At 41.9% G+C, this 57671-nt stretch carries 50 protein-coding genes and 1 riboswitch (2 of these 51 cut by a window edge); of the genes, 25 read left to right on the forward strand and 25 right to left on the reverse strand.

The features are described 5' to 3' along the window. Window positions 1-248, forward strand: the end of a protein-coding gene (locus G7092_RS03840; protein ID WP_166086354.1) for a glycoside hydrolase family 15 protein. The gene continues 1537 nt to the left of window position 1, outside the view; only the last 248 of its 1785 coding nucleotides appear in the window; the start codon falls outside the window, past its left edge; it ends in the stop codon at window positions 246-248. Between the two features lie 75 nt (window positions 249-323). Here the strand turns inward: G7092_RS03840 and G7092_RS03845 are convergent, their stop codons facing one another. From G7092_RS03845 to G7092_RS03875, 7 genes are all read right to left on the reverse strand, one after another. Beyond that, the gene (locus tag G7092_RS03845) at window positions 324-2522 is read right to left on the reverse strand and encodes a bifunctional alpha,alpha-trehalose-phosphate synthase (UDP-forming)/trehalose-phosphatase (protein WP_166086356.1); all 2199 of its coding nucleotides are present in this window, start codon (window positions 2520-2522) and stop codon (window positions 324-326) included. 158 nt (window positions 2523-2680) lie between these two features. Further along, a complete protein-coding gene (locus G7092_RS03850) occupies window positions 2681-3163 on the reverse strand; it encodes a hypothetical protein (RefSeq protein ID WP_166086359.1) in 483 nt (160 codons plus the stop codon). Between the two features lie 226 nt (window positions 3164-3389). Continuing rightward, window positions 3390-4193: an SDR family oxidoreductase gene (locus G7092_RS03855; RefSeq protein WP_166086361.1), complete on the reverse strand. Its 804-nt coding sequence runs from the start codon at window positions 4191-4193 to the stop codon at window positions 3390-3392. A 136-nt stretch (window positions 4194-4329) separates the two neighbouring features. Beyond that, a complete protein-coding gene (locus G7092_RS03860) occupies window positions 4330-5073 on the reverse strand; it encodes a menaquinone biosynthetic enzyme MqnA/MqnD family protein (protein ID WP_166086363.1) in 744 nt (247 codons plus the stop codon). Between the two features lie 14 nt (window positions 5074-5087). After that, a complete protein-coding gene (locus tag G7092_RS03865; protein WP_166086365.1) occupies window positions 5088-5708 on the reverse strand; it encodes a histidine phosphatase family protein in 621 nt (206 codons plus the stop codon). Window positions 5709-5804: 96 nt separating this feature from the next. Next, entirely contained in the window at window positions 5805-7001 is a 1197-nt protein-coding gene (gene mqnE, locus G7092_RS03870) for an aminofutalosine synthase MqnE (protein ID WP_166086368.1), read from the reverse strand. A gap of 87 nt (window positions 7002-7088) precedes the next feature. Next, complete coding sequence (locus G7092_RS03875) at window positions 7089-7616, reverse strand: hypothetical protein (protein ID WP_166086371.1); 528 nt, start codon at window positions 7614-7616, stop codon at window positions 7089-7091. A 79-nt stretch (window positions 7617-7695) separates the two neighbouring features. On the opposite strand from G7092_RS03875, the gene G7092_RS03880 reads away from it, so the two are divergent. The 4 genes from G7092_RS03880 to G7092_RS03895 all read left to right on the forward strand — a co-directional run bounded on the left by G7092_RS03880 (window position 7696) and on the right by G7092_RS03895 (window position 13069). Next, entirely contained in the window at window positions 7696-8811 is a 1116-nt protein-coding gene (locus G7092_RS03880; RefSeq protein WP_166086374.1) for a trans-sulfuration enzyme family protein, read from the forward strand. Between the two features lie 189 nt (window positions 8812-9000). Continuing rightward, window positions 9001-9111, forward strand: a riboswitch (SAM riboswitch). A 253-nt stretch (window positions 9112-9364) separates the two neighbouring features. Beyond that, window positions 9365-10690, forward strand: a complete 1326-nt coding sequence (locus G7092_RS03885) for an O-acetylhomoserine aminocarboxypropyltransferase/cysteine synthase family protein (RefSeq protein WP_166086376.1) — start codon at window positions 9365-9367, stop codon at window positions 10688-10690. Between the two features lie 88 nt (window positions 10691-10778). After that, window positions 10779-11834, forward strand: a complete 1056-nt coding sequence (locus tag G7092_RS03890) for a homoserine O-acetyltransferase family protein (RefSeq protein WP_166086378.1) — start codon at window positions 10779-10781, stop codon at window positions 11832-11834. Next, window positions 11834-13069 (forward strand): homoserine dehydrogenase, encoded by a 1236-nt coding sequence (locus G7092_RS03895; protein ID WP_166086380.1) that lies wholly within the window; start codon window positions 11834-11836, stop codon window positions 13067-13069. The genes G7092_RS03890 and G7092_RS03895 overlap by 1 nt, the downstream gene beginning before the upstream one ends. A 75-nt stretch (window positions 13070-13144) precedes the next feature. Here G7092_RS03895 and gpmA read toward each other — a convergent pair whose 3' ends face one another. Beyond that, complete coding sequence (gene gpmA / locus G7092_RS03900; RefSeq protein ID WP_166086382.1) at window positions 13145-13834, reverse strand: 2,3-diphosphoglycerate-dependent phosphoglycerate mutase; 690 nt, start codon at window positions 13832-13834, stop codon at window positions 13145-13147. 103 nt (window positions 13835-13937) lie between these two features. Here gpmA and G7092_RS03905 point away from each other — a divergent pair, with 103 nt between their 5' ends. Together G7092_RS03905 and G7092_RS03910 are read left to right on the forward strand one after the other, a co-directional pair. Beyond that, a complete protein-coding gene (locus G7092_RS03905) occupies window positions 13938-14528 on the forward strand; it encodes an acetate uptake transporter (RefSeq protein ID WP_166086384.1) in 591 nt (196 codons plus the stop codon). A gap of 36 nt (window positions 14529-14564) precedes the next feature. Continuing rightward, entirely contained in the window at window positions 14565-14948 is a 384-nt protein-coding gene (locus G7092_RS03910) for an SRPBCC domain-containing protein (RefSeq protein WP_166086386.1), read from the forward strand. A 120-nt stretch (window positions 14949-15068) separates the two neighbouring features. Here G7092_RS03910 and G7092_RS03915 read toward each other — a convergent pair whose 3' ends face one another. From G7092_RS03915 to G7092_RS03935, 5 genes are all read right to left on the reverse strand, one after another. After that, window positions 15069-16445, reverse strand: coding sequence for a DUF6089 family protein (locus G7092_RS03915; RefSeq protein ID WP_166086389.1), 1377 nt, complete (start codon window positions 16443-16445; stop codon window positions 15069-15071). Between the two features lie 461 nt (window positions 16446-16906). Next, window positions 16907-17737: a maleylpyruvate isomerase N-terminal domain-containing protein gene (locus tag G7092_RS03920; RefSeq protein ID WP_235953771.1), complete on the reverse strand. Its 831-nt coding sequence runs from the start codon at window positions 17735-17737 to the stop codon at window positions 16907-16909. A gap of 82 nt (window positions 17738-17819) precedes the next feature. Then, window positions 17820-18248 (reverse strand): OsmC family protein, encoded by a 429-nt coding sequence (locus tag G7092_RS03925; RefSeq protein ID WP_166086393.1) that lies wholly within the window; start codon window positions 18246-18248, stop codon window positions 17820-17822. 91 nt (window positions 18249-18339) lie between these two features. Then, entirely contained in the window at window positions 18340-18756 is a 417-nt protein-coding gene (locus G7092_RS03930; RefSeq protein WP_166086395.1) for a DUF3052 family protein, read from the reverse strand. A gap of 371 nt (window positions 18757-19127) precedes the next feature. Further along, window positions 19128-19565 carry a DinB family protein gene (locus G7092_RS03935; RefSeq protein ID WP_166086397.1) on the reverse strand — a complete coding sequence of 146 codons (438 nt, stop codon included), beginning with the start codon at window positions 19563-19565 and terminating at the stop codon, window positions 19128-19130. 84 nt (window positions 19566-19649) lie between these two features. Between G7092_RS03935 and G7092_RS03940 the strand changes: the two genes are divergently transcribed. From G7092_RS03940 to G7092_RS03960, 5 genes are all read left to right on the forward strand, one after another. After that, window positions 19650-20888, forward strand: coding sequence for a nucleoside recognition domain-containing protein (locus G7092_RS03940; protein ID WP_166086399.1), 1239 nt, complete (start codon window positions 19650-19652; stop codon window positions 20886-20888). A gap of 284 nt (window positions 20889-21172) precedes the next feature. Further along, window positions 21173-25270 carry a PKD domain-containing protein gene (locus G7092_RS30875; protein WP_166086401.1) on the forward strand — a complete coding sequence of 1366 codons (4098 nt, stop codon included), beginning with the start codon at window positions 21173-21175 and terminating at the stop codon, window positions 25268-25270. Between the two features lie 3 nt (window positions 25271-25273). Then, a complete protein-coding gene (locus tag G7092_RS03950) occupies window positions 25274-26311 on the forward strand; it encodes a PorP/SprF family type IX secretion system membrane protein (RefSeq protein ID WP_166086403.1) in 1038 nt (345 codons plus the stop codon). A gap of 232 nt (window positions 26312-26543) precedes the next feature. Further along, the gene (locus G7092_RS03955) at window positions 26544-27176 is read left to right on the forward strand and encodes an RNA polymerase sigma factor (RefSeq protein WP_166086405.1); all 633 of its coding nucleotides are present in this window, start codon (window positions 26544-26546) and stop codon (window positions 27174-27176) included. Next, on the forward strand, window positions 27173-28495 hold the full coding sequence (locus tag G7092_RS03960) for a hypothetical protein (protein WP_166086407.1): 1323 nt from the start codon (window positions 27173-27175) through the stop codon (window positions 28493-28495). Before G7092_RS03955 ends, G7092_RS03960 begins: the two co-directional genes overlap by 4 nt. Before the next feature lie 159 nt (window positions 28496-28654). On the opposite strand, the gene G7092_RS03965 is transcribed toward G7092_RS03960, so the two are convergent. Both G7092_RS03965 and G7092_RS03970 read right to left on the reverse strand, forming a co-directional pair. Further along, window positions 28655-29323: an NAD-dependent epimerase/dehydratase family protein gene (locus tag G7092_RS03965; RefSeq protein WP_166086408.1), complete on the reverse strand. Its 669-nt coding sequence runs from the start codon at window positions 29321-29323 to the stop codon at window positions 28655-28657. Between the two features lies 1 nt (window position 29324). Beyond that, window positions 29325-29894, reverse strand: coding sequence for a TetR/AcrR family transcriptional regulator (locus tag G7092_RS03970; RefSeq protein ID WP_166086410.1), 570 nt, complete (start codon window positions 29892-29894; stop codon window positions 29325-29327). Window positions 29895-30133: 239 nt separating this feature from the next. On the opposite strand from G7092_RS03970, the gene G7092_RS03975 reads away from it, so the two are divergent. The 8 genes from G7092_RS03975 (at window position 30134) to G7092_RS04010 (ending at window position 39843) form a co-directional block, all read left to right on the forward strand. After that, entirely contained in the window at window positions 30134-30958 is an 825-nt protein-coding gene (locus G7092_RS03975) for a glycosyltransferase family 2 protein (RefSeq protein WP_166086412.1), read from the forward strand. A 15-nt stretch (window positions 30959-30973) separates the two neighbouring features. Next, entirely contained in the window at window positions 30974-32389 is a 1416-nt protein-coding gene (locus tag G7092_RS03980; RefSeq protein WP_166086414.1) for an oligosaccharide flippase family protein, read from the forward strand. 379 nt (window positions 32390-32768) lie between these two features. Next, window positions 32769-34436, forward strand: coding sequence for a hypothetical protein (locus G7092_RS03985; RefSeq protein WP_166086416.1), 1668 nt, complete (start codon window positions 32769-32771; stop codon window positions 34434-34436). Beyond that, window positions 34433-35401: a glycosyltransferase family 2 protein gene (locus tag G7092_RS03990; RefSeq protein ID WP_166086419.1), complete on the forward strand. Its 969-nt coding sequence runs from the start codon at window positions 34433-34435 to the stop codon at window positions 35399-35401. The genes G7092_RS03985 and G7092_RS03990 overlap by 4 nt, the downstream gene beginning before the upstream one ends. Further along, window positions 35398-36471, forward strand: a complete 1074-nt coding sequence (locus tag G7092_RS03995; RefSeq protein WP_166086421.1) for a glycosyltransferase family 4 protein — start codon at window positions 35398-35400, stop codon at window positions 36469-36471. The genes G7092_RS03990 and G7092_RS03995 overlap by 4 nt, the downstream gene beginning before the upstream one ends. A gap of 2 nt (window positions 36472-36473) precedes the next feature. Further along, window positions 36474-37601, forward strand: a complete 1128-nt coding sequence (locus G7092_RS04000; protein ID WP_166086423.1) for a DUF1972 domain-containing protein — start codon at window positions 36474-36476, stop codon at window positions 37599-37601. Next, complete coding sequence (locus G7092_RS04005; RefSeq protein WP_166086425.1) at window positions 37579-38898, forward strand: O-antigen ligase family protein; 1320 nt, start codon at window positions 37579-37581, stop codon at window positions 38896-38898. Before G7092_RS04000 ends, G7092_RS04005 begins: the two co-directional genes overlap by 23 nt. Before the next feature lie 24 nt (window positions 38899-38922). After that, window positions 38923-39843: a hypothetical protein gene (locus G7092_RS04010; RefSeq protein WP_166086427.1), complete on the forward strand. Its 921-nt coding sequence runs from the start codon at window positions 38923-38925 to the stop codon at window positions 39841-39843. Between the two features lie 72 nt (window positions 39844-39915). Here G7092_RS04010 and G7092_RS04015 read toward each other — a convergent pair whose 3' ends face one another. The 5 genes from G7092_RS04015 to G7092_RS04035 form a co-directional block, all read right to left on the reverse strand. After that, the gene (locus tag G7092_RS04015; protein WP_166086429.1) at window positions 39916-40479 is read right to left on the reverse strand and encodes an REP-associated tyrosine transposase; all 564 of its coding nucleotides are present in this window, start codon (window positions 40477-40479) and stop codon (window positions 39916-39918) included. A 280-nt stretch (window positions 40480-40759) separates the two neighbouring features. Continuing rightward, window positions 40760-41581, reverse strand: a complete 822-nt coding sequence (locus G7092_RS04020; protein WP_166086431.1) for a class I SAM-dependent methyltransferase — start codon at window positions 41579-41581, stop codon at window positions 40760-40762. Beyond that, window positions 41578-43047: a B12-binding domain-containing radical SAM protein gene (locus tag G7092_RS04025; RefSeq protein ID WP_166086433.1), complete on the reverse strand. Its 1470-nt coding sequence runs from the start codon at window positions 43045-43047 to the stop codon at window positions 41578-41580. Before G7092_RS04025 ends, G7092_RS04020 begins: the two co-directional genes overlap by 4 nt. A gap of 3 nt (window positions 43048-43050) precedes the next feature. Further along, window positions 43051-44118: a radical SAM protein gene (locus G7092_RS04030; protein ID WP_166086435.1), complete on the reverse strand. Its 1068-nt coding sequence runs from the start codon at window positions 44116-44118 to the stop codon at window positions 43051-43053. 2 nt (window positions 44119-44120) lie between these two features. Then, a complete protein-coding gene (locus G7092_RS04035) occupies window positions 44121-45629 on the reverse strand; it encodes a B12-binding domain-containing radical SAM protein (RefSeq protein ID WP_202985214.1) in 1509 nt (502 codons plus the stop codon). 223 nt (window positions 45630-45852) lie between these two features. Here G7092_RS04035 and G7092_RS04040 point away from each other — a divergent pair, with 223 nt between their 5' ends. The 3 genes from G7092_RS04040 to G7092_RS04050 all read left to right on the forward strand — a co-directional run bounded on the left by G7092_RS04040 (window position 45853) and on the right by G7092_RS04050 (window position 49038). Then, on the forward strand, window positions 45853-46593 hold the full coding sequence (locus G7092_RS04040; RefSeq protein WP_166086437.1) for a class I SAM-dependent methyltransferase: 741 nt from the start codon (window positions 45853-45855) through the stop codon (window positions 46591-46593). Next, the gene (locus G7092_RS04045; RefSeq protein WP_166086439.1) at window positions 46593-47759 is read left to right on the forward strand and encodes an amidohydrolase family protein; all 1167 of its coding nucleotides are present in this window, start codon (window positions 46593-46595) and stop codon (window positions 47757-47759) included. Before G7092_RS04040 ends, G7092_RS04045 begins: the two co-directional genes overlap by 1 nt. 145 nt (window positions 47760-47904) lie before the next feature. Continuing rightward, window positions 47905-49038, forward strand: coding sequence for a glycosyltransferase family 4 protein (locus G7092_RS04050; protein ID WP_166086441.1), 1134 nt, complete (start codon window positions 47905-47907; stop codon window positions 49036-49038). Window positions 49039-49645: 607 nt separating this feature from the next. Here the strand turns inward: G7092_RS04050 and G7092_RS04055 are convergent. The 3 genes from G7092_RS04055 to G7092_RS04065 form a co-directional block, all read right to left on the reverse strand. After that, complete coding sequence (locus G7092_RS04055) at window positions 49646-50701, reverse strand: glycosyltransferase family 1 protein (RefSeq protein WP_166086443.1); 1056 nt, start codon at window positions 50699-50701, stop codon at window positions 49646-49648. Next, on the reverse strand, window positions 50698-52416 hold the full coding sequence (locus tag G7092_RS04060) for an ATP-binding cassette domain-containing protein (RefSeq protein WP_166086446.1): 1719 nt from the start codon (window positions 52414-52416) through the stop codon (window positions 50698-50700). Before G7092_RS04060 ends, G7092_RS04055 begins: the two co-directional genes overlap by 4 nt. Window positions 52417-52675: 259 nt before the next feature. Further along, on the reverse strand, window positions 52676-53209 hold the full coding sequence (locus G7092_RS04065) for an OmpA family protein (protein ID WP_166086449.1): 534 nt from the start codon (window positions 53207-53209) through the stop codon (window positions 52676-52678). 610 nt (window positions 53210-53819) lie between these two features. Between G7092_RS04065 and G7092_RS04070 the strand changes: the two genes are divergently transcribed. Continuing rightward, window positions 53820-55220 carry a pyridoxal phosphate-dependent decarboxylase family protein gene (locus G7092_RS04070; RefSeq protein WP_166086451.1) on the forward strand — a complete coding sequence of 467 codons (1401 nt, stop codon included), beginning with the start codon at window positions 53820-53822 and terminating at the stop codon, window positions 55218-55220. 291 nt (window positions 55221-55511) lie between these two features. Continuing rightward, complete coding sequence (locus G7092_RS04075; protein WP_166086453.1) at window positions 55512-56489, forward strand: GlxA family transcriptional regulator; 978 nt, start codon at window positions 55512-55514, stop codon at window positions 56487-56489. A 13-nt stretch (window positions 56490-56502) separates the two neighbouring features. On the opposite strand, the gene G7092_RS04080 is transcribed toward G7092_RS04075, so the two are convergent. Further along, window positions 56503-56985 carry a cytochrome P460 family protein gene (locus G7092_RS04080; protein WP_166086455.1) on the reverse strand — a complete coding sequence of 161 codons (483 nt, stop codon included), beginning with the start codon at window positions 56983-56985 and terminating at the stop codon, window positions 56503-56505. Window positions 56986-57002: 17 nt separating this feature from the next. Beyond that, on the reverse strand, window positions 57003-57671 hold the 3' portion of the coding sequence (locus tag G7092_RS04085; RefSeq protein WP_166086457.1) for a heme-binding domain-containing protein. 294 nt of this gene lie beyond the right edge of the window; the window shows 669 of its 963 coding nt (coding positions 295-963); the start codon falls outside the window, past its right edge — the gene reads right to left on this strand; its stop codon occupies window positions 57003-57005.

Here is a 57671-nt window from a genome sequence, read left to right on the forward strand (position 1 = left end):
AAACCACTTTCCTGATATGCGCCTTTTGGTATGTAGAAGCTTTGGCAAGTGTTGGTCGTCTGGATGACGCACAGCGGGAGTTTGCCAATCTGCTGCAATATTCCAATCACCTGCTATTGTTTAGTGAGGATGTTGATGAGCAGGACGGCAGTCAATGGGGTAATTTCCCGCAGGCCTACAGTCACGTTGGTCTGATGAATGCCGCCTATCGCATAGCTATCAAGCTGGATCGGCCGGTATTTTTATAATTATTGATTTAGTGAATTATTGAATTAGCCATGTAAGTTTTTAATCACTAATTCAATAATTCACTAAATCAAGAATCAATTAACCTCAACTGTAGTATGTTGAGTAAAGCTGGTGAGTAATTTACGTACCTCTGTTGGGTTGCGGAGATAAAATTTAGCGGCTGATAAATTGCTGCCTACCTTAATGGTAATAGCGGTTTCGGGCAGGGCTTTAAATATATCTTCGTCGGTGTAGTCGTCGCCAAAGGCAATAATAAAATCGTAGTCTTTACCCTCTGTCAGGCTTAAAGCGGCTTTACCTTTGTTGATATCCATGTTCTTTACTTCCAGTACCTTATCGCCGGCTAACAGTTGTAAGCCTTTATCGCTGGCCAGGTATTTCAGGTTATTCATCAATTCACTTGCTCTAAGCTCGCCTAAGCCATTTTGTGCCTTGCGGTAGTGCCAAACCAGTGAATAGGTTTTTTCTTCAATAAAGGAGCCCGGAGTGCGGTCTACATAAGTTTCCAGGATAGGGTAAATATCATGCTTCCATTGATCGCTCAGGCCCGATATCTTATGCCAGTGGGTTTCCGGTCTTTTAAACCAGGAACCATGTTCGGCAATCAGGTATATGTCCAAATGTTTAAACCAGGCATCCAGGTTTTCATGCTTGCGGCCGCTAATCAATACCACCTGGTTGGCCGGGTCTTCAGAAAGCTTGTTAATGATGTTATATAGCTCTTCGTCGGGGCTAGCCTGATCAATGTTCGATTTAAAGCTTACCAAAGTACCATCATAATCTAAAAAGATGATCCTTTTCTTTGTTTTTATATACCGGTTGATGATAGATTGTTCTGTAGCAAAACTTACGTGCCGGGCCTGCATGGAGCGTTGCATGAGCTTAACCTCTTTTAAACGATCAAAGAAAATTTTGACCCAATGAGAAATGTTAAATTTAGACACCAGCTGCCGCATGGGTACCATTCGTTTTTGCTGCTCTTCCAGCGGCATACTAAGGGCTTCTAATATCGCCCTGCAAACTTCGCCGGTATTGTTAGGGTTCACGATGATAGCATCAATTAGTTCTTTAGATGAACCAGCCATTTCACTTAATATCAATACTCCATCGTTATTTATGCGACTGGCCACATATTCTTTACTTACCAGGTTCATACCATCGCGCATGGGAGTTACCAGGCATACATCGGCAGTATGATATAGGGCAGATAGTGTTTCAATCGGGAACGATCTGTAATAATAATGAATTGGCGTCCAATCCATGGTGCGGTATATGGAGTTGATATTCCCTACCCTTTTATCAATTTCTTCGCGCAGATGAGCGTATTGCGGAACGGTATCTCTTGAAGGTACCACAATCATGTAGAAGGTTATTTTTTCAATACACTCGGGACAAAGTTCCAGCATTAACTCAAAAGCCTGTAGTCGCTGTAATATACCTTTACTGTAGTCCAGGCGATCGATAGAAAGGATGAGTTTGGTGTCTTTGAAATTATTTTTAATCAGTTCAATCTGTTCTTTGACATCATCCTGCAGTGGTAAAGTAGCATACTTTTGCTCGTCTATTCCCATGGGAAACGATTCTACCACAATAGAACGTTCATCCATGGTAATGATGTTTGATGAAGTATTCACGGGTAAAATACGGGAAGTTGCCCCTAAAAAATGCCGTACATCATCAAAAGTGTGAAAGCCGATGAGGTCGGCACCGAGCATGCCTTCCAGTAGTTCAGATCGCCAGGGTATCAATCGGAACATTTCGTGCGAAGGAAACGGGATATGTAGGAAAAAGCCAATAGAAACATCTGGTAGTTCGCTCCTTACCAAGGCGGGTAAAAGTAATAGCTGGTAATCATGGATCCAGATGATGTCACCAGGTTCGGCAACACTTAAGATGATATCTCTAAATTTTTGATTTACAGTTCGATAGTAATCCCAGTTGGATTGTTTGTAATTAGCGTAAGTGGAAGCATAATAATGAAAAACTGGCCATAAAACCTCGTTCGAGAACCCTTCATAATATTGATTGATCTCTTCCTGATCAAGGAAAACGGGTATAAGACTTAGCTCTTTTAACTGATGGGAAACGTGGTCTTTATCCTGCTGCTCGGTAATCTCGATACCGGGCCAGCCTATCCATACATTATTATCTTGTTTATATATTGAACCTAAACCGGTTGCTAACCCCCCTTCACTTGACGATAAAACATACTCGTCATCCGCTTTTGAAATTTTGATAGGTAACCGGTTGGATACAATGATAGTCTTGGGCATATCTGCGAATTATATTAATAAACTGTACAGATTAATAAAGCCAGAAAGCCCTGATTTGTTTGCTTAATAGTTACAATGAATGGTAAGATAACAGGTTTGTGACATAAAAAAAGCCATCCTGAAGTATCAGGATGGCTTTTTACGAAAACTATTTAGAATTATCTTACTTGTTGGAAAAACTCCAGGTTAGCTTGTTGAGTGATTCTTACCAATACTTCATGGTTGTCGTTTTTAAGATCAACAAAGTATGAAGTTGGATCGATGTTGTCGTTCAGGTCGGTATTAGCCTGGTAAACGATAACCTCACCTATTTCGTAACCTTTGTAATCTTTAGCAATTTGTTTTAAAGTTTTAGCAGGGATAGCTTTAGCGTCAACACGTTGAGTTACACCTAAAAACTCACCATTCAGGTTATAGAAAGCAGTTTTCTTAACACCATCGATAGTGAAGGTAGCTTTCTGGCAATTTTTAGTTACAGTCCAGTTTACATCTTTTGCATCAGCAAAATCAACTGTGAAACCGTGTAAAGCGATGTATGAAACATTTGTTCCACCATCTACTACTTTTTTTACGCCGTCAGCGGCAAATACATTAACGCTTAATAAAGCGGCAATTGCTGTTGTTAAAAATATCTTTTTCATGTTCGTTTAAATTTTAAATCCATAACAAAAGTATGCTAAGATTAGTAATGTCACAAATAAAATTTAACTTTTATGAATATTTTATAATTATATGACTTTTAAGATGAAAAATTTAAATTTTTACAACTTACTTAGTGTATAATTTACAATATGTAAATTTAAAAATGCATAAAAAAATCGGTTTGGGATTAGCTAAACCGATTTTTCAAATTACTTTAACCTCAATTTAACCATTATCCGCGAAACCAGGATACAAAGTCATACCTCCATCCATAAAAATGGTGGTGCCGGTGATGTAATCTGCGTCGTCTGATGCCAGCCAGGCGGCAAGCTTGCCAATGTCTTCGGGCTGACCTATACGGCTATATGGTATGAGCGTGAGTAGTTTATCTAATGCCTCGGGTGTATCCCAGGCCGCTTTATTAATAGGTGTTTGTATAGCGCCTGGCCCTATACCTACTACCCTGATTTTGTGTGGTGCGAGTTCCTGGGCTATACTTTTCATAAACATGCTGATTCCGCCTTTGCTCGCTGCGTAGTTAACATGACCTCCCCAAGGGATTACCTCATGCACACTACTCATGCAAATGATCTTACCGGCTGCACGGCTCCGGTCTTCAACCACTCCCCTGCGTATGAACTCTTTGGCTGCCTCACGTGAGCATAAAAATTGCCCGGTAAGGTTAATACTGATTACCGTATTCCAATCATCCAGGGTCATATCTACAAATTTTGAATCCTTTTGTAAACCGGCATTGTTTACCAAAATATCAATGGTGCTATATTGCGCGAACATTTGTGCAAACATTTCCTTTACTTCGGCTTCGTGACTTACATCGGCCTGCACGGCAAATGCTTCACCGCCTGCTGCTTTTATTTCAGCCACCGTGGCTTCAGCGGCATCGTGATTGTGAGCATAGTTAATAACCAGCTTTGCACCCGCGGCTGCCAGTGCCAGTGCTACTCCTTTACCAATACCGCTATCGGCGCCCGTAACCAGGGCCGCTTGTCCTTTTAATGATGGGTTCATTGATTCATTGATTTAATGGTTTCAATATAACCAATGTATTTTACCTCAGAAGGTTTTAAAATATTAAAAATGTGTAAACAAAAAGAGATACATCTGATGCGTCTCTACAATAGAAAGAATATGTTGGTAATGATAGTTACAATGCCTTTATATAATCTAAAAACATATAAAGCGCTTTCTTTTTTCCGTCGGTAAGATCAAAGTCAATTTTGTGCATCAGGTAATCCTGGATGTCAAAATCCTCACGCATAGGTAATTCTTCAAAAAGTTCTGCACGATGGTCAAGACCATATTTCAGGGCGGCGTTAAACTCTTCCATAAAATCTTGTGGAATAGGCTTATTAGCTATCCAGCCTGCAAACATAAATGGTAAGCCGGTGAAGTTTTGCCATTCTTCGGCAAGGTCATAGGCATATTTATATTTCTCCTTTTTGCCAAAAGTACGGTCGCCAATTTGTACAAAGGCGGTATTGGCTTCTGTCGATTCGCTGTAGTCGGCAGCATCTTTAATCAATTCAGGTGTTACCTTCCAATAGTTTTTTAATAAAACTCTGGCCAGGTTATTGGATGAACGTGATTGCGGATCAAGCTGCAGATATTTGATGGCCTTAACATCACAATTACTGAAAATAAATACCGAATTTACAGCGCCAACAGCACCAATACAGTACTCGGATACTATTTCCCAATGCGGCAAATTCAGGGTGGCTGCTACCGGGATCAGTCCGATGTCAACCACATCATCAATTAGTTTTTGAGCGCAGTCTGACGGCATATCCAGGCTCAATTCAATTTTATCTAATATTCCACTATGTTGGATGCCGTATATAAAGGGTTTGGTGTTAGTGTAGCTTACAGCTGATATTCTTATTTTATTCACAGAAACGCTCTCTTTCAGGATTGTTTTAAATGTTCGGAGTTGTTAAAATCGACGATCTCAAATTTTTCGCCGTCATATATTACTTTGTATAGAACCAGGTTTTGATGCGGAAAGGTATCCATTTCGGTAAGGGATTTTCCGCTTAGGATGCAAAGCAACAAACGCATAGCCCGGCCGTGCATACATATCAATACGGTTTTTTCCTCGGGATGGCTCATGATTACATTAAGCGCTTCGCGCTCGCGTATTTCTACCTCATTCGGACTTTCACCACCTTCAAATTTGCTGTCTAGGCGGCCATCTAACCAGTCGCGCATAATTTGTAAAAAAGCGGCTTTGTTTTGCGCAGTTGCAGGTTGCCCCTCATGTATTCCCCAGGCCAGTTCGTCTAAACCTGATAATTTCTGATACGGTATACCCAAATCGATAAAAGGCTGAATACTTTGCTGGGTACGCTTCAATGCCGATATGTATATTTTATCAAAAGGTACACTTTTGTAAGCTTCATAAAATTGAGACGCTTGTGTGCGGCCTTCGTCATTTAAATCGGTATCCATTCCCCGGCCCTGTACAACGCCTAGTCTATTAAGCTCTGTTTGGCCGTGGCGAACTATATATAAGGTTTTTTGTATCATTCATTTTTAAGCTGAAAGCTAAACCCGAAGGCCTAAAGCTTTATCGCTTGTTTTATATTGCTTTCGGCTTTTAGCCTTCTGCTTTAAGCTTTTTATCTAGTTAATTACCGGCAACTTGTAATACTGCGGTTTGGGTTCAGTTTCTGGGAATTCAAAATTAGTAAAATCGGTTACCACATTATATAAAGTATCGCGCTCAATAGGCTGCCGTCCTACATTTTTGATCAGCTCAACCAATTGTTTGGTGCTCATGCCCGGGTGCTGTTCTTCAGCACCAGCCATGGAGTATATTTTGGTGGTATCATCCAGTGTGCCATCAATATCATCAACCCCAAAGTTCAATGATAATTGCGCTGTAGTACGACTGATCATGGCCCAATAAGCCTTAATATGATCAAAATTATCCAGGTAGATACGTGCCACGGCATAATTGCGCAGGTCCTCAACCACCGTTGACTCTGGTACGTGCGACATCTGGTTATCCTGGTTGCGGAATTTTAACGGGATAAATGTTTGGAAACCTCCTGTTTTATCTTGTAACTGGCGCAGGCGCTCCATATGATCAACCCGATGCCAGAATTTTTCGATATGGCCATATAACATGGTAGCGTTGGAGCGGCCACCCAGTTTGTGCCATTCTTCATGAATAGCCAGCCATTGATCGCCGGTACATTTATCTTTAGATATCAGGTCACGTACTTCAGGATGGAAAATTTCGGCACCACCACCGGGTATCGATTGTAAGCCAGCCTCTTGCATCAGGCGCATGCCCGTAGCGTAGTCAATTTTGGCCTTTTTAAATATATAATGATACTCAACCGGGGTTAATGCCTTGATATGCAGTTCCGGGCGATGGGCGCGGATACGACTAAAAAGTTCCTGGTAAAAAGGTACATCATATTGTGGCAAAACGCCTCCTACTATATGTACTTCGGTTACCGGTTCGCCGTCATATTTGGTCACCATGTTAAACATTTCGTCCATGGTGTACTCCCAGCCTTCTGATTTTTGTTTCAGCAGGCGTGAGTATGAGCAAAATTTGCAGTCGTAAACACACAAATTAGTAGGCTCAATATGAAAATTACGGTTGAAATAGGTTTTATGCCCGTGCCGTTTTTCGCGGATGTAGTTGGCCAAAACGCCCAGATAACCCAGGTCGCCCTGCTCGTACAAGATCACGCCTTCATCAAAGGTGATGCGTTCACTGTTGAGAACTTTTTCGGCAATGTGCTTTAAATCAGCGGATAGATCCGGATTTTGTAATAATAACTGTAAATTACCTTCAGCTTCCATGAAAAAAACTTTGCGCAAATGTACTAAAAAGCATAAAACTATGCTTTATGAGATAATTCATTACAAAGTGGATGGAAGTAAATGACACTAAAATTGCATAGAGGTTATTGCGCCTATGGTTATACCATTAAAACAATCATCCTGGCAACCATTTGGAACATAGCCGCAATTGGATATCATGCCGTTGTTTTTTGCTTCAAAATAAATGCTGTTGGATTTCTTATCAGCCTTAAGCCAAACGGTTTTAGCCTTTTGATAAACAGCATCTAAAGTAAGTGACTCATCTGTGTCGTTAGAATGTGTATTGATATGGTCAGCGTCTTCGTGCCATTGTTTTATGGTATCTTTTTGACTGGTGCCGTTTCGCCTAAGTTGCGTCGAAATAAAATCACGTGAAACAATTTTACCATTAATTACACTGATTTTAGTCTCCGATCCATAACCGAAAACAGATCCCGAGCTAGTGGTATATTGATATGAATTTTGTGCGTTGCTTTTGAAGCTTAACCAGATGTTATAGCTTTTATTAAAGTCGCTTTCATTGGCAATGTTATCTTTTTTGCAGCCAGCCATTGAAATTAAAATAATGATAGCGGATAAGTAAAGTGTTTTCATGATGCAGGTTTTTAAATATTACGGAAAAATTATTTCCCCCGCTACACCTTATAAAAATAATCTTATTTAATTTGGCCAAATGAAGATTGAAACTATAGCTATCCATGCGGGGAATAAAAAGGACGAATCGTCAAAAGCTGTAATACAGCCTATTATATTATCTACCACTTTTGAACGTGGTATTGATGGTGATTTCCCGGGCGGGCATATCTATAGCCGGTCATCAAACCCTAACCGCTGGTCGTTGGAAAATGTATTGGCTAAGCTGGAAAATGGTGTGGATGCGGCTTCTTTTTCATCGGGTAATGCTGCGGGCATGTCGATTTTCCAGTCGCTGCCCGCGGGGACGCACATTATAGCGCCCGATGATATGTATCATGGCTTACGTAACCAGCTTAAAAATCTGTTTGCCGGCATTTTAACTTTTGATTTTATCGATGTAAACGATACAGAGGTGTTGCAGCAGCACATCAGGCCAGAAACAGGATTGATATGGTTGGAGACTCCATCAAATCCGCTGCTTAAAATAACTGATATCAAAAAGGTAGTGGCTATTGCCAAAGCCAAAGGTATCAGAGTGGTTTGTGATAATACCTTTGCTACTCCGATATGCCAGCAGCCGCTTTCATTAGGAGCAGATATCGTGATGCACTCAGCAACCAAATATTTTGGCGGCCATAGCGACCTGATGGGTGGCGCATTAATTACTGCCGAAAAAAGCGAGTGGTGGCAAAAAATACGCCAGGTACAGGAAATGGGGGGCGCTATCCCCTCTCCAACTGATTGTTATTACCTCGTTCGTAGTATTAAAACATTGCCCTATCGGGTTAAAGGCCATGTACAAAACGCTCAACTGCTGGCTGAGTTTTTAGAGCAACATCCTAAAGTTGAGCGGGTGCTATATCCCGGTTTGCCATCGCATCCGCAACATGACATCGCTAAAGAACAAATGCTGGCTTTTGGCGGCATGTTATCCTTTATTGTTAAGGGTGATGAAAACGATACGCATAACATCATCAATAAACTCAGCTTATTTACTCGTGCCACCAGTTTGGGAGGAGTTGAAAGCCTGATAGAGCACCGGGCAACTGTGGAAGGGCCTGATACCAAGACTCCAAGAAATCTCCTCAGAGTATCTGTTGGCTTAGAACATATTGATGATTTAATCGCAGATTTGAAGCAAGCCTTGAGTTAAGGATAAAGGTGAAGGGCGAAAGGTAAAAGGCTTTTTTATGGTCATCCACATAAAACTTTTTGCCCTTAACCTTTCACCTTTTACCTCAAAGAAAAATTTAATTTGGTTTTTTAAATTATATCACCCTATATTTGCAACAATATTTGGTAGCGATACCATTGATCAATTCTCCGCGATAGTTCGGGTTTTGATTTATAAAGAAGCGGCGAGAGATCAGGCTCAATGACCCGCTGGCAACCCTCCAAAATTGGAGAAGGTGCCAATTCCTGTCCCGGAAAATAACCCCGGGGAATATAAATTTATAACCATGAAAAGTTTAATTAAATTTAGTCAGCACAACATTTTTAATACCTCAAACGGTAACATACAATCTATTTGCTCAAATATCAGCAATATGTGTATGTGTTGCTGCTGCTGATCGACTTAACACGTCCTCTTTTTCCGATCCCGAAAAACAAACGTGTTGCAACAACTGGTAAAGATCATTTACCGGCAAGTTAAAAATCCATCAAATCGTCAAAAAATTAATTAAACACATTTCAATCTTACAACTATGTCTGCCAACAATTTAAAATTCGAAACCCTTCAATTACACGCCGGCCAGGAAGCCGATCCAACCACTGGTTCACGCGCTGTACCACTTTATCAAACCACCTCATACGTATTTAAAAACGCGGAGCATGGTGCTAATCTTTTTGCGCTGAAGGAATTTGGGAACATCTACACGCGTCTTATGAACCCCACTACCGATGTTTTTGAAAAACGGGTAGCGGCTTTAGAAGGCGGTGTCGCAGCTTTGGCTACAGCATCGGGGCAGGCGGCACAATTCATTGCTTTAAACAATATATTACAGGCTGGTGATAACTTTGTGACCTCTCCTTTCCTGTACGGCGGAACCTATAATCAGTTTAAAGTAGCTTTTAAGCGTTTAGGTATCGATGTTCGTTTTGCAAAAGATGATACTGCTGAAAATCTAGAAGCTTTAATCGACAATAAAACCAAAGCCATTTACCTGGAAACAGTAGGCAACCCGGGTTTTGCCATTGCTGATTTTGAAAAGGTAGCAGCATTGGCTAAAAAACATGACCTGCCCCTGATTGTCGACAATACATTTGGCGCCGCAGGTTATTTATTTCGCCCATTGGAGCATGGTGCACATATCGTGGTAGAATCAACTACCAAATGGATCGGTGGACACGGAACCAGCATTGGAGGTGTTATAGTTGATGGAGGTAATTACAACTGGGGTAACGGTAAATATCCACAGTTTACAGAACCATCTGAAGGTTACCACGGGTTGGTATTTGCCGATGTATTTGGTATTGACGGCCCATTTGGTAACATCCAGTTTATTATACGTGCCCGTGTTGAAGGTCTGCGTGATTTCGGCCCTTCACAGTCGCCGTTTAATGCCTGGTTGAATATTCAGGGTTTAGAAACTTTGTCATTACGGGTACAACGCCATGTAGATAATGCGCTGGAATTAGCTAAATGGCTGGAGCAACATCCGCAGGTAGCTAAAGTTAGTTATCCGGGTCTGCAATCGTCACCGTATCATGCGTTGGCAAAAAAATATTTAAAAAATGGTTTTGGAGCGGTGTTGTCATTTGAGATTAAGGGCGATAAACAACAGGCAAGTCATTTTATCGACAGCCTTCAACTGGTAAGCCATCTGGCCAATTTGGGTGATGCCAAAACGCTGATCATTCAACCATCTGCTACAACGCATCAGCAGCTTTCTGACGAAGAACAGTTATCTGCTGGTGTAACACCAACATCGTTAAGGGTATCAGTAGGCATTGAACATATTGATGATATCAAGGCCGATTTTGAACAGGCATTTGCCAAAGTAGAGCAGCTTGCCGCAGAGTTAGTATAGTTTTTTTTAAGTGATATAGTAAAGTTATAAGGGATGGTTTTAAGTCTGAACCAAAGATTTGAAACCACCCGAATAACAAAACAAAAGGATGAATACAGAAATATTTAAGTACACAGAAGCATTTGAATTCGAATCGGGCCAGGAAATACAGGATCTGGAAATTGGTTTTCATACCTATGGCAGACTGAATAAGGCGAAAGACAACGTGATCTGGATCTGTCATGCCCTTACCGCCAATGCCGATGTATTTGACTGGTGGAAAGGTTTGGTAGGTACCGGGTTCCTTTTTAATCCCGAAGAGCATTTTATTGTGTGTGCCAATATCCTGGGTTCGCCTTATGGTACAAGCAATCCACTAAGTGTAAACCCGGTAAGTGGGCAGCCTTATTATCAAGCGTTTCCGCAATTTACTATTAGGGATATCGTAAAAGCACATCAGTTACTCGCTGATCATTTACAAATCAATAATATACATATTTTGATAGGTGGTTCACTTGGCGGTCAACAGGCAGTTGAGTGGGCTATTATAGAACCTGAACGGATCAAAAACCTGATCCTGATAGCTACAAATGCGCGTCATTCTCCATGGGGTATCGCATTTAATGAGTCGCAGCGTTTGGCTATTACTACCGACCGTACTTTTTATGCCAATACGCCAGATGGTGGCCAAAAAGGGCTTAAAGCGGCCAGAAGTATAGCTCTGCTCTCCTACCGTGGATATAAAACTTATTCCATAACCCAACAAGAGGAAAGCGATGATAAAACGGATGATTACCGTGCATCGACTTATCAAAGCTACCAGGGGCAAAAACTGGTGAACCGGTTTAACGCATATAGCTATTGGTATCTCACCAAAACTATGGATTCACATAACGTGGGTCGTGGTCGTCATGGGGTTGAAAAAGCCTTAAGTCAGATCAAAGCCCGTACTCTGGTTATTGGGATTCATTCTGATGTATTATTCCCGATTGATGAGCAACAATACCTGTTCCAGCATATCCCGAAATCAGCTTTTGCTGAATTGGATTCGTTTTATGGGCATGATGGATTTTTAATTGAAACAGAAGCATTAACAAATATTATCACATCGTTTTTTAAAACCGATGTAAAAGGAAAAATTATAGAATTACAACGTACAGCGTAATGAGTAAAAAGTTAAATATCGGATTATTTGGATTTGGAGTTGTTGGGCAGGGGCTTTATGATATCGTTAAAACCAAAAATTTAAACATTGAAATTGTAAAATTTGCTATCAAGGATCCGCATAAAGAGCGCTCCCTGCCGGCACATTTATTTACTACCGATCGGGATGAATTGCTTAATAATCCGGAGATCAATACCATTGTTGAGCTGATCAATGATACTGAGGCTGCTTTTGAAATTGTATCAAGAGCTTTAAGTTCGGGTAAAAATGTGGTTTCGGCCAGCAAGAAAATGATCGCGCTTCATCTGGAAGAACTGATCGAGTTGCAGCATAAACATGGTACATCTTTATTATATGAAGGTGCGGTTTGTGGTAGTATCCCTATTATCCGTAACCTGGAGGAGTATTATGACAATGAATTACTTCACTCCATAAGCGGTATTTTTAACGGTTCATCAAACTATATACTTTCCAAAGGCTTTATTGAGGGCCTGGATTATAACAGCGCCCTAAAACAGGCACAAGACCTTGGTTTTGCAGAAACCGATCCAACCAGTGATGTTGGTGGTTTTGATGCCAAATACAAGCTGGTAATAGCTGCTGCGCATGCTTACGGTGTAATTGTGCAGCCAGATGAAGTATTTAACTTCGGCATACAAAACCTGGGCGCACAGGATTTGCAATATGCCCGCGAAAAAAACCTGAAAATAAAACTGGTTCCTGTAGCCAAAGAATTGGACGAGCGAAATGTAGCCCTATTTGTATTGCCTAAATTTGTAAACGAAACAGAGTTTTTATACAATGTAGAATATGAATACAACGGCGTAACCGTACAGGCAGCATTTGCTGATCAACAATTCTTTTTTGGTAAAGGCGCAGGTGGCCATCCTACCGGATCGGCTGTATTGTCTGATATCGCGGCCCTGCGTTATAACTACCAGTATGAATATAAAAAGGCTAAAGAAAAGACCGACCTTAACTTTACCAATAACATTGAATTGAATATTTACCTGAGATATGATGATGAAAGCCTGGTGGAAGCGTTAAACTTTAAGCATATACAGGAACGTTATTACTCAGGCAGCTACAAATTTGTTATCGGAAAAGTTAATCTGCAAGATCTGATCGATAACCAGGATCTTATTTCTGAGAGCAAAGCTTTCATTGCTTTTGCTGATCAGCTAACCGGAGTGACTTTGGCATCAACAAAAACACTTGTAGCTGAAGCTGTATAAAAATGATATAAGTTAAAGGGGGAATTATCAAAGCATTAGCCAAGTATATTCCCCCTTTAGGGGGTTAGGGGGCCCTTACTCCAGGTAATAGTGTTTTATCCTGTTCAATCCCTCATCAAGCTCATATACCAAAGGAGTAGCAGTAGGTATTTCGAGATTACTGACTTCTTCATCGCTCAATAAATCGATATATTTTACTAAGGAACGCAAGCTATTTCCATGGGCAACGATCACTACTTTTTGATTACGTCGCATGGCTTTTACGATACGCTCATTCCAGAAAGGCAAAACACGATCCATGGTTTCGCTTAAGTTTTCAGTGAGAGGTAGTTCTCGTTCCGTGAGTCCTTTATACCGCAGATCGTGCCCCGGGTAACGGGGATCCTCTTTGGTAATAGCAGGTGGATACTCATTAGGATCGCGGCGCCATTTATGGACCTGATCCGGTCCGTATTGAGTAATAGCTTCATCTTTATTCATCCCCTGTAGAGCACCATAAAAGCGCTCGTTTAATCGCCATGATTTTTCAACCGGTATCCAAAGGTGGTCTAATTCCTCTAAAATAAAATGCAGGGTTTTAATGGATCGTTTAAGAAAAGATGTAAAGCCAACATCAAAATTATAGCCATTTTTTTTGAGAATGTTGCCTGCATTTCGGGCCTGTATATATCCATTTTCCGAAAGGTCGACATCTTCCCAGCCGGTAAAGCGGTTTTCTAAATTCCAGGCACTTTCGCCGTGACGTATCAATACTAATTTCTGCATAGGTAAATACTTAACGCAAAAGTACCCCTTGAGTTGTAAAAATTTGCTTAATATTTATAAATCAGTTAGATTGCAGTGAACCAATTAAAAAATCTAACCTATTATGATTCCTACAACACCTGTAACTGTTAAAGATGGCATTGCCAACCCTGCTCCTCTGGGCCTTTGCGCCTTTGGTATGACCACCGTATTATTAAACATTCACAATGCTGGTTTTTTTGAAATGAACACTATGATACTGGCTATGGGTATATTTTATGGCGGATTGGCACAGGTAATAGCTGGTGTAATTGAAGCCAAAAAGAATAATACTTTTGGTTTAACCGCTTTTACCTCTTATGGATTCTTTTGGCTGTCGTTAGTAGGTTTAATAGTGATGCCTAAATTAGGTTGGGGCGCAGCACCATCAGAAGGTGCCATGTGTGCCTATTTAAGCATTTGGGGAATATTCACGCTATTATTGTTTTTTGGAACCTTGAAACTAAATCGTGCATTACAGTTTGTATTTGCTTCGTTAACCATATTATTCTTTCTGCTGGTTGCCGGTGATGCTACTGGTAATAGTAGTATAAAGCACCTGGCTGGATATGAAGGTATAATTTGCGGTGCATCTGCCATATATACCGGTATTGCCAATGTGTTGAATGAAGTGTACGGCAAAGTAGTATTACCAGTTGGCCCTGTTAATGTTTAATTTAAAAGCTAAAAATAATTCTGCTAAATTGCGCAGGTGAAAGATTTTAAAAAATATTACAGCATACCGGCCACCCCCGAAGAGATTTATATGGCCCTAACCAATCCTATCACCATAGAATTATGGACGGGTGAAGCAGCCGAAATGTCAACCGAGCCAGGCTCTGAATTTTCCATGTGGGATGGTAGTATTACCGGAAAAAACCTGGAGTTTGAACTAAACAAAAAAATTGTGCAGCAATGGTATTTTGAAGGAGAATCTGATAATTCCATCGTAACCATTAAGCTACATCCTGATAAAAAAGGATCGTCTGTTGAATTAAGGCATACCAACATTCCTGATAGTGATTTTGATGATATGGTTGATGGCTGGAACAATAGTTATTTTGGAGGCCTGATTGATTTTTTTGAAGGAGAATAAAAGTTTTGACGATAAGCTTTGGATAAAAAAGGTTGATCAGAATATATCATAAAACAACAAAGCCGCTCATTTGAGCGGCTTTGTTGTTTTAGAAATTGTGTCTAAACTGAAATCCAACTATTAATATAGTGTGAATTCAACTCTGCGGTTTGCCTGACGGCCAGCAGCTGTTTTGTTAGATGCAATTGGTTGTGATTGACCATAACCTGTAGCCTCAATACGTGATGCATTAGCACCTTTGCTTACTAAGTAAGATTTGATTGATTCTGCACGGTCTTTTGATAATCTCATGTTTAGATCTTTAGAACCTGTGTTATCAGTATGGCCTGCTAATTTTAAGCTGAAGTTTTTCTCGATCAGTAAGTTGGCAACTCTGTCTAAGCTTGGTAATGAGTGCTCACGGATGGTTGATTTACCTAAATCAAATTCCAGATTTTTGATCGCATCCTTAACCACTTTTCTGTCTTCTTCAGTTACAACAATAACCGGTTTAGCTAATGGACAACCAGAACCATCTACTTTAGTACCAGAAGGTGTGTTTGGACATTTATCATTAATATCCAGTACTCCATCGCCATCACTATCAGTTGTTAATTTGGCAAGGTTAGCATTAGTAGTGTTCAAATCATTTCTTAACTGGTCGTTTTTAGCTTTTTCTGCATCAATTTCTTGTTGTAATGCAGTTTTGGTTTGTTGATTTTCCCATAAGTACTCCTTACGCATTGATGATACAGGGTTGTGTGTTGCCATTTGAGGTTTTTTACGGCTACCCAAAGCAAATTCTAAACCTATGTGTGCATAAGAAAATCTGTCATTAGTTGATCCATAATTGTAACCGTCAAAATTGTCAGATTGTACAAAGTTAACCTGGTAACCTAAGTCAAGATTTACACCTGGGGCAATATCAAATTTCAAACCAAGACCCAATGGGATGTAGATTTCGTTAATAGACGCCTTACCATCGGTCCTGAAGTTGGTTTCCTGGCCACCAGGAGTAGTGATCTTTGGTGTATAATTCATAGTACCGGCACCAACGGTTAAATAAGGTTGGATAAATGGTTTGTCATGACGCCAGTTGATGTTAGCCAGGGTAATGTTGGCGCTCAATCCAGCTGACCAGTTAATGTTGGTAGTGAATGAACTGTAAGCAGGTTTTCCTGTTGCATCTGGTTGGCTGTTGTTACCTTTTACTTTACCGCGCAAGAAATCTGCTTGTAAACCTAATGAAGGTAAAAACTGGTATTTGATATAGGCACCATACCCAAGTTGTTCGGTTGGATTTTTAAAATCCTGTCTTCCGTTAGTACCAAAAATAGTGTAAGGGGTTAACATGCCTCCGTGAACACCCACAGACCATGTACGGAAATTATTGCCGCCTGAAAAAGGCTTTACGTAATCATAGCTTGATGCTGTTGTGTCAGGTGACTGGGCAAATAATTTACCACCTACCATAAGTGCTGTTAAAAGCAGCGTGGTTTTTTTTAAATTTGATTTCATATCGTTGTGTTTAATTAGCGGTTTACTGTTCAATAAACCATATCCCCCTTAGGCAACATTAATGCCAGCAGGTTTTTTCTACAACATATGTTCAGGATAAAATTTAGCTATAGTTTTAAAACTAAGTGTTAAAATTTAAGTATAAATGGCTGATAGAACCTGTTTTAAGCAATGATAAAGGATACGAAAGAAACCCGTGTTTTAACGGGTAACAATTACGATTTCCTGAATTTTTGTACCAAATAGTTAATGAGTTAAAAACAGTACAGTCTGTATTAAAAAACTTATTTTTGTATATATTAATCTATACAATAGTTAATTATAAAGGTATTGTTCATAACAGGGTGAAAATGTTGAAGATGAAATTTGGATGAAATTTCGTTCGTATGGGGATTTTTAACTATTATTTAAAATCTAAAACCAATATATATAATATATATTATTATATGTAATATATATGGTTAGGCCATCACAGCAATCGTATCAAATATTTTCTCTCCTAATTGTCTATTACCCGCTAGTATGGAATTTTGTATTCCAATTTCAGGTGTAATGGCCTTAGTGAAAAGTTTCCAGGCAATATCTGGCTTGATGATTACTTTGCTATCAGCAACTTTGTTATTTTTAGTGACAAAGCCCCACTTATCCCTACCTTTTTGAAGATACCAGTTGCCGCCGGCTTCACTTTCTATGGCTATTTCAATTAAAGTGTTATCTGGTGCCTGCACATTGCGATAAGTATGTGGTAAAGCATACATAAAAGTGGCTATGCACGGATAAAAGAGTTCACGGTGCATAATGCCCGGTTTGTTTACTGCATCGCGTATTTGTTGTTGATGGTGCCATTTTTCGGTGTACTCCCTGGCTATATGGAACCAATTGGCAGATTGCTCCTCTCCTGCCCAGGCCACTGCGTATTTAGCAACGCCAAATGTGTCTAACAAGGCTAATTCATCTGTAAATTGTGTCCCTGTTGTTTCAAGTAGCTGTATGAGCAGATCGGGACTTACCTGTTTCATAGCCTTTACCCAGATCGCATTCTGCTCATTCAGAAAATTAACCAGATCCTGGTAACTATTGATCATTGGCGGTGTATCTCCAGTGAATGATTGTCGCGAGGAGATAGTACGCACGTTGCCATGCAAAAGATGAGCAGCAATATCTTTTACCGTCCAAAGTTTGGCTACAGTAGGCCTGCTCCAATCATCGGGTGATAAAGATTTAAGTAATTCAATAAGCAGTTGATCCAGTACCGGAAAAAGATGTATGGTTGGTAAAGGTACAGGGTTCATAATTGATAAGTTTATAGTTGATGGTTCATAGTTCATAGCAGCTGCATCCTGAGTCCATGAACCATCAACTATGAACTATCAACTAAGCAGAATGTACAAAAACTTTTGACTTAATCTCGGCGCCTGCCTTACCTAAGGTGGCGGCTACAGAGCAATATTTAGTTAACGACAGTTCAACGGCGCGGGCGGCCTTATCCTCGTCAATATCACCGTATAAATGAAATTCAATTTCAATATCCTCCCATAATGAGGGCTCTTTGCCTGCCTCACGTTCGCCGTTAACCACCATTTTATAATCCTTTACTTCCTGGCGTTGTTTTTTCAGGATGCTGATCACATCAATGGCCGAACAACCTGCAAGGCCCATCAAAAGTATCTGCATTGGGCGAACACCAAAATTATCACCACCGGTCTCAGGGCTGCTATCCATTTTTACGGTATGGCCGTAGGCATCAACCGCTTCAAACCCAAAATCACCATGTACACGTTTAAGTTCTATTTTATTAGGCATATTGAATATATTGTAAGGCTAAGTTAGGTATTTACGCCCGCTTAATAAAGTACTCCGGAGATGCTTTATATGGTTTTTTATAAAAATGATCTTAAGTTGATGTTTGCCTGTCTTTTACGGGTATTACTAATTTTAAACCCGACCATGTTTCATCCACCGAGCAAATTTTAATATCAACCAGCCCGCTTTTAAGAGCGGTACCTCTCACCAGGTCTTCGGTTACATCGGTTATTACTTTTGATGCTTTTTTGGGCCATGAAACCCATATCATACCATCCGGTTTTATCTGTCCCTTCAGCAACGGTAACCTGATCAGTAACTCATCTTTATTCAAAGTAAAAAAGTGTATAAAATCTTTTTGCAGAACCGGTGTATCATCAAAATATAGCTCTGGGGGCAGGTCGGTAAACAAGCCCATGTAATAATCGGGGGCATTGATCAGTTTAATTCTGAATCCTGGTTTGATGCCCAGTTTTTTTGCCAGTGGTGTTCCTGAATATCCTGTCATGATACCATTTGATTTAGGTGCGGTTTTAACATTTCGCGTAATTACTGCTTAGTTTATTTACGGTCAAAAACTTTTTAAACCTTTAATTTTAACACTTTTCTGCTCAAAAACGGATGAAAACTGGTCGAAAACCACTCAAAAAACATCGATTTTAACACTTTTTAACAAATTTAACGCGATTTTAAGCGGTTTTTAAAACTTTAAAAAGTATTAATTTATTGAGTGTCAAATAACTAAATCAAAAACAGTCGATTTTTGCCCTGTTTTCCTCCTTAACAAAGCAGCCCGGTTTTCCTTTTTAATCAGAAAAACCGGGCTGCTTTATTACCTATAAAGATACGAAAAATTTGCCCTAATTTATAAATGTTCTGTTATGACGTGATCTGTTTTAGGTGATGCTTTAAATGCTCCACATAATCATTAGCCAGCCAGGTTACCGTTTGCAGGTTGGGTTCCAGCTTGCTGTTATCGCAGCGGACGTCTACCCTGTCTAACGGATAGTTTTTTAGTACGCTAATGATCTGTTTGTTCAATAAAGTCCACAGATCTGTCAGGTCTTTAATATCAGCACTCTGGTAAGCTTGTGCTGTTACCCAGGCATCCTGCTCATAGGTGAGCCTGAAGTTTTCTTCGTAAGTGCAGCGTATAAACCGTTGCAGGTTAATCTGCGCGCTATCGATCAAATGACCCAGAATTTCTTTCTTTGACCACTTGCCGGATGCTGGCCTGGTTTCCCAATCAATTGCCTGCGATTTTATATCCTGAAACTCATTCAGGATAGTGTTTAATTCTTCTACAACGTGGTTCATTTTGTTTTAATCAAATAGTATTTAAAGATTGTTATTTCATATTAAATAACAAAACCATTAACTTCAAAGCCTTAAACATAGCTGATGGTCCTTAATTATATCTGGATAGCCTTTTTTTTGATAGCCTTTGTGGTTGCCTTTATCAAACTGGTGTTTTTTGGTGATGCAGAAGCATTTAAGTTATTGGTTGATGGTATATTCAGCTCGTCCAAATCATCGGTAATGGACATCGCTTTGCCTCTGGTTGGTGCAATGGCTTTTTGGCTGGGCATACTCAATATTGGTGAAAAAGCAGGTGCTATTAATTTTCTTTCGCGCATTGTAGGGCCATTCTTCAGCCGACTTTTTCCTGAAGTGCCGCGCGACCATCCCGCTACCGGTCAAATGCTCATGAACTTTTCGGCCAATTTACTAGGACTTGATAATGCCGCCACCCCACTAGGTTTAAAAGCTATGGGCAGCCTGCAGGAGTTAAACCCGGATAAAGAGTCGGCCTCTAATGCCCAGATCATGTTCCTGGTGCTGCACACCTCAGGTTTGCAATTATTACCGGTTACCATTATAGCCCAGCGGGCCATATTAAATGCGGCCAACCCTACCGATGTATTTATCCCTTGTATTATTGCCACTTATGTAGCCACTGTGGTTGGTTTGCTTGTAGTGGCTGTTAAACAGAAAATAAACCTGCTTGATAGGGTAATTATTGCCTGGCTTGGTGGTTTAACCGTTTTTATAACCTTGTTGGTTTGGTGCTTTACGCATTACTTAACTAAAGGGCAAATTAGTGCGGTATCCAACATCGGCAGCAATTTTTTGCTGTTTACTATACCAGTAATGTTTATTCTGGGCGGTCTGATTAAAAAGGTCAATGTGTTTGATGCTTTTATTGAGGGCGCCAAAAGTGGATTTGAAACTTCGGTAAAAATAATACCTTACCTGGTAGCCATGCTGGTAGGCATCAGCGTTTTTAGAAGCTGTGGCGCGCTGGATTATATGAACGACGGTTTGCGCTGGATATGTACGCAATTTAACTTAAACACACGTTTTGTAGATGCCATGCCCGTGGCTTATATGAAACCCCTGAGCGGATCGGGTTCCAAAGCCATGATGATCAATACTATGCAAACTTTTGGCGTGGATAGCTTTGCGGGGCGGTTAGGCTGCATATTCAACGGTTCGGCAGACACCACTTTCTATATAGTAGCGCTGTACTTTGGTTCTGTAGGTATTAAAAGATCGCGGTATGCCATCCCCGCAGGCCTCATAGCCGATTTTGCCGGTATCATTGCAGCTATATTGGTGGCCTACTTGTTTTTTGGTTAACAATTTTATTTTTAGCGATTTATAAAATTTTCTAACAGATTAATTTCCCATCATATTCTTATCTTTTTTTGTAACTAACAGGCAAAATATTCCGTATAAGAGTGCGAATTCGGCAATCATAGTAACCTGCATTATGATTGCTGCAATTGGTTGATAATTGTTTTACCCCCAAATTCACCTTATAGGACGGTGAGTTAAGAAGCATTTGATCATTGTGAAACCAATTTTTAATGAACATAAAGTATACTAAAAAATCATTTTTTTTAGCACTTCTCTGTCTACTTGTGTCATCAGCTGCAGCTCAATCTATTAACGTTGGTAATGTTGATGCGGGACCTTATGGTCCGGGTTCAACCATTACCATACCTATAAAGTTGAGCAATACTTCTGGCTGTTTTGCTGCCAATAATGTATTTAATCTTTATCTGTCAGATGCTAACGGCAATTTTGGTGCTCAACAACTAATAGGCACCATCAGCGGTTTTTATGCCACGTTTGTGAATGGTATTATCCCTGCCGGAACACCATCCGGAACGGGATATAAATTACAAGTAGTCTCCACCGCGCCGGCTATCACCAGCGCTGCATCATCAGCATTTAGCATTAATAACTCGGCAGGAGTAGTTGCTGCGGTAAGTTCCCAGATCATTAATCCGCAATATCCGGAAGTATTCGGTACATGTAATGGCACACCGAATACCACCACCAGATATACTTTTTTAAATCAGTCCACCTCCGGAGCATCAGTTACCGCTTCCTTTTTTAATGATCTGGCACAAACAGCCGAAGGTGGCACGGTTACCGTTTCGCCCAGTGCCGCTTTTGATGCCCAGGCGGCAAACTATACGGTAACGGTTAAAGCGGTAAATGGCGGTATTGTGGGTACAAAATCCTATTTGCTGATGAACAACGTAGCCAATAGCGGACTTGGCGCAACGGGTATCACCTCTGTATGTCTTTCAAACGGCAGCGGCGAGCTCACCTTTAATGCCGATATCACCTCACCCCAAACCGGATTGCAGAATAATTACCCGGGACATACCTATAAAGTAACCTGGGGCGATGGCGCCAGCAGTACCTTTACACTTTGTGAGATCATAGCACAAGGCGGTAAACTTGTGCATACTTACAACGCATCATCGTGCGGTAGTATTTTTAATAATATCAAGAATGTTTTTGGGGTCGATCTGCAGCTTACCAGTGTTTACTGCGGCGATATTGGTACCCCGGCAACCAAGTATGCACAGGTGCTTGCACCACCTGTAAATAAATTTTCAAATGTTGATGCAGGTTGCGTAAATGTACCTGTAACATTTGCCAATACCTCGTATCCCGGGCAGTCGGCCAGCACCACTACCACCTCGGCCAGTTGTATTAATACCGATGCAAAATATTCGTGGTATGTTGATGATATATTACAAGTTCAAAATTATGGGGCTACCCAACCTTTTGTTTACACTTTTACCACAACAGGTGTGCACACTGTAAAACTGGTTTTGCAAAATACGGCAGGTATTTGCGGAGCCGCGGATGTTATCAGGACTATCTGTATTCAAAACCCGCCAAAACCGATATTTAATTTCCCGGTGAAAGCCGGTTGCGGGCCATTAACTTTAATACCCGACAATACATCGGTAATTGATGCCAATTGCGATAACACCAATAATTACCAGTGGATAACCGCAGGTCCGGCAGCGGTTACTTATGCAGATAATACTACCGCTAATAGTCAGCAACCGCACATGGTTTTTGGTACGGCAGGTGTTTATCGTGTTAACCTTATTATTAATACCAAAAGCTGCGGTCCGGTTTTGGGTACCGAACAAAGCATTACGGTTGATGCCGCGCCAACGGCCCAATTATCGGCAGATGCATCTGTGTGCGGTATTAACCAAACGCTTAATTTTAATACTGATGCGGGTATTACCCATACGGTTTTAGGCGGTATAGGCGAACTTAAACCAGATTCGTACACCTGGACAGTAAGTGGTGGAGCGTTTGATTTTGCAGGTGGCACAACTGCCAATTCCCAGTATCCGCAGATAGTGTTTCATGACGCCGCAACTTATACGGTTAGTGTGGCGGTAAAAAACGGATGCGGTGCGCCGGCTACCGCTACACAGCATCTTACTTTCCAGGTATCCCCAACTATCAGTGCCGGTAATCCTTTTACGGTTTGCGCCGGATCAGATATCAACCTTACAGGAACCATTCCCAGCGGTTCTGTAACCGGGCAACAATGGACGGGTGGTACAGGCACTTTTAGTAACCCTAATGCATTGGTTACTACCTATACCCCATCTGCTGCTGATAGAGCAGCGGGCAAAGTTACTTTTTCATTAACAGGTACCACCTCATTAACGCCGCCTTGCGATAAGGTGGTTAGCACGGTTACCATTACTATTCAACCACAAACGGTTATTACCAGTGCTCCAGTTATTAATAATCAATGTTCAGGAACAGCACTTAATTATCATATACTCTCTACACCCAGCGGTAATTATAACTGGACAATTGATCCCACTAAAACATCGCCATCGGTTACCGGTTATGCAAGCGGAAGCGGTACAGTTATCAATGATGTGCTCACCAATAGCGACCCATCAAATTTTGCTATAGTGACTTACATAGTACAGGCTATTGGTGGCAACTGTAACGGCGATCCTTTTACCTTAACTGTTCATGTTTTACCGGCACATCTTACAGCTGGCTTTACGGCCAGTGTAGCCGAAGGCTGCGGAGCTTTAACCGTTCAGTTTACCAATACATCAGTACCGCTCAGCGGGAGCTTTACCTGGGATTTTGGCGATGGCAATACCTCAACCGAAGTTAGCCCTTCACATCAATTTACACCAGGTACTGATGGCAAGGATAAAATTTATACAGTAAATTTGCAGTTACTCAACTCCTGTGGCAATAACATAAATGCTACACCCGTACAGATCACGGTGCACCCGGCAGCACCGGTTGCGCTTATTCTTCCAAGTCCGCTAAGTGGTTGTTCGCCATTTACGGTGACCGTTCAAAATGCCTCACCGGGTAATAATAAAAACTACACTTATCACTTATATGACCCAGCCACGCAGCAGGATGTCCTGCCTGCAATAACGCATACAGATAAAACCCCGGCAGTTTTTACTGTCACTTCATCGTTAGCCAAATTGTACAAGTTATATATGGTAGCCGAAGACATTTGTGGTAACACCACAAAAAGTATAGAATGGCCCATTTCGGTATCGCCGCCTGATTTTGTGGCAAAAACCTTTGTGACTGATAATAACAATACAGGCTGCGTTCCTTTCGCTACCAGTTTTGTAAACGCCTCAACCGGTGGCGATACGTTTACTTATAATATATATGACCCCGCTGGTAATGTTACCCACATAACTGCAGGTGGTTTAGGCAGCACGCTTCCTTATACTTTTAGCCAGGCAGGTGTTTTTCATGTTTCTATAACAGCTACCAATAGCTGTTCGTCTATCGAGTCGGATAAGGTAACTGTAACCGTAAATCCGCTGCCATTACCCGCTTTCTCTGCCAATGTTACCACAGGTTGTAAAACGCTGTTAGTCAATTTTACTAACGGAACGCAAGCACCGGATGGTAATTCAAACGCAAGTTCATACCAGTACGATTGGGATTTTGGCGATGGCAGTGCGCACGCATTTGAGCAAAATCCAGCTCCGCATTTGTACCGGTTTAGTAATACACCGTTTACCGTTACGCTGATGGTGACCAACCCGGTAACCGGATGTACTACCACTGCTGTTAAAAATAGTTATATCACCGTAAATCCGCCACCCTTTACCGCCTTTGGAGTGAAACCAGATACCACCATCAGTATACCCAATTACAGGTTTTCATTTGTTGATCAGACCACCAATGGCCCCGAGAGATGGCTTTGGTATTTTGGCGACGGGCAAACCTCCAGCAATCGAAACCCTACACATACCTACGCCGATACGGGTACCTATTCGGTAACATTAACAACCTACCGGGGCGACTGCGATAGTGTTATTGTGCACAAAGTTCACATTACGGGTATTCCTGGTCAGCTTTACTTGCCAAATGCCTTTATGCCAACCAGCGGTTCAACGGAGCTTCAAAAATTTATAGCCAAAGGTTCCGGCATCAAAAAATGGCACCTGCAGGTATTTAATAACTACGGGCAGCTGATGTGGGAAACCGATAAACTAACCGATCCGAAAGGTACGCCGGTAGACGGTGATGGCTGGGATGGAACATTCAGAGGGGCGCCTGTACAGCAGGGTGTTTATATATGGCAGGCTTCGGCAACATTTATAAACGGCACAGAATGGAAAGGCATGAGCTATAATAACTCCCTGCCCAAACGCACGGGTACTATAAATTTAATACGATAGCAGATGCGCAATCCCTTAAAAAAAGCTATTCTATTTTTCGCAGCGCTGCTAACAGGCCTGGTAACCTTTGCCCAGGATCATATGTATTCGCAGTTTTTTAATTCGCCGGTTTATCTTAACCCGGCATTGAACGGTCAGTTCCCCGGCGACCTGCGTATGAACCTCATTTACCGTAACCAGTATACATCGGTACCGGGTGGTTTTAATTACCTTACCGCCTCGATCGACTATAATATTCCCCGGTTTGGTGGTGGCGTAGGCTTATTGTTTACCCGTGGCAGCGAAGGCGCTGCCGGCCTTGTTAAAAATAATATAGCAGGTATTTATTCTTATAGCGTAGGTTCAGATGATTTTGTATTATCGTTTGGTTTACAGGCGGGTATTACCAATCGTTCTGTCAATTATAGTAAGCTGATATTCAGCGATCAGATCGACCCGCAATTTGGCTATATACCCGGCGCTCCTACCGCAGCAGAACCACCGCTTTTTGACAACCGATACTATTTTGATGCCGGTGCGGGTATCAACCTGGTGGTGGGTGATTTTAATATCGGGGGCGCTTTACAACATATTAACCGGCCAAATGAGTCATTTACCGGTATTCCGGCCAAATTACCCATGAGGGGCACGGCGCATGCCAGTTACCGGCTTGACCTGAACCCCTATGCCAACCTGGATGAAGACGAAAAATCATTCCTGATTCCTTCCGTTATCTTATACAAACAAGCCAGTGCACAATCTATCAATGCCGGCATGCAGTTTAAGCGGAAAAGTATTAACGCGGGCCTGTGGTATCGCACCGGCGGATCGGCAGGGCCAAGCGCCGTAGTACTCTCGCTGATATTCGACATATTCATCCACCACGACGGCGGCGAAAAGCTGCGTTTAGGTGTAAGTCATGATGCTCCTTTCGGTGGGCTAAATTACAGCAACACCAGCGGATCATCAGAGGGAAGTATCGGGTATGAAACTACGCTCCCATCCCGCTCGGATGCCTACCGTAAATTTGAGGGATCACGGCGCTGTTATGATTTTTATTGAGCGGGTATTCATTTTAATCATGTGGTCCATTTTTGGCGTAATTGCAGGCTAACTATACTGGCTTTTAGTATCTTTATTGCCAAAATCTTTCCTTGGGTTTAGCGATTTTTATTGATGATGTGTTTTTTTTGAAAAAAAATGAATTGTGCAGGCAACCTTTTCATATCGGGCTACGTGATAACTATAAAAATGATAAATAATAGTACAATTTAACCCCATTTGAACCCCTTATATGGGAGAAGCGGAACTACAACAACTTATTGCGGGCTGCTTGCAGCAAAGCCGAAAGGATCAGAAAATGCTTTATAAGGCATTTTACGGCTTTGCTATGAGCATATGTTTGCGATATGCCGGTAACCGTTATGAAGCTGCGGAGATCATGAATCAGGGTTTTTTAAAAGTATTCACTAATTTGCACAAATATGATACGGGGCGCCCGTTCATTGCCTGGGTTGGCCGTATTATGATGAATACTTCGGTTGATTATTACAGGAGCAACCTGAAACTATCGCTCAATGATGATCTGGATGCTGCCGAAGATATAGGTCATGATGAACTACCCGACCAGAAACTAAATTATGATGATCTGCTGGGCATGATACAGCAGCTGCCAAATGCTTACCGTACCGTATTTAACTTGTTTGCTATTGAAGGTTTCTCGCACGAAGAAATAGCAGCCCAGTTAGGCATCAGCACAGGTACATCAAAATCAAACCTATTTAAAGCGCGGGAAAAACTAAAAACAATGGTACTTAACTCCGGCCGTTTGCCGGACAGTGGTTCTGAAGATATACGGCATAAAATTATTGCCATAGGTGCGATGAGCGTTGGACTATCACACTTGATTGAATTAATATTGCGATGAAAGGGAAAAACGAAAATAAATTAGATCAGCTGTTCAAAGACGGGTTATCCGGCTCTGAAGATCATTTTGCTTTTCGTGAGGAGGATTGGGCTTCTATGGAGCGCCTGCTGGATAATAAACCCAGCAAAAAGGCGGTCATCAGGAGGATAATTTATTACTCGGCAGCAATAGCAGCTATTTTACTGCTGGCTGTAGGCTTGTTCTTCTTTAACAGGAACGATAAAGAAAAGAATGAATTGGCAGTTAAACCAAAAATAAAAACAGGTACACAGTTACCTGTCCAAAAAGATAATGGCCAAAATAACCAGTCTGTAAAAGACTCTGTTAAGCATACTAACCCGGATAATGAAAACCTGGTTAAGAATAATGTAAACAGCGGCAAGAACGAAGCGGGATCAGCCTTGGGTGTAACTCCGGGTAAGCGTAATCAGCAAAATAATATACCGGTGAATCAAAATCCGATAAATCCGAATGTACCGAATAATAAAACCATAAAGGATAGTGCCGATAAAAACAAGGCGGTTGTTCCTCCGGTAGATAATACCAACAATGTGGTAGATCCTACAAAGGTAGCCGCTACAAACACGCAAAAACAAAATGACCTGGCTGCCAATACAACTAATCCCAGCCAAGCAGATACTGCTGGTAGTAAAACAGCGCCGGTGCAACAGGTTAAAAAAGATAAACCCTCTCTTAAACCGATACTGAGAACCGGGCCACGCTTTACGCTGGCCATAATGGCTGCACCTGATCTGAACGCCGTTAATTCGTTTAACCGGAACCAGGTGGGTACAAACTTTGGGGTGCAGTTAGGCATCCACTTGTCTAAAAAATTGAGCATATCAACCGGTGCATCATATGCGGTTAAGCCTTATCAGGCCACCGGCAGTCAATATAACTCCATAGCCTGGCAAGGGCGACCAAGTAATGATCTTCCGGATTATGTAACAGCTAATTGTAAAGTGTTGGATATACCCTTGAATCTGAATTATCAATTCTATGCCAAGGGCAGAAACAAGTTTGCTATAGGCAGCGGTTTGTCATCCTACATTATGCTGCGCGAGAATTATCATTTTTCGTTTGCCGATGGCTCGAAACCATCCTATGATGTTCAGGTTGATGGGCGTAACCAGCATTGGTTGGGTGTATTGAATTTAAACGCTACGTACGAACGCAGGATCAACTCCAAGTTCAGTACTATTATACAGCCTTATATGAAACTCCCGGTTACAGGTATCGGTGTTGGCCGGGTTGACCTCCGGTCGACAGGTGTGGCGGTTGGCGTAAGCTGGAATATTAATCCGTTCAGGCCTAAGTAAAAGAGGATTAAAAGCTGTCATGCTGAGCTCCGTCGAAGCATGGTGGGCAGGCCTCTGCGCGCGAGTCTTCGACGGAGCTCAGACTGACAGGCCCTACGCATTTATGTCATCGAGGAACGACGAAGCAATGACATATTTTATATATAAAGAATAAAAATTTTACCGGTTTTTAGCCAGCAAAATAATGTCTTTTCCTTCTATAACCTGCTTATCGTAACCATTTTCGGTAATATTAATCATGGCATGGGCTAACTCCTGCAACGTAACAAAGCCAGCAGGATACAAGGCCCTGCCAATAGGGAACAGCCAGTTGATGTATTTATAAAAATTATGTGTGTTCGACAAGCCTTTTATCGGTTTGATAAAGCCAGGGCGAAAGGCAAATACTTGCTTGAAAGGAAGCTTCATCAAGTCGTTCTCGGTTTTTCCTTTAACAGCCGCCCAACCTTTACCCTTTTCCTTGCTGTCGGTTCCGGCTCCGGAAATATAACAAAAGGTCATACCTGGGTTGAGTTTGCTCAAGATTTCGCCTACGTGCATGGTTAGCGTGTAGGTTAATCTGAAATATTCGTCGGCTTTTATCCCTACGGATGATACCCCTAAACAAAAATAGCAGGCATTATAACCCGATAATTCATTTTCAATAGCCGAAAAACCAAAAAAATCACGGTGTATGACCTCCTTAAGCTTGGGATGTGTAACTCCCATGCTTTTTCGGTTGATCAGCAGCACGGCTTCCACATTGGGATGCTGTAAACATTCATGCATCACCCCCTCGCCCACCATTCCGGTGGCCCCGGTTATAATCACTCTTAATTTTGCTTTCATATTATGCGGGGTTGATTAACATAGACCAGGTGAGATCAAATGCTTCGTTAATGATTTGTTCCTTTTTGTCGGCGCATAGATCGCACTTCACCAGGAACTCGTACATCCCGTTGATCTGGCTCCAGGCAAGCGTGGCGATCAGCTCGGTTGGTAGATTTTTAAATATTCCGGCCTGTACAGCACCCTCCAAAAGTTGCGTGTGCTGCCGGGAATGTTTGGCTATATCCTCGGCAGGAACCAAAGCCAGATGCGGCGAAAAATGGAATTGTTGGAGAAAAAAGAACTCTTCCGGACGTGTAACTCCCCATTTTAATGAGTACACAAACATATTCCTGAACTTATCCTTAAAAGTTTCGCCCTGGTTAATCTTTTCAAACAGGTAGGTGTTCAGCTCCTCTTTTGTTTGGTTGTAAAGGGCCACTACCAGCTCGTCCTTGGTGTTAAAATAATGAAACAGCGTACCATTTGACACACCGGCTTCACTGGCTATTTTACTGGTAGGCGTACCATGAAAACCATATTGTACAAACAACTTTAGAGCTGTTGAAAGAATTGAGGCTGACTTATCCATATATAAACTGACTAATCACTCTACAAATGTATCCAAAATTAAGCTCCTGCAAACTATTTCTTTGATTAACAGGGTCAAGATCATAAAATATTAAAATAAAAAGACAATTCCTGATTCTTCGGGCAACCCTTTGCCACAAAGCAACGATATATTAATAGACGCCTATGCTAGAGCCTGCAGGTGTATACAGGTTAGGTTTATTGCGTTGTGAAAGCTTGCTCATTTTTAATTATCTGCACATGGTACCAGTTTCAGTTGTGATCATCACCAAAAACGAAGCCGAAATGATAGGCCGCAGCATGAAGATGCTCAGGCAGCTAACCGACGATATTGTTGTGATTGATAACGATAGTACCGATCATACCGTTGATATTTCGGTAGAGAACGGTTGCCGGGTTTATCAGAAAAGCTGGGACGGCTATGGAGCCAATAAAAACAAAGGTATCGCACTTGCGCGGTATAACTGGATATTGAGTATTGATGCCGACGAAATTCCTGATTCGGCCCTGCTTACATCTATCAATCAATTGAAGCTAGACGATTGCGACACCGTTTATGATATACCTTTTAAAGCTTATTACGGCAACAAACCCATCAACTTTGGCAACTGGGGCCGCGATCATCATATCCGGTTATTTAACCGTACCAGGGTTAAATGGTCCGAACCACCAGTGCATGAAACCTTGGTTATGCCGCAAAACATGCGTATTCAAAAGTTGAGCGGTCATTTGCACCACTATTCGGTTAAAAACGTACAGGAACACGAAACCAAGATTGTTCATTACGCCCAACTGAGTGCTTTAAAATATCTGCAAAGCGGCAAAAAAGCCAGCCTGGTAAAATTATACCTTGCCCCTTTGTTTCATTTTGTAAAAGCTTATGTATTTTTATTAGGTTTTTTAGATGGCAAAGAAGGCTGGAACATTGCCCGGATGGCCTTTAAAAACACCTGGTTAAAATATTATTACCTGCATAAAGCCAAACGGAATCCCATTCAAAAGAAAAACTTTTATGAAGCACCTGTTATGGCATACGAATTTAAAGCCAATGCCCATACCGAATAAAGCAGGGCACCGCACATGAAAAAAAGGCTGATCCAAAATCTTTCGGCCAATACACTACAATTGGTCATTAACCAATTGTTTGGGGTATTGATGTTTTATGTGCTCTCAGTAAATCTATCAAAAGATAATTTCGGCCTCATCAACCTGGCGCTTACCGTAGTATTTACCGCGTTCAATATACTTTCTTTTGGTATCGATCAAACGGTAGTTAAAAAAGTAGCCCATGGCGATGATGCCCGTGGTGTACTATCCATCTATATATTCCATGTAGTTTTTACCGGGATCTTATTTTATGGGATCCTGTTATTGGGTAAACTATTTTTTACAGGTGATACCTTACTTTACCGGCTTATTTTATTTGTAGGTGCAGGCAAGCTCATGATCTTCTTTTCCACTCCACTGAAACAGGTATCCGGAGGGATGGAGCGATTTAAGCTGCAAGCTTATATGCTGGTGGTATCAAATATAGTAAGGGGCAGCGCTTTGGTGGTATTGGCAGTAACACATTTGCTAAGTATTAACCATATTTTATGGATATTTATAGCTGGTGATACATTGGAGTTTTTATTCAGCGTTTACCTGTTCAAAAGATATATTGGCATATTCATCGCACCCCGGTGGAATAAAGCAGAATACGGTTTGTTGGTCAAACAATCCTTGCCGCAGGTGGGTGTTGTTCTGATCACTTCGGCGCTGGCCAGGTTCGATTGGCTGTTCATTGGCTTTATGGTATCGGCTATAAAACTGGCCGAATATAGTTTCGCCTACAAAGTATTTGAGATATCTACCCTGCCCCTGCTGGCTATAGCGCCCTTATTGATACCCAGGTTTACCCAATTGTTTAAAGATGAAAGCTATACTGGCGATAACCTGAAACTGTTAATTAGGGTGGAGATGATTATCGCCACTTTTACGGCTTTGCTGTTAAACATGTGCTGGAATCCGCTTATTGATCAGATTACCGGGGGGAAATATGGCGCTGTAAACAACAGTACTATTTTTATCCTGTCGTTATGCCTGCCGTTCATATACCTCATGAACTTTTTCTGGACGATATATTTTGTACAAAACCGTTTAAAAATGATCCTGCAGGTTTTCCTGGTTACCTTTGGTGTAAATGTTATAGGCGATCTTGTGCTGATACCCTTTTTTAAAAATGAAGGTGCGGCGATTGCTTTCCTGGCATCATGCGTTGTACAGGCTGTTTTATTCAGCTCAAAAAATAAACTCAGCGAATTGAATGGCAGTCTGCTTGTTTTATTAAAATGCACCGCCTGCGCACTTATCAGTGGCATATTGGCTAAATTTCTATTCCAAAACTTCTGGCTGGCTTTACTAGTCTCGGTGTTTTTTTACTTTATGGCTTTAGCAATTATCCGCCAGATCAAAATTGCAGAGTATAAAAATTTCCGTAAAATATTGGGTAAATAGGTCAGGGTGCTCCGTAGCAAGAGTAAACATATCTAAATAAGCAAAGATGAAAATAGGAGGCTCCTTTGGAGCCATAATATTTCTCCATTTTACTATAAACAGGGTGCTCCTATGGAGCTATGTTTATTCAAGCTCCGTAGGAGCATCCTGTTTATAGTTCGTATTATATTAAGTGTTTTGGCTCCGAAGGTGCCTCCTGCATCACCATTTTTATTATTCATGACTATGCATATTTTCGCGTATGAACTGGCGCATTCCTACAAAAAGTCTTGATACTTGATACTCACTACTTAATACTAATCACCCAATTCTTTTTTTAAAATCCACCCAGGCAACCAATCCCATTTTCAGGTCGTAATGATTATAAAGAAACCGGAGAATGTTGACCAGAGCAGTGGCTTTTTATAGGGATAAAATAAAAGATAAGGTGGATTGGAAACTCCTCATCTTTTTGCTTTTGTTTTTAAATGTAAAGCTGGCCATAAAAATCCCGGTTATTATATTGATGAGCTTGTGGCAGTTCAATTTTAAATTCGGGTTCCGGTTTAAAAATTCCCGTTTGCCGCTTTTTTATCCGCTGATTATAGTCATCGTTTTAGTCGATTGGATCATTTATAAGGGCTATGTCAATGGTCATTATAACATCCTGTTAATTACCGGTATTGGTTTTTGGTTGTTGTGCATATTGGCTATACACCAGGTTAAACTGGCTGTTGATAATAATCCGGCCGAAGTAGTACATCAAACCATAACAATTTTCTTTGTTATCAATAGCCTGATATCGGTATTAACGCTTGCTGTTATCATCCTAAAAACCCATGCAATCAACCCCTATACTTACCAGGGGCAATATCAAAAATACTTTATCAATACCGGCGATTACATCAGGGGGATAGCATTTGATACTTCCATTACTAACTCCGTATTAAGCGCTTTTGGCGTAATTTATTTTCTCACCAGGAAAAACGCCGCGATGCTGCTGGTTTGCATGGCTGTTTTACTGCTTACGGCAAGCAATTTTGTAAACCTGGCTTTACTACCCATATTACTATTGCTGTTTATTTTTAAAACAGACCGGTATCAAAAAAGCCTTGTAGTTATCTGTCTGGTTTTTCTGGTTGTTTTTATGGCAAAAATATCGCCGCAGAATAATGAGTATGCTACCCAAACGCTCATTCATTTATTTAAGAAAGATAAGCCTTTGCCTATAGTTACTGCACCTGTGAACCCGATGGCCAACTGGCGTATCACCGATCGGCCCAACAATACCCTCACGCTCGAAGAACGCAAACAAAAGATAGCCACCTTATATCTTGACAGCGTAGGTAAAATTCTGGATTCGATACGAGCAAGCAGACGACCGGACTATGTAAAAAATGTTTTCCTGGCCGATGGCGGACGTATAGCCATTACCCAGCCCAATCTTAATGATGAGTATTACCAATACAAAAAAGAAACACCGGTTGAACTATTTCAGCTGATTGGTTTTATAAAATCGCACAAAACGGCTTTGCCGATGTCTGGAAGCGGAGAGTATACTTATTCTATGCCAGGAAAAGCTATGGGTTTTTTGCAGACTGTTTCTTTTTTTCGCACTCATTTAGGTAAGATTTTTACAGGAACGGGTATAGGCAACTTCTCGTCTAAGCTGGCTTACCGGGCCGTGGGAGCTGGTTTTGCCGGTGGGTATCCTGCTGCTTACGATTATATTAATCACGATTTTTTGGTTAACCACCTGGATCTGTACCTCTATTTCTATAGTAAACAAACAAGTTTTCACTCCATCAGCAATAGCACATACTCTGTTTATGACCAATTATTGGCAGAATATGGCCTGCTGGGTCTTGCCTTATTTTTAATCTGTTATATAGGTTTTTTTGCGAAACATTATAAAAAGCTCACTTACGGCTTACCCATATTGTTTTTGATGCTGGCTGTTTTGTTAACAGATTACTGGTTTGAGCAATTATCAGTGCTGGTGTTTTTTGAGCTGTTGTTGTTGCTCAATATCAAGGAAAATCAAACCGTTAACCCAATTCTCCCATGAATTTTGACACACCTCAAATAACGGTTTTAATGCCTGCCTATAATGCAGGTAAATACATAGCCGATGCTATCCGGTCGGTACTGGAACAATCATTTATCGATTTTGAATTGCTGATTGTTAATGATGGCTCTACAGATGATACCGCTGATGTGATCAACTCCTTTACCGATCCCCGCATAGTGATGATACACCAGGATAACAAAGGTGTATCACTAGCCCTGAATACCGGGTTAAAATACGCCCGTGCCCCTTATATAGCCCGGTTTGATGCCGATGATGTGTGCCATCCGGAGCGCTTACAATTACAGTATGATTTTATGGTCAACAATCCCGATTACAGCATTATAGGCTCCGCTGCCGACTATATGGATATGGAGGGGACTTATCTTTTTACCTCCACCCCACCGGCAACCAGTAGTGAAGATATTCAGGAGCTGGCATCCTGGGTTTGCCCGTTTATGCACCCTACCGTGTTCTATAAAAAAGAGGTGATTGTAAAAGCAGGCGGTTATAATGAATATGCTTATACGTATGAGGATCATTTTTTATGGGTAAGTATCCTGAAAGATCAGAAGGCCTGCAACTTCCCGCAGGCGCTGATCAAGCACAGGCTAAACCCGGAATCCATCACCATCGACGAAAAATGGCGGCCGCGAAAATTTCTCAAAATAAAATACAGCACCCTCAAAAGCAGGGTTGTTACCGCTGATGAAGGCGCCCAGCTAACCGCCATGGGCCAAAAACAGCAACTGCGCCGGGTTAAGCACGGTGCCTATTATGCCTTGTGTGCCAAAAAGTTATTGGTTAACAATTATCATCCGCAAAAGGCAAGGGTTCATGTAGCCAAGGCCATTAGCGTATCGCCTTTACGGTTGGACAATTACCTGTTATATACCATCAGCTTTTTGCCCGAAAAATTCATTATGTGGTTGCATAAATTAAATTCAGGGAGGCTGGCACAATGATCAAAGTAGCATTTATAACCAGGTCTACTATATATACCGTACCCGGCGGCGATACTATCCAGGCAGTACAAACGGCGCGTCACTTAACAGAAATGGGCATTACGGCCGATATCAGGCTGGCTAATGAAAGTATCCATTACAATCATTACGACCTCCTACATTTCTTTAATCTTACCCGCCCGGCCGATATTTTGTACCATAGCCAAAAGGCCGGTAAGCCTTACGTGGTATCAACCATTTTGTGCAACTATGGCGAGTATGATAAATACCACCGCAAAGGCATGGGCAGGCTACTGCGCTACCTGTCGACTGATACAATCGAGTATCTTAAATCCATAGCGCGTTACCTGCTGGGGCGCGATAGTCTGGCGAGTTTATCTTATACCTGGCTTGGTCAGCGTAAGAGCATCAAGAACATATTGAGCCGGGCGGCCATGATACTGCCCAATTCAGAGTCGGAATATAACCGGGTGATCGAATCCTACGAACGCAAGGTAAAACACTTGGTGGTACCCAACGGTGCCGACCAGAATATGTTCCAGTACGACCCGGAGATTAAAAAGGATGAGAAGCTGGTGATATGCGCCGCTCGAATTGAGGGTATTAAAAATCAGTTAAACCTGATACGGGCATTAAACAACACCCCCTACCGCTTATTGCTCATCGGCACACATGCCCCCAATCAACTGGCGTATTATCAGGAATGCCGTGAAATAGCCGCCGAAAACGTAGGTTTTATCGATCATATCCCCCAGCAGGAACTGGTAAAATATTATCGCCGGGCCAAAGTACATATCCTGCCAAGCTGGTTTGAAACTACCGGACTAAGCTCGATTGAAGCCGCACTGATGGGTTGTAATATCGTTACCAGTGATAAAGGTGATGTACGCGAGTATTTTGCCGACGACGCTTTTTATTGCGACCCATCATCGCCCGAAAGTATACTGGCTGCTGTTGAAAAGGCCAGCACAACCCCTTATAATGAAAACTTAAGGCACCGCATATTAAAACAATACACCTGGAAACAGGCGGCATCACAAACATTAAAAGCATATCAATCAGTATTATAGCCATGAAATTACGCATAACCATTTTAGGAACCCGGGGCATCCCCAATTATTACGGCGGATTTGAGCATATATCTGAGTATGTATCGGCCGGTTTGGTAAAACGCGGGCACTCGGTAACTGTTTACAATTCGCACAACCACCCCTACACCCAGGACAGCTGGAACGGTGTGGAAATAAAACACTGCTACGATCCGGAATACCTGATTGGTACCGCCGGACAATTCATCTATGATATGAACTGCCTGCTGGATGCCCGTAAAAATAACTTTGATGTGGTGCTGATTATGGGATATACCAGCAGCTCGGTTTGGGGTAGGTTGTATCCAAAAAATAGCACTATCATCACCAATATGGATGGTATGGAGTGGAAACGGTCGAAATACTCCAAACCGGTACAGCAATTTTTAAAATATGCCGAAAAGCTGGCCGTAAAATACAGTCATTATTATGTGGCCGATTCCAGGGTGATCAAATCATACCTGGCCGATAAGTACAACATCAGCAGTGAATACATCCCCTACGGAGCCGATGTGTACTCGGATCAGGAACGTGAACAGTACGACTTTAACGAGGCTATGAAAGAAGATTATTTCCTGCTGATGGCGCGTATGGAGCCCGAAAATAATATCGAAACCATTTTAGATGGCTTTAACAGAAGTAATTCCAACAGAAAGTTCAAGGTATTAGGTGATACGGGCAACCGCTTTGGCAAATACATCACCAACAAATTTAATAACGACGAGCGCATAGAATTTAAAGGGGCTATTTTTGATACCCCAAAAGTACGGTCGCTGCAAAATAACTCCTACCTGTATTTTCATGGGCATAGCGTTGGCGGTACCAATCCGTCCCTGCTGGAAGCCATGGCCAGCGAAGCGCTGATAGCCGCACACAACAACCCTTTCAATAAATCGGTACTGAATACCGACGCTTTTTATTTCTCCAATGCAGGTGAAGTACAGGAGCTGGTGGAAACCGTGCAGCGGAAAGACCCAGAAAAAAGTATGGTAATGAATAACCTCCATAAGATACAGGATCAGTTTAATTGGGAACGGGTGATTGATCAGTATGAGGAATTTATTGTAGAAAGCTATAAACATGCCAATCATGAAGCAATTGTTGCTTATTAATGATACACCAGCCAACAGGATAAGCTATTACCATGTGCTCTTGCTTATGGCAAGCCTGCCTTTTGATATGTTTTACAGCCATATCATTCTTATTAGTTTTACACTGCATACGCTCATTCATCTGGATAAAAGCAGGGTGAAATCATTGCGCTCTTTTAAATTGCTGATATTGCCCTCCGTTTTGTTTATTACCATCATTGCCACCATTTATAGCATCAACCCAAAAGCTGCTTTTAATGAATGGACTTTGCGTATCCCGCTCTTACTGTTCCCGGTTGTGTTCCTGCTCAATGGCCTCGATTGGAAAAAATACCGGGAAAACTTGCTGATGGGGTTTTCGCTGGTATGCGCGTTAACGGTTTTTTACCTGTTCACGATGGTTTTGATTACCGTCAGGTTTTATCATATGCCTTTACGGGCTGTTTTCGGTGAAGGGTTTACCAATCATAATTTCTCGGGTCCATTAAAAATTCACGCTACTTTTTTCTCTTTTCAGCTGGTTATCTCACTGGTTTATCTTTTGTCTGTTTTGATCAGGGGAGTAACATCCAAATGGTTAAGAAATATATATATCATCAGTTGCCTTATCCTGATAAGCGGGATGATTCAGTTGAGTTCCAAATCAATATTGATTATCCTGTTTGTAGCTGTAAATGTGGTACTGCCGCTATACCTGTTACAAGGAAAACAGCGCCGGCGATACATGATTACCGGATGGTTGATCACTGTAACCGGTATCGTCGCTATTTTAAGCATTTCAACTTTTAGAGATCGCTACGTAACCCTCCTGAAAGAAGACGTTTCGACGGATAAAACCCTACCCCGGAACTCTGATTCGCGTTTTGAACGCTGGCGGGTTGCTGCCGCGCGGATAAAAGACAGACCCTTATTAGGGTACGGTTCAGGCTCGGAAGTTAGCCTGCTGAAGGACGATTTTTACAACGCCAAAATGTACAGCTCCTATCTCAACGGACTAAACTCCCACAATCAGTATATCAGTTTCGTTTTGAAATCGGGTGTATGGGGATTGGCTGTTTATATACTGACACTGATTTATGGCTTTAAGATAGCCTTTAAAAGAAAAGATGTGCTATTCATCAGTTTTATGCTGATCATAGCTGTGGTGTCGGTAAGCGAAAACGTACTGGATGTAGATAAAGGTGTGATGTTTTACAGCTTTTTCTTTTCCTTTTTTATGTTCTCTGCTCCTGATTATGAAACCATTATCAGTGAGGAGCAAAAAGCTGATGAATATTTAATTCCGCTGGCAACCAACGTATTGGCTGTTACGTCATAATAGTATACATAAATAAACCGCACCGTGGCAGAGATCAAAAAAAACATATTAGCAACACTGGCTTACTTCGATGTGTTCAACTATCCGCTTACGCGGGAAGAGATAAGTTTGTTTCTGCCCGTTAAATGCGACGCCGTAAGTTTTGATATCGCTATGAGCTGCCTGGTAAGCTGCAGGCTGATTTACCGGTTCGATCGGTTCTACATGCTGAAGAATGACCCCTACCTGGTGAAAAGAAGAAACGAAGGGAACCAGAAAGCTGTCGAAATGATCAAAACGGCACGTAAAGTAGGCAATATTCTTATCCGTTTCCCTTATGTGCGCGGCATTGCTATTTCGGGCTCCTTATCAAAAAATTATGCTGATGCCGAGTCAGACATCGACTTGTTTATTGTTACTGCTCCCAATCGCATGTGGGTGGCCCGTACGCTGATGCACTTTTTAAAGAAACTCACCTTCCTGGTTAATCGTGAACATTACTTCTGCATGAATTATTATATCGATGAACAGCAACTGGAAATTGCCGAAAAGAATATCTACACAGCCACCGAGGTGGTTACCCTGATCCCGATACAGGGTGATACCACCTTTGCCGACTTTTTTACTGCCAACGCCTGGACGCGTGATTATCTGCCCAACCACATCATGCGGGTGTCAACGGCCAAACCTTTAAGCAGATTGCCGCTAAAAAGTCTCGTTGAATGGTTATTGAACAATCGCCTGGGTGAGTTATTGGACAACAAGTTCATGAGGATAACGGCCAGTCGCTGGGAGCAGAAAACCCGCGAGAAAAGGTTAAACGATCATGGTATGCTGCTGGCCATGGCAACCGGTAAGCATTATGCCAAACCAGATCCAAAGAATTTTCAAATTAGTTTGATCAGTCGCTACGAAACAAGGATAGCGCAGTTGCTGGTAGAAAACCAGCATAGCGTAGCGAACTGATACGGTTAAATCACCACTATGTCATTTATCACTCGCGCTTGTTTGCAACGAGTGCTTAAAATGGGTGAGCGTTTAAAACGCGAACCCAAAATCTAATAATACTACATTCATCATTCCCTCTTCACCAGCATAATTTGCAGCCGAACTATATTGATAATACTCAGGTATAATAACAATACCGGCGCGCACAGGATTATTATGAATATAATCCAGCTTCTGTGAAAGTATGCTGGCGTTGTCGCACGCTATTCCGTGATAGCCATCTTGCCATACTTTGTAATCCTGCACACGACTACTATATTTTGTATGGTATTGAAATCGATAAAGGATCCAATCTCTACGACTTTCGGGTTCGTCTTGTATTAGCTTAACTATCTCCTTACTGGTGTATTTTTTAAAATCGCGAATAATGTCTGGTAAAATAGCGGGGTGTTTGGTAGAAACAAGCAGGTGCAAATGATTTGTCATCAAACAATATCCATAAACCTCCAGTCCCTTTTGTTGTTGACAGTAAATTAAAGATTCGATTATAAGTTGCTTATATGCTGGTCTGGTGAAGATGTCAACCCAATCAACAATGGTGAAAGTAACGAAATAAACTTCTTCAGGATTTCTGACACGGTATTGATCTGACATATGGGATAAGGTTTCAACTAAAATAAGGAATATTTTTAGAAGCGATGCAATCGCTTGACCATATTAAGCGCTCGTTGCAAACGAGCGCAAGTGAAACTCTTTTTGTAATTAACCCTATTTTCTCCTTGCGCTCGTTTGCAACGAGTGCTTAACATGGGTTTGCGTTTATAACGCGAAGTCCAAATCTAATGGAGATACTTTTTAGAAGCGATGCAATCGCTTGACCATATTAAGCACTTGTTGCAAACAAGCGCAAGTGAAATACTTCCGAATAGTTTTGTTACTTCTTCTCTAACGAAATAATAAAATAATCGCCCATGTATTTCCAGGGCCAGCGGCTTTTTAATTTATCCTCTTTATTTTTCAGGAGTTGGTAAGCTTTTGGATGCTTTTCGGCAAAGCCTTCTATGTAGGATGGTGGTACGATAGTGCAAAGTCCCTCCATGTGTAATACTTTATATGATTGTTGTAATGTTTTGATAATGAATGATGAATTGTAATACCAGCACTTAAAATAAGTACCCTCAATATGTGCGGTACGTCCCTTGCTGCTAAAAAACCTGCGGAAGGCGGTTTTGAATTTTCCTTTAAAAACCAACAGTGTTTCCCATAGACAAAAGCTTGGAATAACCACCAGGGTTACCTTGCCGCCGGGCTTTAAAAGTTTATCAAAGGATAAAAGAACCTTGTCCAGTTCGCCGGTACAATTGAGACCGCCAAAGTTGGAGAATATATGGTCAAATGGCCCCTGGTTTTGTAATTGCTCCAGTTGGGTAAATGAGCAAATTTCTGTGCTGATCTGGTCGCGGTAAGCTTCTGTTTTTTGGCGCAGTACCTGCTGCATTCCGGTTGATATATCGGTAGCGTGTACCCGGTGACCATTTTGGGCAAAAAACAAGGCATCTTCGCCGGTACCGCTGTTAAGCTCCAGTATACTGCTGTTGGGTGTAAGGTATTGCAAAACATGTTGTCGTACCCTCGCCCGTTTATAGTTAACAATGGTATTGGTGGAGTAGATCTCATCAAAAATAACCGATTGCCGGCTAAAAGCTGTCGAGGCATCGGTTTCGTTAGTACTCGCTATGCTGATACTGTTTGTCATGATGCTTTTTCCAGTTGGTTAAGTTTAAACCGCTCTATCATCATAGCGGGTGCATGGTATAATACGGATGCTGCTTTGCGGATGCGTTTTACGCTCGGTTTAAAGGGATTGCTCAACAGCTGCACCAGACTATGTTTAGCCAGATGCGCGTGATAGTTCTGATGTACGTATTTATGCAACTGTTTGTAGTATGCTGGTTTAAAAGTATTGCTGAACATCAGTGCCATCTCGTCGGAGTCGGTCCAGTTGGTTTTTTGCTGCAGATCGGCCTTTACTTTTTCATAAAACAGCGTACCAGGCAGCGGATACGAAACCGAGATGCCAATTTCATGCGGTAACAGGCGATTGATCATGCGGATGGTTTGCCTGATATCTTCCTTGGTTTCGCCCGGATAACCAAACTGGATAAAGAAAGATGGTTTGATGCCGTGCTTCTTCATCATTTGGGTAGCGGTGTATATCTGTTGTATGGTTGTACCCTTATCCATGGCATCCAATATTTTTTGCGATCCGCTTTCCGCGCCTATCCAAACATTATCACAGCCCGATGCTGCTAAAGCTTCTACGGTTTCATCATCCAGTAACAGATCGGCCCGGGATTGCAGTTTGTATTTAAACTGCAGGCCTTCCTGCTTTACCAGTTTGGCAAATTCAACTACCCAGCCGGGTTTTAAGCCAAAAATATCATCACAAAACCAGATATGATCCATGTTGAACATCTCCTCCATCAGCTTCAGTTCCGTAATCACATTTTCGGGGCTGCGCGAGTTGTAACGGTTGCCATAGATAGGCTTGGCGCACCAGTTGCATTTAAACGGACAGCCGCGGGTGGTACCCACGTTAAGTGAAAAATAGCCTTTATGCTGCAGCCAGCATTCGCGATATGGGGCAATGTTAACCAGATCCCAGGCAGGTAGCGGCAAACTATCCAGATCCTTAAGCACCGGGCGACCCAGTGTTTTAACCGGGACGTTATCCTGAAGATAAGCAAGGCCTTGTATATGAGAAAAATCTTCTCCTTTTTTTATGGTGGTAACCAGTTCCAATAAAGTCTGTTCTGCTTCGCCGATGATCACGAAGTCGGCGCCCTCGGCCAGGTATTCTTTGAAGCGATCGGTTGAATCGGAACTGGCCACAATGACGGTGCAGCCACGCTCTTTGGCCAGTTTGCACATGGCAAAAGCAGCCTCGCGCATATTGGTGAGGCACATTTTGGTGAGATAATTAAAACCATCATCATAGATCACAAAGAAGCCGGGACGGGTTTTATCCAGCAGATCGGTGATCTCCAACGGAGTATGACTGAACATGGTATCAAAAAGCGATACCTGGTAGTTATTTTGCCGCATCAGTGAAGCCGCATATAAAGTGCCCAATGGTGGATATGGCTGCCCCTGAGCCCATTGTTTGGGGTCGAAACGCAAAAAATAGGAATGCGTAAAAAGTATATGATTTAACTGTTCCATAGGTTAAGCGACACTGGTTAATGGCGACAGGTTAAGCGAGCAAACGCATTTTACACAGGTTGAGTGCCCTGAAGTATCCAACGCCTTGCGAAAAGCGATCGCCTCGTCGCTGTTGATGATCTGTTTGAGCGGGGTATCCCTGATATTGCCCATGGTTTCCATAAAAAAACATGGCCGCACAGTGCCATCGGCTTCTACAACTGTTGATACCCAAGGCGCATTGCATTTTTTAAAAGGGAAATCATTCAAGCCATAAAAAGCGGCATAATAATGATAAATGTCCCTGATCTTTTCCCGGCTTTCGGCAATAAAGCGGTTGTCAAATTCTGCAGCGTATTCGGTCATCAGGTAATTGACTACTTCATTCAATTCGGGAAGTTCGCGCTCTGCTATCCGTATTTCATCCTGCCGGGGTTCTTCCCAGGCCTGCTGGCGGTTAAAGGCATGACTGCTTACATCCGCGGGCAAAAAGCTCACCTGGTCGAGTCCCATTTTTTTTGATTCGGCGATAATGGCCGGCCAGTTACGGTAGTTGAGCCGATGTATCACCGTGCGACCGGTTATGCGATAGGCCGGGTTTATTTTTTTGATATACTCCACCCCTTCCTTAAGCTTACGAAAAGCGTTGGGAATGTTCCGGATAGCATCATGCAGGGGTTCATCACCATCTAAGGATACAATCAGATCGTCAACCCAGGTCAACAATTGCTCTGCATTGCTTTTTATGGATAAACCGGTGGTGAGCAGCGTTACTTTGATACCGGCATTTTTAAGGATGCGGCACAGCGCAAAGAAATTGGTATTTAATAAAGCCTCGCCACCAGACATGAGCACTTGCTTGGTACCCAGTTTTTTTAGTGAAGCGAATAAGCCGTTGATATCCGCCTCGGTTAGTTGTTTCAGGTTTTTGTTGTCCTTCCAGATATCACACATCACACAACGGCAGTTACAGGCGCTGTGCGGCATTAATATCACAATGGGTAATGCTGATATCCTATGCGTTTGCAGTGTGCGGTAACGCTTAAAAGTATGATATAACGACTGACCTGGCATAACTAAAATCTTAAACACAATTAAAAACCCTGGATCTCCGGCTGGCGGTATTTCCAGAACCTTTGCAGCAGCTTTATTTCGTATGGATACTTGTACAGATTTGTTTTGTAACGCAGGGTTGAGAGTAATTTGATCGACTTTCTCTTGAGCTCGTTCAGTCTGATATCTGTAACAGTAGGATAAACGCCGTTTAATACGGTTTCAAAATTTCGGATTTTATCTATCATCTCCGGTTTTATCCAAGGTGTTAATGGATTCTTGCGCAGATCAAAACTTTCCCAGGCCGGACTTATCCAGTCTTCCAGTATTTGAGGGTATGCAAAACCCGACTCCAAAACCTGCTTATACAATTCAGATCCCTCTGTGGGCACTGGTGTATAGGTATAAATAACAATTTCGGTTTTAGGATTAACAGCCTTTACCTGTTTAATAAAATTGATCTCGAAATCTATTTGTTTCTGCACTTTCTCTGGCGTTGCTGCCGGTGTGCCTAATACAAATGAATATTCGGGTATAATGTCAAACTTTTTTAATCGCTCCGCAAACCGTATGATCTGCTCTCCGGTTTGGGTACCACCTTTATCCATCTGTTCCAGGATATCGTTATTGCCGCTTTCGGCGCCAAAGAAAATACATTTACAGCCCGATTCGCGGATAATTTCCAGTGATGAATCCTTAAACTTATCCATGGTGTCGATGCGGGCCATGCCCCACCAGGTCATGCTTTCGGGCTTGATGAGTTTGGAAAAATCTACCGCGCGTTTTTCGGATACAAAAAAGTTATTGTCGTGAAATTCTATGGCATCGGCGCCCCACTTGTCTTTAATGTATTTCACATCCTTATAAACCGTTTGTGCCGATTTGGCTTTCCAGCGGGCCTCGTAAATGGGCACCACTGCACAAAAAGAGCAGGTAAACGGACAACCTATACTGGAATGATAAGCCAGTGTATGCTCGCCTAAATAGGTTTTACCCAGGAATTTAGGTATGGGATAAAAATTGTTCAGCTTATCATAAGGCAGTGGCGGTAATGAATCCTGATCAAGCAGATCCTCCTTGATGGTTTTGGTTATTTTACCATCGGCCTTGTAGATCAGGTTTTTGATAAACTCGTATGGTTTACTGTTCTCCAGGGCATCTATCAATAAAGGAAAAGCATTATCACCCGGACCGTTGATAATAAAATCAACATATTTGGAATCCAGTACCACTTTGGGCTGGTTAGAAGGAAAATACCCACCCCAGATCATGGTAGTATAGGGATAATTTATTTTGATGGCTTTGGCTATTTCAATGGCTTGCTTTAACTGCGGGCCGGGCATTACCGTGAAGCCCAGGTAAGCATACTCACCGGTGCTTAAATAGCTTTCTATTTTCTCCATAGGGTCGGCTTCACAATTGCCGTCAACAATGGCCCATTCATATTTTCCTTCTATAGAGGCCGCGATATTGAGGATGGAATTGGGTATACGGTATTTGGCTATAGCGCTTCTGGGGTTAAATAGTATTACCTTATTAATTTTTGCCATACAGATTTATTCTTGACGCATGAATATTTAAAAACTGGTCATTTAATTTTAATGATAAGCGATGGGCTTTTACACCCACCGCTTACACAACCCTAAATCATAAAATTATAACCGTTCATTATACAATACGCTGGGTATTGGGTAGTGGTTGCCTGGGTAAGTAATAAAAAAGCACGGGCAACCTAAGGCCTGTTTGTACCGTAATGTTATAAAGATGAAAACCATGCTGGCAACCATAAAAAATTATTTACAAAAGAAAAGATCATTGGCCACAGTAGCAGAAAAAAGCGCGGTAGACGCCTATGATATCTGGGCCGGAAGCTATGACAGTCAGCCCGATAACCTCATGCTGCATTTGGATGGTCAGCTATTTGAACGGCTCATCAGCAAGGTTGATATCCAAAATAAACAGGTAGCTGATATTGGCTGCGGCACCGGCCGGCACTGGTCGCTGCTGCTTAGTAAAGAGCCTGGTACCTTAACCGGTTTTGATGTATCTGGCGGGATGCTTAAAAAACTTAACGAAAAATATCCGCAGGCGCATACCCACATGATCACCGATAATTTGTTTTCGGTGATCCCTGATGAAACTTATGACGTGATCATATCTACCCTTACCGTAGCCCATATTGAGGATATTGAAGAGGCTATGCAAGCCTGGAGTCGTTTGTTAAAAAGCGGCGGTGAGCTCATCATTACCGATTTTCATCCGCATATACTGGCATCCGGCGGCAAACGGACATTTAAACATAATAACGCCGTGATGGCTGTGCGCAACTATGTGCATCCCATCTACACTATTAAAGATGCTTTGCTCCGGAATAATTTTCAATTGCTTTTACAGAAAGAAATCAAAATAGACGAAACCATGAAGCCTTTTTATGAAAAACAAAATGCCTTGCATGTGTACGAAAAGTATAAAGGTTTCCCGGTGATTTATGGTATTCATTTAAAAAAAGAATAATGATACTCCAGGGGCTGCGAATGGCCGATGGCGGGCAAATTGTAAACGTCAGGATCAATAAAGGCAAAATTGAGGAGGTAACACCTGTGTCAATTACCGGAGATGCTCCTGATTTGCAATTTGACGGTGCCCTTGTATTTCCAGGATTGATCAATTCGCACGATCATCTTGATTTTAACCTTTTTCCGCAATTGGGTAACCGTACCTATAAAAACTATACCGAATGGGGCGCGTATATCCATCAACAATATAAGCCCGAGATAAACCATGTACTGCGGGTGCCCGCTCCGCTGCGTATTAGCTGGGGCATATATAAAAATCTGCTTTGCGGCGTTACCACCGTGGTTAATCATGGCGAACGCTTGCCCCTTGATAATGCCTTGATCAATGTTTTTGAAGAAACACAGGATCTGCACTCCGTAGGATTTGAAAAACTCTGGCGACTGAAACTAAACAACCCATTAAAGCGACATTTGCCCGTGGTGATACATACCGGCGAGGGTACAGATGAAACCGCTTCGACAGAAATTGATAGCCTTATCCGCTGGAATAAAGGGCACCGGTCTTTAATTGGTATCCATGCCGTAGCTATGACGGCGAAACAAGCGGCAAATTTTAAAGGCATTGTCTGGTGCCCGGAGTCCAACTATTATTTGTTGAATAAAACGGCCCCCATCAATCAGTTAAAACTGCATGCCGCTATTTTATTCGGCACCGATTCCACCCTTACCGGTAACTGGAACATCTGGGATCATATCGCCATGGCCCGCAAAACAGGTTTGCTTACCGACGAGGAATTATTTCATTCCCTGAATAATAATGCGGCAAAAATATGGCAGATGAACACCGGTGAAATCAGCTCAGGAGAAAATGCCGACCTGGTAATTGCCCGCATAAAAGATGGTACATCCGCGCTTGATTCTTTCTACAATCTTAACGCTGCCCGTTTGCTTCTGGTGATGCATAAGGGTAATATTCGCCTGTTTGACCAGGAATTATTACAGCAACTGGCACCCGTGTTAAAGGGGGGCGGGTTTAGTTTGATCAGGATAGAAAATACTTACAAATATGTGGAAGGTAACCTGGGTGAGCTGATAGAACAGATTCATGCCTATCTGCCCGAATTTAATTTCCCGTTTGAATTTATGGATCATCAAATATTTTAAAAGGTGAGTAAAAGTGATATAAAGAAAAGTGGGGATGTCACCCTGAGCTTCGTCGAAGGGTTGAGCGCAGAGGCTTACCCGCCATGCTTCGACAGAGCTCAGCATGACACCCCTTTATACTTAAAAAGCACAAGTATTTTAAAAAGTGATAAAGCTGGTTGATCTTACATATTACGCGCATCTCAACTATACTCATGCTGCCCAGGTTAAGGAGAACCATTCCCCTGCCCTGGCCTTTGCGCCTTACCTTATCCATAAGATCGACTTTTGCTTTGTTAAACATGCTTCTTTTGAAGAGCATGTGGTGATGGATGGTGTTCCCTATCATTTTTTTAAAGGGTGTAACCGCTTTTGGTCCATCACGCTAAAAACACATCGGTTCATCAAAAAGCTAAAGCCTGATATTATATTGGTACAGGGGTTCATCTTTCCGCTGCAGGTTATTTTCCTGCGGTTGTTTTGTGGCAGAGGTTTTAAAATCATGATCCAGCATCACGGCGGGCTGCCCTTTAGCGGTATCAAAGGCTGGTTGCAAAAAATAGCCTGTAGTTTTGCCGATGCCTTTATTTTCACCGCTGCCGGTAATGCCGGAGCATGGAAAAGGAGAAACATCATCAAACAGGATGCTCTCATATTTGAATTGCTGGAAGCCTCCACTAACTTTAAACAACAAGACAAGCAAATAAGTAAAACCCGTACCCAAATGACGGGCGAAATCAATCTTTTATGGGTGGGCAGGTTAAACGCCAATAAAGATCCCATGGCCGTTCTGTTAGCTTTTATGCAGTATCTAAAGATAAAACCTACAGCCAAATTATACATGATCTACCAAAGTGAAGATATGATCAATGAGGTAATGGCATTGTTTGCTTCCAGCAAACCGCTGGCAAACGCGGTGGTGTTGGTGGGCCGGGTTGCTAATGAAGAGTTACCGTATTGGTATAGCGCCGCCGATTTTTACATCTCGGGCAGTCATAAAGAAGGCAGTGGTTATGCTTTGCTGGAGGCTATGGCCTGCGGCTGTGTTCCGCTGGTTACCAATATCCCTCCTTATCAAAAAATAACCGGCAATGGCTGGTGTGGTTTTTTATACCCTCCCGGCGACGTAAATGCGCTGGCCAGATTGCTTTATTCTGTAAGTAACGTAGATCGAAAAAAGCTATCTGATGATGTGCTGATTTATTTTCATCAACATCTCACTTTTAAAAATATCGCTGATGATCTGGTGCGTATTTGTGAGCAGATTATGACGCCCATTCAAGCGTCCACGCTTGAATGATTTTTTAGGGTAAGCGTCCACACTTACTTGTCTGATGTTGCAATCGTAAGCATGGACGCTTACTTTAATTGCAGTTCAAGCGAAGGACTCTTGAACTGGCAAGGAGGCTTTTTTTTAGTGTTGTCATCCTGAGGAACGAAGGATCTAATCTACGATTGAAAAGTTCAATAATAGATGCTTCACTGCGTTCAGCATGACAAAATAGTTTCCCTACCCTCTCTTCGCCGCAGGCGAAGAGAGGGTGGTCCAGCGAAGCGTAGACCGGGTGAGTCGGCTTTGCGAGAGGAACTCATGGGATGGTTTACATGTAAACCCACTTTTTGTTGAGTTTAATTATTTAATTGTTTGATTAGTAGTTTTTTTATGTAAATATTAACCGTGAAAAGTGTAAACCATGTAAACCCACTTTTTGTTACTCATGGTCTTCTGGGAGAAACCCTGAGTGGACAGTAAAAAATCTCTTGTCATTCTGAGCATTGCCAAGAATCTATTATACTACAGAACTGTCTGCGAATAGATCCTTCGTTCCTCAGGATGACAACCTGAATTGTGGAGATTATCGTGGTTCGTTCGAAATGACATTGGGTTTTAAACAAATGAATCTTACTCAACACCCAAATAAAGCCGCAATCTTATTGGCAATCGTTTCCACAGGATAAGCCAGTATCGGCTCATGCCGTAAATTAGGGTCGTGAAGCAGTTCTTTAATTATCCCCGGTATATTTTCAACATTAGCGGGTATATGATGCTGTGGCGGGTGCAAATCCATTCCCTTAACCAGGCTTACCACATGGCAGCCTGCATACAAACCTTCGCTTAAAACGGTACTGTAGCCTTCGTAGGCCGATGTGTGCAGCAGTATTTTGGAGCGTTGCATCAGCGCCAAAACTTCCGGGTGTGATAGCTCGCCTTTTAGTGCGATATGATCGTCCAGTTTTAACTTGCTGATCTGTTTTTGAAGATTCTCCATCTCTGGTCCCTTCCCGCATATCACCGCCTTCAAATGCGGAAACTCGTTTCTAAGACTTTTAATTACCTGGATGAACAGGTTGTATTGCTTCAATGGTATCAGCGATCCTACCCCTATAATATCAATATTTCTGTTGGCAGGTAGTTCTCCAAAAAGCGAAGTGTCAATACCCGTAGGGATAGTGTGTCTGGGTTTTATATGATAATTGATGCTGAATTCCCTGGCCAAAAAATCGGATATGGCTATTATTGATCCGGCAGTGGGTTTTACCTGTTTTACATAATGATTACCTGCTTTGGCGTCCTGACCAAGCAGCCAGGTATACTGTAGTAAGCCGTACTTTTTGGCAAAGCGATTACCCATGTAGGCGGCCTCACCCATCCAAAAGCTTAAGAGGCCTATCAATTCATACCGGCTATGTAGTTGTTTGAGCGTTTGCCATACCCGCCGCCAGGTAATTAAGCGGTATAATTGACCTTTGCCCTTGCCCGCCAATGCTATCACTTCAACGCCATTCCAATCATATCGTGCGGCTTTAAACGGGTATTGAAAACTGACAACCACAATATGCAGCCCGGGTTTATTTTGCTTTAACCCTTTTACAAATACCTGCATAGACGGTATGCAGGGAGTATCGTTTTCATCAGCCGGGAAACCGGGGCTCAATATTACTATGGTTTTTTGTTTGGTCATTCCAGTGTTATCAGTTTGTTGCAATAGGCCAGGCTTGCCGTATTATGGGTAATAAAAAGGATGATCTTGCCCAAAGCGGCCAAGCGTTGCAATTGTATTAAAATAACTTCCTCGGCTTGTTGGTCCATTTCGCCAAACGGCTCATCCAGTATCAGTACATCAAAATCATGGTAAAGCGCCCGGGCAAGCAGAATACGCTGACGCTGCCCACCACTCAGGTTTTTGCCATTTTCCCTGATCACCCGGTGCAATCCTTCGGCATTACCGTTTAGTAATTGATTCAATCTACATATGGCAATAGCTTCGGCCAGTTTTTCATGGTCGCTTTCCTCATCGCTTAGCGTAATGTTTTTGAGGATAGTATCATGAATAAAATAACCCTGTTGCTTCACATAAGCTATCCTGTTCCAGTACAGCCTGCGGCTTGCATTATCCGTCGACTGATTATTGACCAGTATATCACCGGCATCAGGCACCAAAAAACCTAATAGTAGGTTAATGAGCGTGGTTTTGCCCCTGCCAGATACAGCCGATATTCCTGCCAGATCGCCCTTATGGATGTTAAAACTGCTATTTGTTAGAATCTGATGATCCTTATACCGGAAGCTGATATTATTGAATTGGATGGAGGTGACAGCCTCGGCCTCACCCCGGCCCTCTCCAAGGGAGAGGGAGTCACAGCCGATAAAGCCGCCAAATGAAGTCCTCTCCTTTGGAGAGGATTTAGGTGAGGCTTTCAGCAGATCATTCAGCGTAAATTCATAGGTTTTAATCTGCCCGGTGCTATTGAGTATTTTGATAATGCCGGGGATGATCTTGTACGCAGCGGCCATAAAAACACCAATGGTGAGCAGATCAATTACGGGTTCGGTAGTCCAGTATTTATTGATGAGCACCAATATAAAAAAGCCCAGTACCGCGAATATCTCTACCAGGCGCGATGGTAGAGCCTGCAAGGTTTGTTGCCCGGCCAGGTTATCATTCAGTTGTTGTTGATAGCTGTGGTAACGGCTGGTGAAAAAATTGCTTTTGTTATAAATATTGCTCTCCACAAAGCCGGCCAACGACTCCTGTAAGTGCTGGATGGTTTTTTCGCTGGCCTGTTTGGTATTCACCCTGATCTGTTTTGATCGTTTCCGGATAAACCAGGCTAATAAAATTACCGGCGGGAGCAGTAACAATAGCAACAATAAAAACAGCACAGGCTGATAAATGAGTATAGCGCAAACGGTAAACAGGATAAGTATTCCCTGCGAAATAACCTGCTGAACATTGGTGAGGATATAATGACTAAACTCAATAGGCTGCTGGCTGATCTGCCGGATATGGATGGATGAATCGACATTTACAAAATTCAGGTAATCGCTTTTCAGGTAATGGATAATATTCTTTTTTGATAAACGTGAGGCCACTCCATAAAAAAAATGATGCTGAAAACGCATGATGAGATAACCCATCCAGTTTTTAAAACAAAAAAGAACCAGAAATACGCTGATGAGCAGCAGGGAGTTTTTGTTGAACCAGCTTGAGGGAAAAAAAGCAAAACTCGTATTGATAGTTTTGGTTGAAGTGTAAATACCGATCACCAGTAGCAGTATTCCCAAAAAAGCGATATCAAGCACACTGATCAGCAGGTCGAGCAGGATGAGTTTGCCCAATTGCCTTTTCTCCTGCCTATTCAGCAGCGTTAAAATGCCTTTTATAATATGCTTCATTTTAGGATTTATGGAGCAAAGATTTATGGAGCAAAGAACAAAGATTTAAGCAACCCGGATTTAAAACAAATGCTGTAAAGTTTCCTTTGTCCTTACTCTTTGTTCCACAAGTCTTGCTCTATAGTCCCTTGTTCTTTGCTCCATAAATCCTTGCTCCCTCACAACAATTACGGACTAAAAAGCTGAATGGTTGCCCACTATAAAGCAAAAAAGCCCGGTAGTTTAAACTGCCGGGCTTTTGATATAAGATCGAAAAAACTTAGTTGTTCAGTTTGATCTCTACGCGGCGGTTTAAAACCCTGCCGTCTTCAGTGCTGTTATCGGCAATTGGTTTGCTTTCGCCATAACCTTTCACAGTTAGGTTATCACCGTTAATGCCGCTGTTTACCAGGTATAATTTTACCGAATTAGCTCTTTCAATAGATAATTCCATGTTGTGTTCAGGCGTACCTTCTGATGAAGCGTTTCCGTTCAATACAAATTTTACGGTTTGGTCTTTCTTCATCTCGGCAGCAGCCTGGTCAAGTGTTTGGTAAGAAGATGTTCTTAGTACAGCAGAGTTAAACTCAAACTGGATATTGCTAAAGTTATAGTTTGGTTTTGCCGGTGGTGGCGGCGGAGTTTCTTTTGGTGCAGGTTTTGGAGCCGGAGCCGGTTGTGGCTTTGGCGCATAAGTTTGTTCGTTTTCAACCGGTACAGGTTTTTGAACCAGTTTTTTTGATTTACACGAAATTACGGTGATAGCGGCTAACGCAAAGATTAAAGTAAAAAAGGGTGTTTTTAAAGCTTTCATAGCTAAGTTTTGTTTTTTTGTAAACATAAAAAATATTCGTGATTTCAACCTCAATTGAGTATAATCCATGGCCAAATAAAGCGAATATTCCTATTAAATCAGGACACAGCGGTTAACTCTATTACCGATGTGCCCTGATTGAACGGGAATTTTGCAGCATAAGTATTCAGAAAGTTCAATTAGATGATGAGAAAATAGATTATCCGGGTTGCTGTAATGATCTTGGCTGCGCTTAGGTATTACGCCCAATATTGCGTATATTTGTACATACACCAGCCCGGTTTTTCTGATCAAAAAGGAAAACCGGGCTGTTTAGTTAAGGGAAAATACAGTCCAAAAAACGACTGTTTGGTGTGTAATAGGTTTAATATGAGTAAATTAATACTTTTTAAAGTTTTCAAAACGCCTCAAAACCAGGTTGAAATTTGTTAAAAAGTGTTAAAATGAAGGTTTTTAGATCGATTTTGAGCCGTTTTTGCCTCGTTTTTGATCAGAAAAGTGTTAAAATTTAAGGTTTAAAAAGTTTTTGTACAGGCTGTGTCAAATTTTGTTAGCCGATAGGTATCCCGTTTAAATATGTATTTATTTGCGATATCGAATTGAAAAACCTATGCACAACACATTACAAAACGATCTGGATAATCTGGACTATCTATTATCCTTAACTAAAGATAAGGCAGCAGCCTACCTTACCGAAATAAACGATAAGCCCGTAAGTATCAATAACGTTCAGGGGACAATTCCTATCAATCTTCCTGAAAATGGAATTGGTTTGGAGGATACCATAAAAGCTTTCTACGAACAGCACCAGGATAAGATAGTAGCAGCATCGGGTCCACGGTATTGGGGGTTTGTAGTGGGTGGCACCACTCCTGCCGCTATTGCCGGCGATTGGCTAAGCACCGTATTTGATCAGAATCCACAGGGTATCAATGGTGCGGGAGATGTATCTGCCAATATTGAACTGCAAACTATTAGCTGGCTTACTCAATTATTTGGTTTGCCCTCCTACTTTAAAGGTGGTTTTGTAACGGGTGCTACCATGTCAAACTTTACCTGTTTGGCCATTGCCCGTCAATGGGCCGGCAAACAAAAAGGTATTGATATCGCCCGCGAGGGTATCAAAACAGAGATCAGGATACTGACGGCTACTCCACATTCATCAGCCATTAAATCATTGGCTATGCTGGGTTTGGGTAGCAGCAATATCATTACCATAAAAACTGCCGAGGGCAACCGGGAAGCCATAGATACGGCTGATCTGGAAGTTAAATTGCAGGAGAATAAGGATTTTCCGGTAATTGTGATCAGCAGTGCTGGTACGGTTAATACCGTAGATTTTGATGATATGCAAGCTATTGCCAACTTACAAAAACAGTATACTTTTTACTGGCACATCGATGCGGCTTTTGGTGCTTTCGCGGCTTGTTCTGAAAAGTATAGTCACTTATTAAACGGCTGGCAATTGGCCGACAGCATAACTGTCGACTGTCATAAATGGCTTAACGTACCTTATGATAGCGCCATATATCTTGTTCAGGAAAAACACTCGGCATTGCAGCTGCAAACTTTTCAAAACAGTAATGCACCTTATCTGGGTGATCCGGCAAGTGATTTTAGTTTCCTGAATTTCGGCCCCGAAAACTCCAGGCGATTAAGAGCGCTGCCAGCCTGGTTTGCGCTGCAAGCTTACGGTCGTAACGGATTCGGATGGATAGTAGAAAACAATATTACCCTGGCCAATCAGTTTGCACAACTGCTGGAGCAAAAAACTGTATTTAAACTAGCGGCGCCGGTAAGGTTAAATGTAGTATGCTTTACCATTGAGGATGAAGAAAACCGGAGTGGTAAATTGGCCTCTGTATTAGAAAAATTAAAAGTATCAGGTAAACTCTTTATCTCGCCAACATCTTACAAAGGGATTCCCTGTTTACGGGCTGCCTTTGTAAACTGGCGAACCACAGAAGAGGATGTTTTAATCGCCATTGATGAATTGATCAAGGCTTCCTGATAGGAAGGTCTTTGTAATTGATTGATGAATTTTAGTTAATTAAAATATTTAAATAAAGTTTCATAAACTATTATTTATTAATTATTTAAAATATTTAAATAAAGTATTAGTTTAAATAACTTAACCTATTCCAAATAGAAGAGAAATAAATTTTGGTTTTTCGTTATGATTGATTTATTTAGTTATTAAAATATTGTCTCTGAAAAAATTAGCGTTATATTGCACATAGCATATAATGCTAAACTGCTGAATTTAGGGATTATAATACGGCTTTATAAACCAATTTATTATATGAAACATATATCGATACTGGTTCCTAAGCGAGCCATACTCGGAAGCTTGGAAGGTTCGCGTCAGCTGCTTACTCAGGTGAACCAGTTTTTTATGGCCGCTGGGAAAGATCCCATCTTTAAGGTTGAACTGGTTGGCCTTACCATGGAAACTCCTGTTAGCGGAGGCTTATTTACCGTTAATGCCAATAAGGTTATCGGGGAAGTGCAAAAGACCGACTTAATCATTATACCAGCTATTGATGGCAATATTGGTGAAGAAGTTGAGAATAATAAAGAATTTTTACCTTGGCTAACCCAGCAATATAATAATGGCGCAGAGATTGCCAGCTTGTGCATGGGAGCTTTTTTGTTGGCTTCAACCGGCTTATTAGCCGGCAAAAAATGTGCAACGCACTGGATGTTTGCTAACGAGTTCAGGAAGATGTTTCCGGATGTTAACCTGGTAACCGAAAAAATCATTACCGATGAGCAGGGTATTTACTCCAGCGGTGGTGCTTTCTCCTATTTGAACCTAATCTTATATCTTATTGAAAAATACGCTGGTCGCGATATCGCTATTTTAAGCGCCAAAGTGTTTGCCATTGAAATGGAGCGGAATAGCCAATCCTCATTCATTATATTCCAGGGACAAAAAGATCATGCTGACGATCCGATCAAAAAAGCTCAGGAGTTTATTGAAAATAACTATCAGGAAAAGATCACGGTAGAGCAACTGGCCTCTATGTTTGCCCTGGGCCGCAGAAATCTGGAACGCCGGTTTAAGAAAGCGACAGCCAACACGGTAGCCGAATATATACAGCGTGTAAAGATAGAGGCGGCCAAAGTAAGCCTGGAAACTTCGCGCGAAAATGTGAACGAAGTCATGTATAACGTCGGTTACACCGATACCAAGGCTTTCCGCACCACATTTAAGCGTATTACAGGTCTCTCGCCTATCGATTATCGCAATAAATACCAACGGGAATACGCTACCTGATACTCAAATAGTGTCAGGGCATTACGGAAGGTTTCTGAGAACAGATATAAGTAATACGTTCCTGTTGGTGCGTTGTGTCTTTATCAGCTGTTAATTCTTTTCCTGTAAATTGCTGATAATTAACAGATACGTCTCCGTTATTTGAACTAACTGTTTTAATTACTTCAACAGATAGCAGATCACCCGGAATCTTAGCGCCAAACCAACGGTCATCATCCTGTTGTTTCCAGGTAACCAGTGTGAGGTTTTCCCCCGCAGGATGGTTTGTTGATCCTGAAATTGCAGTTTTTAAAGCCAGGTCATTACCATAAAGGGTTGACATGGTTTGTGCTTTTTTGTTGATGGACGAGGTGATCACTTTTAAACCGGCTTTACTAAAATTAAACGAAGCGGGTATAGCGGCTTTTTTATTCAAAAGCTCTTCGGCGGGTTTGCGGTTATTACAGGCTGATACTATCAAAACAATGGCCGCAAATAATATATGGATAATTTTCATGACGGATTCCTGATTTATTAATGTTGAATTGGTGAGGTAAAAACAAAGTCGCTATTACTTAATGGCTTATGGCAGCTAACGCACTCATTGGTAAACATGGCCGTTTTACCATAAGGCACCAGCTTATCGGTTTTAAACCGGGCCCAGCCCCAGCCAGCCGTAGCCGCGTACTTTTTATCATCCTTGATCATATATTCAACCTGTTTAAAGGCGCCGGTATGTACATTGCCATCTTTATCGGTCACTTGATCCCAGGCAACTTTGGCAAATGTTGTTCCATTGGGCCATGGATTAATATGATGCTCACGAATGGCTTTAATAGCCGTCGGATTTCCAAATATCACCCGCATGGTGCCATTATCAAAGCGCTCGGTACTGCTGATAGTTTCCCAGTTTTTATAATCAGGGATATAGGTAATTCCGTTTAGTGCGGTGGGCAATTTAACTGAAGCTGTTGTTGCTTTTTGCCAGTGATTATACTGTTTATCAGCTGCGTTTATTTTGGCGGTATCGCCCGGAATTTGCTTAGGCGACAAGGATGAAACGTATTTTTTTAATACTTCCAGATCATTTTTAGAAACAGCAGAAGAAGGGTGAACCAGTTCATAGTCCTTGATAGGCATAGCACCGGCAGCTATCTGATTTACGGCTTCCCAAAGCATGGCTTTTTGATCGGCTGGTGCTAA

Source organism: Mucilaginibacter inviolabilis (genome assembly GCF_011089895.1).
GTDB lineage: Bacteria > Bacteroidota > Bacteroidia > Sphingobacteriales > Sphingobacteriaceae > Mucilaginibacter > Mucilaginibacter inviolabilis.

Excerpts from the sequence above, each read along its gene's own strand:
- G7092_RS03845 (WP_166086356.1), bottom strand. The coding sequence starts at position 2,522 with ATGCCCAAGACTATCATTGTATCCAACCGGTTACCTATCAAAATTTCA.
- G7092_RS03850 (WP_166086359.1), bottom strand. The coding sequence starts at position 3,163 with ATGAAAAAGATATTTTTAACAACAGCAATTGCCGCTTTATTAAGCGTT.
- G7092_RS03855 (WP_166086361.1), bottom strand. The coding sequence starts at position 4,193 with ATGAACCCATCATTAAAAGGACAAGCGGCCCTGGTTACGGGCGCCGAT.
- G7092_RS03865 (WP_166086365.1), bottom strand. The coding sequence starts at position 5,708 with ATGATACAAAAAACCTTATATATAGTTCGCCACGGCCAAACAGAGCTT.
- mqnE (WP_166086368.1), bottom strand. The coding sequence starts at position 7,001 with ATGGAAGCTGAAGGTAATTTACAGTTATTATTACAAAATCCGGATCTA.
- G7092_RS03875 (WP_166086371.1), bottom strand. The coding sequence starts at position 7,616 with ATGAAAACACTTTACTTATCCGCTATCATTATTTTAATTTCAATGGCT.
- G7092_RS03880 (WP_166086374.1), top strand. The coding sequence starts at position 7,696 with ATGAAGATTGAAACTATAGCTATCCATGCGGGGAATAAAAAGGACGAA.
- G7092_RS03885 (WP_166086376.1), top strand. The coding sequence starts at position 9,365 with ATGTCTGCCAACAATTTAAAATTCGAAACCCTTCAATTACACGCCGGC.
- G7092_RS03890 (WP_166086378.1), top strand. The coding sequence starts at position 10,779 with ATGAATACAGAAATATTTAAGTACACAGAAGCATTTGAATTCGAATCG.
- G7092_RS03895 (WP_166086380.1), top strand. The coding sequence starts at position 11,834 with ATGAGTAAAAAGTTAAATATCGGATTATTTGGATTTGGAGTTGTTGGG.
- gpmA (WP_166086382.1), bottom strand. The coding sequence starts at position 13,834 with ATGCAGAAATTAGTATTGATACGTCACGGCGAAAGTGCCTGGAATTTA.
- G7092_RS03905 (WP_166086384.1), top strand. The coding sequence starts at position 13,938 with ATGATTCCTACAACACCTGTAACTGTTAAAGATGGCATTGCCAACCCT.
- G7092_RS03915 (WP_166086389.1), bottom strand. The coding sequence starts at position 16,445 with ATGAAATCAAATTTAAAAAAAACCACGCTGCTTTTAACAGCACTTATG.
- G7092_RS03920 (WP_235953771.1), bottom strand. The coding sequence starts at position 17,737 with ATGAACCCTGTACCTTTACCAACCATACATCTTTTTCCGGTACTGGAT.
- G7092_RS03925 (WP_166086393.1), bottom strand. The coding sequence starts at position 18,248 with ATGCCTAATAAAATAGAACTTAAACGTGTACATGGTGATTTTGGGTTT.
- G7092_RS03930 (WP_166086395.1), bottom strand. The coding sequence starts at position 18,756 with ATGACAGGATATTCAGGAACACCACTGGCAAAAAAACTGGGCATCAAA.
- G7092_RS03935 (WP_166086397.1), bottom strand. The coding sequence starts at position 19,565 with ATGAACCACGTTGTAGAAGAATTAAACACTATCCTGAATGAGTTTCAG.
- G7092_RS03940 (WP_166086399.1), top strand. The coding sequence starts at position 19,650 with ATGGTCCTTAATTATATCTGGATAGCCTTTTTTTTGATAGCCTTTGTG.
- G7092_RS03950 (WP_166086403.1), top strand. The coding sequence starts at position 25,274 with ATGCGCAATCCCTTAAAAAAAGCTATTCTATTTTTCGCAGCGCTGCTA.
- G7092_RS03955 (WP_166086405.1), top strand. The coding sequence starts at position 26,544 with ATGGGAGAAGCGGAACTACAACAACTTATTGCGGGCTGCTTGCAGCAA.
- G7092_RS03960 (WP_166086407.1), top strand. The coding sequence starts at position 27,173 with ATGAAAGGGAAAAACGAAAATAAATTAGATCAGCTGTTCAAAGACGGG.
- G7092_RS03965 (WP_166086408.1), bottom strand. The coding sequence starts at position 29,323 with ATGAAAGCAAAATTAAGAGTGATTATAACCGGGGCCACCGGAATGGTG.
- G7092_RS03970 (WP_166086410.1), bottom strand. The coding sequence starts at position 29,894 with ATGGATAAGTCAGCCTCAATTCTTTCAACAGCTCTAAAGTTGTTTGTA.
- G7092_RS03975 (WP_166086412.1), top strand. The coding sequence starts at position 30,134 with ATGGTACCAGTTTCAGTTGTGATCATCACCAAAAACGAAGCCGAAATG.
- G7092_RS03980 (WP_166086414.1), top strand. The coding sequence starts at position 30,974 with ATGAAAAAAAGGCTGATCCAAAATCTTTCGGCCAATACACTACAATTG.
- G7092_RS03985 (WP_166086416.1), top strand. The coding sequence starts at position 32,769 with ATGTTGACCAGAGCAGTGGCTTTTTATAGGGATAAAATAAAAGATAAG.
- G7092_RS03990 (WP_166086419.1), top strand. The coding sequence starts at position 34,433 with ATGAATTTTGACACACCTCAAATAACGGTTTTAATGCCTGCCTATAAT.
- G7092_RS03995 (WP_166086421.1), top strand. The coding sequence starts at position 35,398 with ATGATCAAAGTAGCATTTATAACCAGGTCTACTATATATACCGTACCC.
- G7092_RS04000 (WP_166086423.1), top strand. The coding sequence starts at position 36,474 with ATGAAATTACGCATAACCATTTTAGGAACCCGGGGCATCCCCAATTAT.
- G7092_RS04005 (WP_166086425.1), top strand. The coding sequence starts at position 37,579 with ATGAAGCAATTGTTGCTTATTAATGATACACCAGCCAACAGGATAAGC.
- G7092_RS04015 (WP_166086429.1), bottom strand. The coding sequence starts at position 40,479 with ATGTCAGATCAATACCGTGTCAGAAATCCTGAAGAAGTTTATTTCGTT.
- G7092_RS04020 (WP_166086431.1), bottom strand. The coding sequence starts at position 41,581 with ATGACAAACAGTATCAGCATAGCGAGTACTAACGAAACCGATGCCTCG.
- G7092_RS04025 (WP_166086433.1), bottom strand. The coding sequence starts at position 43,047 with ATGGAACAGTTAAATCATATACTTTTTACGCATTCCTATTTTTTGCGT.
- G7092_RS04035 (WP_202985214.1), bottom strand. The coding sequence starts at position 45,629 with ATGGCAAAAATTAATAAGGTAATACTATTTAACCCCAGAAGCGCTATA.
- G7092_RS04040 (WP_166086437.1), top strand. The coding sequence starts at position 45,853 with ATGCTGGCAACCATAAAAAATTATTTACAAAAGAAAAGATCATTGGCC.
- G7092_RS04045 (WP_166086439.1), top strand. The coding sequence starts at position 46,593 with ATGATACTCCAGGGGCTGCGAATGGCCGATGGCGGGCAAATTGTAAAC.
- G7092_RS04055 (WP_166086443.1), bottom strand. The coding sequence starts at position 50,701 with ATGACCAAACAAAAAACCATAGTAATATTGAGCCCCGGTTTCCCGGCT.
- G7092_RS04060 (WP_166086446.1), bottom strand. The coding sequence starts at position 52,416 with ATGAAGCATATTATAAAAGGCATTTTAACGCTGCTGAATAGGCAGGAG.
- G7092_RS04065 (WP_166086449.1), bottom strand. The coding sequence starts at position 53,209 with ATGAAAGCTTTAAAAACACCCTTTTTTACTTTAATCTTTGCGTTAGCC.
- G7092_RS04070 (WP_166086451.1), top strand. The coding sequence starts at position 53,820 with ATGCACAACACATTACAAAACGATCTGGATAATCTGGACTATCTATTA.
- G7092_RS04075 (WP_166086453.1), top strand. The coding sequence starts at position 55,512 with ATGAAACATATATCGATACTGGTTCCTAAGCGAGCCATACTCGGAAGC.
- G7092_RS04080 (WP_166086455.1), bottom strand. The coding sequence starts at position 56,985 with ATGAAAATTATCCATATATTATTTGCGGCCATTGTTTTGATAGTATCA.